Here is a 53787-nt window from a genome sequence, read left to right as displayed (position 1 = left end):
TCGCCCTGATCGCGAGCCACCTGATGCCCGACGACCACCCCGAGGAGTCGGTGTTCGCCATCGTCTTCGCGATCGGCGCCGTGACCATGGTCCTCAGCATCGTCATCACCCTCGTCGGCATCCCCCGACGCGACGTGGCCGCGGCCCGCGCTGCGGAGCCGGCAACGGACGAGCCCGAGACGGCTCGCGACCTCACGCCCTGACCGACACCTCGAAGGGCCCCTGACGACGAGTCGTCAGGGGCCCTTCGCGTGCGACCTCAGGAGGAGGGCGACGAGATCTTCAGCGCGTTCACCCACAGCTGCGTGAGCGAGTCGACCATCTCCTCGATCGTCCACTCCTCGCCCAGCACGAATCGCGAGTACGCCGCCCGAGCGACCATGCCGGACAGGAAGAACGAGGCCAGCTTCGGATCGACGTCCTTCGTGGCGATGCCCTGGTCCTGCAGCTGCTTGATGCTCCTGGCGTTGCGCTCGACGAACGCCTCACCGCGCTTGCGTCGCAGGTCGCGGAAGTTGTCGTCGATGTTCGCGACCTGCTCCATCAGCCGCATGAACGGCGCGAAGCGCTGGTAGGACTCGAGGTAGGCGCGGTTCGCCTCACGGATCTGGGCGACCGGGTCGTCCCCGCCGGTGACCGAGCGGACGTCGGGGTGCAGCATCTCCTTCTCGACCTCGGCCTGCACGGCGGAGAAGATCTCCTCCTTGCTGTCGAAGTACGTGTAGAAGGAGCCGGCAGAGATGCCCGCCTCGGTGGTGATGTCCACGAGCCGCGCGTCGAGGAAGCCGTCGCGCTCGAACACGACGCGCGCGGCGTCGATGAGGTTGGCGCGCGTACGCAGCCCACGAGGGGTCGTGGGCAGCTCGCGCGACGGCGCCTCGCCGGAGAAGCCGGCGGAGCGCCGATGGCGCGTCGTACTCTCTGCAGAGCTGCTCATGCCGTCATCCTAAGGGGAATCTGAGGTCGAGTTCGGCTTTGTTACCGCGTGGTCACGAAGGTTCTACTTCGCTTCCACGAGACGTCCGAGGGACTCGGCCACCGCGACCGGCTTCTCCGAGCCCTCACGCTCGAAGACCTGGCGCGCGCGCAGCTGGACGCCGCCGGGCACGTGGTCGATCGAGATGACCTCGGTCGTCATGCGCACGCGCGAGCCGATGGGCAGCGGCGCGGGGAACCGCACCTTCTCGTAGCCGTAGTTGAGGCTGTGCGCGAACGCCTCGAACGAGATGAGCGAGTAGGAGAACGCCGGTCCGAGCGACAGGCTGTAGAGGCCGTGCGCGATGGTCGTGCCGAGCGGGCTCTGCGCGGCGCGGTCGGGATCGACGTGGATCCACTGGTGGTCGCCGGTCGCGTCGGCGAACGCGTTCACGCTCTCCTGCGTGACGTCGTGCCACTCGGTCGGGCCGATCGTCTTGCCGATGAGGGCCTCGAGGTCGGCGACGTTCTGCGGGCGGACGGGCAGCTGGGTGGTGTCGGTCAAGGTTCTGTCCTTCGTGAGTGGTGGTGGTGGTGGTGTGAAATCGGGGTCAGCGTCCGCGCCAGACGGGCGCGCGGCGCTCGGCGAACGCGGTGGCGCCCTCGCGGGCGTCCTCCGACGTGCTGACCTTCATGGCGATGGGCTCCTGCTGCTTCCAGCCCTCGGCCATGCCCCAGTCGGCGGCGTTCTCGAGCACGTACTTGGTGCCCTCGAGGGCCAGCGGCGCGTTGTCGACCAGCTGCTGCGCCAGCTCGAGCGCGACCTCGAGGGCCTGGCCGGGCTCGGCGACACGGTTGACCAGGCCGACCTGGTACAGCCGCTCGACCGGGAGGTGGTCGCCGGTCAGCCCGATCTCCGCGGCCACGTGGTACGGGATCCGCTGCGCGAGGCGCAGCAGGCCACCACCGGCGGCGATGAGGGAGCGCTTGACCTCGGGAAGGCCGAGCTTGGCGTCCGAGGCGGCCACGATCAGGTCGCACGCGAGGGCCATCTCCAGGCCCCCGGCGACGGCGAAGCCCTCGATCGCGGCGATGAGCGGGGTCTTGGGGCCGCGCGTGGCGAAGCCGCCGAAGCCCCGGTCCTCGAACGCCGGGAAGTCACCCTCGAGGAAGGCCTTGAGGTCCATGCCGGCGCTGAAGCCCCGGCCCTCGCCGCGGATGATGCCGACCACGAGCGACGGGTCGGCATCGAGCTCGTCGAGCACCGCCGCCATCTCGCGCGCCACCTGTCCGTTCACCGCGTTGCGGGCGTCGGGGCGGTTCAGGGTGATCAGCAGGGCCCGGCCGTCCAGGACCTTCTCGCTGAGTACGACTGACATGAATCTCCTTGTGCTGGTCGCCGGTGGCACCGGCGGTGGATCAGGACGTGAGGAGGCGGGCGCCCCGTGCTGCGCGGGGCGCCCGCCGGCTCTCACTCGACCGCGCGGATGCTCCGCAGGTCGACGGTGCGGTACGTCGCGTTGAACGTGAGTCCGTCGGCGAAGTAGTTGGCGATGGGCCACAGCAGCGGCACCAGGTTCGTCTGCTCGAGCAGCGCGGCCTCGGCCTTGCCCCAGTTCTCGCAGCGCTCCTCGCCCAGCGAGCCGGTCGCGGCCGCCGAGTACTTGTCGAAGTCGTCGTTGCGGGTCCGGCCGAAGTTGTACGAGCCGCCCTCACCGAGGTTCGAGCTCATCTTCGTCACGAGCGGGTACGGGTGCGGGGCCGCGCTGAGGTACGGGAACACGATGACGTCCCAGTCGCCCTCGTCGCCGTAGACGATGGCACCGGCCTGGGCCTGCGTGCCGTTCGTGACCTTGACGTCGATGCCGACCTTGCGCAGGGCGTCCGCGACGTAGTCCGGGCCGGAGTTCTGCACGTCGTACCCGAGCAGGCGCACCGTCAGCTTCTTGCCGCCGGGACCGTAGCCCGCGGCCTCGAGGTCGGCCTTGGCCTGGTCCTCGTCGAACTTCAGGCCGATGTCGCCGTTGGACTCGGTGTAGCAGTCCATGTTCGGCGTGATGACCGTGTTCACCGGCTCGCCGACGCCGAAGGACGCGGCCTTCGTGTACGCGGCGGCGTCGATCGCCTGGGCGACGACCCGGCGCAGGCGCTCGTCCGACATGGGCGCCTCGGGACGCTGGTTGAACGTCAGGGAGTCGGCCTCGAAGGCCTTGCCCTGGATGAACTCGTGGTTGGACTCGAGTCGCTCCGAGTCACGACCGAGGATGCCGGCGATGTCGGTCTCACCGGTCTCGAAGAGGTTGGCGCGCGTCGCGTCGTTCGTGATGACGCGGAACGTGATCTTGGCCGGGACGCTCTTGGGGTCCTCCAGCGCGGGCGAGCCCCACGCCTCGAGCTCGTAGGTGTCGCCGCGCTTGAGCGAGGTGACCTTGTAGGGGCCCGAGCCCTGCGGAGCCGTAGCCAGCGCCTCGGTGTCCTCCAGGCCCTTCGGGCAGATCACGAAGGCGGTCGACATGCTGTCGAGCAGGTCCGAGTGGGGGTCGTTGACCTCGATCGAGACGGTGCGGGCGGCGTCGTCGGCGACGATGTCCTTCACTCCCCCGGCGCCGAAGAGGCGGCCCGTGTAGATGGAGCCCGTCTTCGGATCGGCGAGGCGCTTCATCGAGTTCGCGATGTCGGTGGCCGTGAGGTCGGTGCCGTCACTGCACTTCAGGCCCTCACGGAAGGTCATGTCGATCTTCGTGGTCGTGACCTCCCAGTCCGTGGCCATGGCCGGGACGTACTCGCCCGACTTCATGTCGCGGCGGACCGGCGTGTCGTAGAGCGCCTCGTACATCTGCACGGCGCCCTGGTCGGCCGCGGTGAGGAAGGGGTCGAAGGTGTCCACGTCGTTGCGCAGGTCCATGACCACCTTGTCGGGCGCCTGACCGGCGACACGGTCGCCGCCTTCGTCGGAGCCTCCACAGGCAGCGAGGATCGAGGTCGACAGCGCGAGTGCGCCGGCGAGGCCGACCGTGCGGCGCCACGGACGGGTTCGGGGAGAGGTCATCGGTCATCCTTCGTCGAGGGGCCTGAATCCGAATTCAGGTTCTTGAGTCGAGTGTGACGGAGGTCACCAGAAATATCAATACTGAACTCAGTTTCATTTACAGCGAAGGCCGGCCCCCACCGGGTGAGGAACCCAGGAGGACCGGCCGCTCGCGGCGTGGAGGCTCAGCCCTTCACGCGAATCGTCCGCAGATCGGTGGTGCGGTAGCCCGTCTCGAAGGTCAGGTCCTTCGAGAAGTAGTTGGCGATCGGCCACATCATCGGCACGACGTCGGCGCGCTCGAGCAGGGCCGCCTCGGCCTTGCTCCAGTTCTCGCACCGCTCGTCACCCGTGCTCGCGGGTGCCAGCGCGGCGTACTTGTCGAACTCGGCGTTCTTGATGCGGCCGAAGTTGTACGAGCCGCCCTCACCGAGGTTCGAGCTCATCTTCGTCACGGCCGGGTACAGGTGCGGCGCCGGGGCGTTCATCGGGAAGACCAGCAGGTCCCACTCCCCCTGGTCGCCGTAGACGATGCCCGCGGCCTGGGCCAGCGTGCCGTTGGTGATCTCGACCTTCATGCCGATCTCACGCAGCGCGTCGGCGACGTACTCCGGGCCGGAGTTCTGCAGGTCGTAGCCCAGCAGGCGCACCGTGAGCTCCTTGCCGCCGGCACCGTAGCCCGCGGCCTCGAGGTCGGCCTTCGCCTGGTCCTTGTCGAACTTCGGCTTCCGGTCGCCGTTGCTCTCGACGTAGCAGTCCATGTTGGGCGTGGCCAGGGTGTCGATCGCCTCGCCGACGTCGAACGACGCCGCCTTGGTGTAGGACTCGGCGTCGAGCGCCTGCGCCACGACGCGGCGCAGCTTCTCGTCCGCGAACGGCGCACCGTCGCGCTGGTTGAACACGACCGAGTCGGACTGGAACGCATTGCCCTGGATCGGCTCCACGGTCGCCTCGAGGCGCTTGGAGTCACGGCCCACGACGCTGACGATGTCGGCGCCGTCGGTGTCGACGAGGTTCGCGCGGGTGGAGTCGGAGGTCACGACGCGGTAGGTCAGCTTCGCCGGGACGCTCTCGGGGTCCTCGAGCGCGGGCGAGCCCCAGGCCTCGAGCTCGTACGTGTCGCCACGCTTCATCGAGGTGACCTTGTAGGGGCCGGAGCCCTGCGGGGTCGTGGCGAGCGCCTCGGTGTCCTCGAGGCCCTTCGGGCACACGATGAACGCGGTCGCCATGCTGTCGATCAGGTCCGAGTGCGGCTCGTTGACCTCGACCGAGACGGTGTTCGCGGCGTCGTCGCCGACGATCTCCTTCACGCCGCCGGCGCCGAAGAAGCGGCCGGTGTAGATGGAGCCCGTCTTCGGGTCGGCCAGGCGCTTGAGCGAGTTGGCGATGTCGGTCGGCTTGAGGTCCGAGCCGTCGCTGCACTTCAGGCCCGACTTGAGCTCGAAGTCGATCTTGGTGGCGGTGGCCTCCCACTTCGTGGCCATCGCCGGCTCGTACTCGCCGGTCTTCCAGTTGCGGCGCACGAGCGTGTCGTAGAGCGCCTCGTACATCTGGACCGCGCCCTGCTCGGCGGCGGTCAGCATCGGATCGAAGGTGTCGACGTCGTTGCGCAGCACCAGCGTCGCCTCGTCGGGCGCTTCGCCGGAGGTGCCGGCGGACGACGACGAGCCGCCGCCACACGCGGTCAGGAGGGACACGGCCAGGGCGACGACGGCTGCCGACCCCAGTCCGCGGCGCAGCGCGGACGGACGATCCGCGCGGCTTCGGTGGTTCAACTTCATGCTCGACCTCTCACATACTCAGGGCTGCCGGCGGGGGGCACGGCACCGCACCATCGTATATGAACTTGGGTTCATGTTTACTTGCAGGGGGGTGGCTCAGGTCACAGGCCGACGGCCCGCGCCTCGAGGTCGGCCCGCTGCATCAGCGCGTCGATCAGCTCGGGCGAGACCTGCCCGGTCACGGCCTTGTTGCGCGGGTCGTCGATCGAGCGGCGCAGCACGCCCTCGGCGATGATCGCGATCTTCCACAGGCCCAGCACGTACCAGAAGCCGATGGCCGAGACGTCGCGCCCTGTGGCCCGCGCGTACTCCTCCACGAGCTCGGCGCGCGTCGGGAACCCCGGCAGGGTCGGGCCCTGGAAGCCGGTCACGATCTCGTCGTCGGCCTGCGGCCAGTACGCGAGCAGGCCGCCCAGGTCGGCCAGCGGGTCGCCCAGGGTCGACAGCTCCCAGTCGAGCACCGCGGTCACGCGGCCCGCCCGGGGATCGGTGATGACGTTCATCAGGTGGAAGTCGCCGTGCACCAGCGACAGCCCCTGGTCCTTCGGGACGTTCGCCGTCAGCCGCGCGGCCAGGTCGTCCACGATGGGCAGCTCACGCGTGCGCGACTGCTCCCACTGGCGGTGCCAGCGGCGCAGCTGACGCTCCGCGTAGGGCGAGTGGCTCGCGAGGTCGACCAGCTCGGCCTTCTCCAGGTCGACGGCGTGCACCTCGCCCAGCGTGGACGCCAGGGACAGGCCGATCTCGCGGCGCGTCTCCTCGGGCACGGACTCGACCGCCTCGATCGTGTCGAGCACGCGCCCGTCGACGAAGTCCATCAGCATGAGCGGCGCGTCGGTGACCGCCGGGTCCTTGGTGAACCCGTGGATCGTCGGCACCGGCACGCCCGTGCCCTGGAGTCCGGACATGATCCGGTGCTCGCGCTCCACGTCGTGGGCCGACGCCAGCAGCTTGCCCAGCGGCGGGCGGCGCATGATCCAGCGGTGGCCGGCGGTGTCGGTCACCAGGAACGTCAGGTTCGACTGCCCGGCGCCGACGCGCTCGAAGTTCAGCGGGCCCTCGGCCTCGATGCCGAGGGTCTCGATCCAACGGGCGATGGGCTCGGTCTCGATCAGCTGCGTCACGAGATGCTCCTCTCACGGGTGACCTTCACGCCCTGCTCCCGGACCGTCCCGCGGTCCAGCTGGCGCTTGAGGATCTTGCCGGTCGAGCCCTTGGGCAGCTCGCGGACCTCCTGGTAGATGCGCGGCACCTTGTAGGCGGCGAGGCGCTCCTCCAGCCAGGCCCGCAGCTGCGCGGTGTCGACCTCGCGTCCGGGATGGGTCGCGAACACGGCCGCGACCTCCTCCCCCAGCCGCTCGTCGGGCACGCCGATCACGGCGACCTCGCGCAGGTCGGGATGCGTGTAGAGGACCTCCTCGATCTCGCGCGGGTAGACGTTGTAGCCGCCGCGGATGACCAGGTCCTTCTTCCGGTCGAGGATCCAGATGTCGCCGTCCTCGTCCTGCTTGCCGATGTCGCCGGTGAGGAACCACTCGCCGCGCATCACCTCGGCCGTGGCCTCGGGGCGGCGCCAGTAGCCCTTCATGATGACGGGGCCCGCGAGGGCGACCTCGCCCCGCTCGCCCGGCGGCGTGGGGTTGCCCTCGGGATCGACGACGCGCGCCTTCATCCGCGCCAGGGCCGGTCCGACCGAGCCCTCCTTGCGGCGCACGCTGAGCTTGGCCGACGTGCCGGCGCCCGTGGTCTCGCTGAGGCCGTAGCCGTCGAGCACGCGGCAGCCGAAGCGCTCGCGGAACGCGTCGGCGACCGCGAGCGGCAGCGCGGCGCCGCCGGAGAGCGCGTGGGTCAGGCTGGCCAGGTCGTCGCGCGAGAGGTCGACGTCGGCGTGGAGCATCGCGTTCCACATCGTCGGGACGCCCGCCAGCACCGTCAGCTGGTGGGCGGCGGCCATCCTCAGCAGCGCCTCGCCGCTGAAGGGACGCAGCAGCGACAGGCTCGCGCCCACGTGGAACGTCGCCATCATCACGCAGACCTGCCCGAACACGTGGAAGAGCGGCAGCGCCGTCCCGACCCGGTCCGAGCTGTCGCTGCCGAGCGTGCCCGAGACGATCTCGGCACAGGCCGCGAGGTTGCCGTGCGTGAGCTCGGCGCCCTTCGGCTTGCCCGTGGTGCCCGACGTGTAGAGCAGGACGGCGGTGTCGTCGGCCTCCCTCGCGCGGGGCAGATCCAGGTCGGCGCCCGGTCCCACCTCGATGTCACCGGCCTCCAGGGTCCACAGCTCGATGCCGGTGGCCTCGGCGGCCCGGCGGGCGACGTCGGCCGTCTCGTGCCAGGCGATCGCCAGCGAGCACTCGGCGTCGGTGAGGAAGTACTCCAGCTCGACGGCGGTCGAGGCGGAGTTCACCGTCACGCCGATCGCGCCCGAGGCGAGGATCGCCTGGTGGACCACGGCGAACTCCTGGGAGGTCGGCGCCACCAGCAGCACCCGGTCCCCGGGCTCGATCCCGGCCCGCACGAGGCGGTCGGCCCAGGCGGAGGCGAGGTCCCGCACCTGCGCGTAGGTCCAGGCCTGGTCGCCCACGCGCAGCGCGATGCTGTCCGGAGCGGTCCGGGCGTGGCCCCACAGGCGATCGACGGCGTTCATGTCATGACTCCTCTCGCTCCCGCGGGAGCGATCGACGGGTGGAAGGATCAGAGCGCGGCGACGGGCTCGTGGCGCGCACGCCAGCGGCTCCCGCCCAGCGTCGGCACGGCCGACAGCAACGCCTTCGTGTACTCCTGCTGGGGCGCGTCGAACACTGCGTCGGCCGTGCCGGACTCGACCATCTCGCCGTGCCGCATGACGTAGACGTGATCGGCCAGGTAGCGGATCACCGACAGGTCGTGCGAGATGTACAGCATCGAGACGTCGAGCTCGCGCTGCAGCTGGCGCAACAGGTTGAGGATGCGCGCCTGCACCGAGACGTCGAGCGACGCGGTGACCTCGTCGAGGATCATCAGCGACGGCTCGAGGGCCAGGGCACGGGCGATCGACACGCGCTGCAGCTGACCACCCGAGAGCTGGTGGGGGTAGCGACGCATGGCGGCCTTGGGCACACCGACCTTGTCCAGCAGGTCCAGCGCGGTCACGGCGCACGACTGCGACGTGATGCGCTTGCCGGTGGCGACGCTGACGGCCTCCTGCACGGCCATCGCGATCTCCATGCGCGGGTTGAGCGAGGCGTGCGGGTCCTGGAACACCAGCTGGGCCTTGCCGCGGAGCAGGCGCAGCGCCTTGCCCTTCGGGTTCGTCACGTCGTCGCCGTCGAGCAGGATCCGGCCCTTCGTCACGGGCGTCAGGCCGATCGCGGCGCGCGCGATGGACGACTTGCCCGAGCCGGACTCGCCGACGAGGCCCACGGTCGAGCCGGTGGGGACGGTCAGGTTGATGCCCTTGACCGCCGTGAACGGGGGCGGACCCGGGTACGTGACTTCGACGTTCTCCAGCTCAAGCATGGTTCATCTCCCGTTCGACGTCGAACTGCCCGTCCTCGATCGTCACGAGGTCCTCGGTGCGGTCGGTGTTGAGGTCCGGGACCGCGCGGATCAGTCCCTGGGTGTAGGGGTGGTCGGGCCCGGAGAGCAGCTTCGCGGTGGTGAGGTCCTCCACGATCTCGCCGCGGAACATCACGATGATCCGGTCGCACACCTCCGACAGCAGGGAGATGTTGTGCGAGATCAGCAGCACGGCGCTGCCCTTGCGGTCGTTGAGGTCGCACAGCAGCTGCATGACCTGGGCCTGCACCGTCACGTCGAGCGCGGTGGTGGGCTCGTCGGCCAGGATCAGGCTCGGCTCGCCCATCAGGCCCATGGCGATCATCGTGCGCTGGCGCATGCCGCCCGAGAGCTCGTGCGGGTACTGCTTGAGCCGCTTCTCGGGCTCGGTGATGCGCACGTCCTCCAGGCTGCGGATGGCCAGGTCGCGGGCCTCCTTCTTCGACAGGCCCTTGTGCTCGCGCACGGTCTCGATCATCTGCGCCCCGATCTTGCGGGCGGGGTTGAGCGAGGACATCGGGTCCTGGAAGACCATCGCCAAGTCGGTGCCGAGCACGCTCCGCAGCTCGCGGTCCGAGCCGTTCACCAGGTCGTGACCGTCGTAGTCGACCCGGTCCGCGGTCATGGCCAGCCCCTTGGGCAGCAGCCGCGACACCGCCAGCGAGGTGAGGGTCTTGCCGCTTCCGGACTCCCCCACGATGCCGACGATCTCGCCGCGCTTCAGCGAGAAGGAGACGTCGCGCACCAGCGGCGGGACGTCGTCCCGGCCCTCGATGGTGATCGAGAGATTGCGCACGTCGAGCAGGATGTCGTCGTTCATGGGCGTCCCTTCCTGGTCTCGGTCTCCATGCCGGGGTCGATGGTGATCTCGGGCTCGATGGCGGCAGTCGCCGCACTGGAGCGCCGGAACTTCGAGCGGAACAGGCTGGGCCGCTCGTTCCACAGCACGGGGTTGACCGCACGGGCCACCGCGTCACCGAAGAGGTTGACCGCGAGGCCGGTAATGAGGATCAGCGTCGCCGGCACGAGGGCGGCGTACGGGTTGAGGTAGAAGTTCTTGACGCCGTCGGTGAGCATCTGGCCCCAGTCGAACTGCGGCGACTGGATGCCCAGTCCCAGGAAGCTCAGCGAGGACATCGCCATGATGCCCTCGGCGACGGTCGTGAAGGTCACGATCACGAGGCTGTCGGCCACGTTGCGCCCGACGTACCGGGTGCCGATGCCCGACTTGCTCACACCGACGACCTGGGCGGCGGACATGTAGTCCCTCACCATGACCGAGTCGACGAGGCTGTAGGTGAAGCGGGCGAAGTGCGGCGTGAACGCCACGCCGATGGCCAGCACGGCACCCTTGGCGCCGACGCCGACGATCGCGACGACCACGACGGCCAGCAGGATGTCGCCGAAGCCCATCATCGTGTCGATGACGGTGCCGCCGACCTTGCGGACGCGAGGTCCGCCGGCGGCGATCAGCCCGCCGATGAGCCCGCCGACCACCATCGCGAACAGCACGGCGGCCGACGCGTAGAGGATCGAGAGCCGGGTCGCGGCCAGCGTGCGGGTGAAGATGTCGCGGCCCAGGGCGTCGGTGCCGAAGCGGTAGTCCGCGGACGGACCCTCGCTCGAGCGCGCCATGTCGCTGACGACGGCCTGCTCGCCGAAGCCGTTCGGGCCCATGATCACCAGGACGGTGAGGCCCAGCAGGATCAGGCCGGAGATGATGCCGGTGGGCGTCGCGAGGAACGCCCGGAACATCTGCTTGGCGCTGCTCTCGCGCTTGTGCTGCTTCATCGGCCCGCCTCCATGGTCCGGGGATCGACGATCCCGAGGATGATGTCCACCAGCGCGTTGACCACGACCACCGCGAAGCCGAGCAGCAGGACGATGCCCTGCACGACCGGGTAGTCGCCGACGAGGACGCTGTGGACGAGGGTCGTGCCCAGGCCGAGCCGGGCGAAGACCTGCTCGACGATCACCGCGCCGCCGAGCAGGCTGGCGAACGTGACGCCGCCCATCGCCAGCATCGTGGTGATCGAGTTCGGGAACACGTGCGCGAGGTAGAGCTTGCGCGTCGGCAGCCGCTTGCTGCGGGCAGTGCGGACGTACGGCGACTCGAGCACCTCCAGCGTGCGGACGCGGACGAGTCGGGCGATCGAGGCCGCCGGTCGGATCGCGATGGCGATCGCCGGGAGCACGGCCGCGTTGAGCGAGCCGGAGCCGGCCACCGGGAAGATCTGCCACGTCACGGCGAAGAAGAACGCCAGGAAGGTCGCGATCAGGTACTGCGGAATCGAGGCCATCGCGCCGGTCGAGCCACTGAAGATGACCTCGAACGTGCGGTGTCCGTTGCGGGTCATCACGGCGCCGATGATGCCCATCGGCAGGCCGACGAGCAGGATGATCGCCATGCCGAAGATGGCCAGCTGGGCGGTGGGCCCGATCTTCTGGGCGATCTCGGCGGTGACGGGCTGGTTCGTCGCGAAGGACGTGCCCATGTCACCGCGCAGGAGTCCGCCCACGTAGTCGAGGAACTGCTGGTACATGGGCTGGTCGAGGCCGAGGCGCTCACGAGCCACCTGCACGGCCTGCTCGTCCGCGTCCATGCCGGCCACGAGCCGGGCGGGATCGCCCGGGGCGAGGTGCATCATCAGGAAGGTGAGGGTGGTGATCGCCACCAGCACGAAGGCGAGCCGGACGAGCCGGGACACCAGGAACCGACGCCATTTCATGTCACATCGTCTCCATCAGCATTGGTCGATCTCCTGGAAGTTCGGGGGGTCTCAGGGTGCTCAGGGGGCTGCGCGGACCGGCCGTATGCCGTCCGTCACACCCTAATTCATAGTTGAAATCAAGTTCAGTTCGTGGGGTGTAGTACCGCCCCACCGGGCGGCTGGGAACAGGGAAAGCGTCCCCAGCCACCCGACGCGGGGGTCAGGCGCGAGCGTCGCGCTCGTTGGTGCGGCGGCGCAGCTCGACGCGGGCGAGGGTGCGCTTGTGGACCTCGTCGGGTCCGTCGGCGATCCGCAGGGTCCGCTGGTGGGCGTAGAACGACGCGAGCGGGAAGTCGTCGGTGACGCCGCCGCCGCCGTGGACCTGGATCGCGCGGTCGATGATCTTCAGCGCGATCTCGGGCGCCTTGACCTTGATCGCGGCGATCTCGACACGGGCCTTCTGGTTGCCGACGGTGTCCATCAGCCACGCGGTCTTGAGCACCAGCAGACGGGTCGCCTCGATCTCGATGCGGGACTCGGCGATCCAGTCCTGGATGTTCGCCCGGTCAGCGACCGGCTGACCGAACGTCGTCCGCGACTGCGCCCGGTCGATCATCAGGTCCAGCGCACGCTCGGCCATGCCGATCGAGCGCATGCAGTGGTGGATGCGACCCGGCCCGAGGCGGGCCTGGCTGATCATGAAGCCGTCGCCCTCGCCGGCCAGCAGCGCCGTCTTGGGAACCCGGACGTCCTCGAACAGGATCTCCGCGTGGCCCTCACGGTCCAGGTAGCCGAACACCGGCAGACCACGCACGACCGTGACACCCGGCGTGTCGATCGGGACGACCATCATCGACTGCTGACGGTGGGTCTCGGCCTCGAGGTTGGTCTTGCCCATCACGATCAGGACCTTGCAGTTCGCGTGCAGCGCGTTCGAGGCGAACCACTTGCGACCGTTCAGGACGTACTCGTCGCCGTCGGGAACCATCCGCAGCTCCACGTTCGTCGCGTCCGAGGAGGCCACGGCCGGCTCGGTCATGCAGAACGCCGACGCCATCTCGCCCGCGAGCAGCGGCTTGAGGTACTTCTCCTTGTGCTCCTCGGTGCCGAACAGCTGCAGCACCTCCATGTTCCCGGTGTCCGGAGCGTTGCAGTTGATCGCCTCAGGAGCCAGGTACGGGCTCCGACCGGTGATCTCCGCCAACGGCGCGTACTCGAGGTTGCTGAGGCCGGGCGAGCCCCACTCCTCGTTCTTGTGCGGGTGGAACAGGTTCCACAGACCCAGCGAACGCGCCGTCTTCTTCAGGTCCTCAAGGACCGGGGGGTGGAAGTTCGGGTTCCCCGACTCCGCCATCTGCTGGTGGTACACGGCCTCCGCCGGGTAGACGTGCTCGTCCATGAAGGCGAGCAACCGCTCCTGGTACTCCTTGGCGGTGTCGGAGAGTTCGAAATGCATGGGGTCAGCTCCTTGCTGGTCGCGTCGGGTCTCGACGAGGTGGAATCAGGGTGAGGGGATCAGGCGAGGGAGGCTTGGTAGCGGCGCATGCCGGCGAGCCAGCGATCGATGTCGCCGGTCTTGCGCGACTGGAACACCGCGACCTCGGGGTGGGGCAGGATGAGGAACTGCTCGGCCTCCATGGCCCGCAGCACGATCGCGGCCACCTCGTCGGCCTCGAGCACGCCACCGGCGTCGGTGACGGCCTGCGCGGCACGGCGCTGCGTCTCGTTGGTGATGGGGGCGCCGCCGGTGAGCATGTCGGTGTTGACGCCCATGGGGCACAGGCAGCTGACGGCGACGCCCTGGTCGCCGTACGTGATCGAGAGCCACTCGGCGAAGGCCACGGCACCGTGCTTGGAGACCGAGTAGGTCGCCGAGCCGATCTGCGTGAGCAGCCCGGCCGCCGAGGCGGTCGAGACGAAGTAGCCCTGGCCGCGCTCGACCCAGCCGGGGACGAGCAGGCGGGCCGCGCGCACGTGGGCCATGACGTTGACCTGGTGGGCGAGGTCCCAGTCCTCCTCGGAGGCGTCCAGGTCCACTCCCCCGCCGACTCCGGCGTTGGCGAAGTAGATGTCGACCGGGCCGAAGGACTCCTCGGCGGCGGCGACGAGCTTCTCGATCTGGTCGGTGCGGGACACGTCACCGGCGACCGCCACGGCCGAGCCGGGCGTGGCCTCGTTGAGGCGGGCAGCCACGGACTCGACGCCGTCGGCCTTCAGGTCCGCGAGGACGACGCGCGCGCCGCCGGCGACCAGCGCGTCGGCCAGGGCGGCGCCGATTCCGCCACCGGCTCCGGTGACGACGGCGACCTTGCCGTTGATGTCCATGCTGTTCCTCCGTGTCGAGTGACGTGGTTCACAGTGCCCCGTCATCATAATCTGAAGTCGGACTCAACTTCAAGTCGTCGGGACCGACGAATCCGCGTCCAGCGTTCCGGGCGCCAGCCCGAGCATGTCCGTGAGCGCAGCGATCGTCTCGGCGGCCTCGCGGTGGACGATCCCGCCCAGGCCCAGCGCCGCGGCCGCGCGGATGTTCATCGCGAGGTCGTCGATCATGATCGCCTCGGAGGGCCGGACGCCCAGCCGCTCGCACGCGACCTCGTACAGCGCGCGCGACGGCTTGCGGACCCCCTCGCGGCCCGAGATGGCCTGGACGTCGAACAGCTCGTCGAGGCCGTGCCCCGTGTAGCAGTCGCGGCCGAGCGAGTTCGAGACCAGCGCGACCGCAATGCCCTCGTCCTTGAGTCGTCGCACGAGCGCCGTCATCGCGGGATCGGGGTGCAGGTCGCGCTGCATGCGGGCGATCAGGCCCTGGGGCTCCACGGTGGCCCCGCGTACCGCGAGGGCGCGGGCGACCGCCTCCTCGAACGCCTCGTCCTCGATGCGGCCGCACTCGTGGTCGACGAGGGCGGCCCGCGCCTCCTCGTCGTCGGTCAGCGCCCGCACGAGCGCGTCGGGATCGCCGCACTCCTCGCGGCTGAAGCGCTCGAACGAGGCGAAGACGCTGCCGGTGAGGACTCCCCCGAAGTCGAACAGCACCGCGCGGGGCGGTTCGGCCGAGGCGACGACGCGGGCGTCGTTGTCGCTCACCGGGCCTGCGCCCGGGACGCGGCGTGCGCGATCTCGCGCAGCTGGTCCTTGTCGATCGAGCGCTTGAGGATCTTGCCCGTGGCGCCCTTGGGCAGCGCGTCGACGAACGAGTAGATGCGCGGGACCTTGTAGGCCGAGAGTCGCTGCTTCGCCCAGGCGCGGAGGTCCTCGCCGGTCAGCTCTGCGCCGGGCGCCAGGGCGATCACCGCGGCGATCTCCTCGCCGTAGTGGTCGTCCGGGATCCCGACCACGGCGACCTCGACGATGTCGGGGTGCTCGTAGAGGACCTCCTCCACCTCGCGCGGGTAGACGTTGTAGCCGCCGCGGATCACGAGGTCCTTCACGCGGTCCACGATCGTGAGGTAGCCGTCGGCGTCGACCGAGCCGAGGTCGCCGGACTTGAGCCAGCCGTCCTTCAGCTCGGCGGCGTTGGCCTCGGGGCGGTTCCAGTAGCCCTTCATCACGGTCGGGCCCTTGATGAAGACCTCGCCGACCTCGCCCGGCGCGAGCACCTGGCCGCTCCCGTCGCGGATCTCGACCTCGGTGCCGGGCAGCGTCGGCCCGGTGGTCCCGGTGCGCTGCTCGCGGTGGATGTCGTTGAACGTCGCGGCGCCGGTCGTCTCGGTCAGGCCGTAGCCCTCGAGGATCGTGCAGCCGAACCGGTCGGTGAACGCGCGGATCACCTCGACGGGCAGCGACGCGCCGCCCGAGCTGGCCATCCGCAGCGAGGCGAAGTCCTCGGGCTGCCAGTCACCCTGGGCGTGCAACATCGCGTTCCACATCGTGGGGACGCCCGACACCGTGGTCAGCTGGTCCTGCTTGACCATGTCGAGCATCTTCGCGGGGTCGAACGGCGACAGCAGCGAGAAGGATGCGCCGATCGCCAGGGCCGTGTTCATGCAGACGGCCTGGCCGAAGACGTGGAACAGCGGCAGCGCGGTGCCGAAGCGGTCCTCGCCCGTCAGCTCCAGCACGGGCAGGAACGAGTCGACCGTGCGGTCGAGGTTGGCGGCCGTGAGCTCGGCGCCCTTCGGCCGGCCCGTGGTGCCGGAGGTGTAGAGGATGATCGCCGTGTCGTCCGGCGCATGGTCGTGCGCCTCCAGCAGCGGCTCGCCCGGAAGCTCGAGCCCGGGGCGCAGCTCCCACAGCTCGATGCCGCGGTCGGCGGCCGCGGCGCGGGCCGCGTCGGAGCACTCGTGCCACGCGATGACGAGCGTCGCGCCCGAGTCGTCGAGCACGTAGCCGATCTCCGGGGCCGTGGACATCACGTTCATCGTCGTCACGGTCACGCCCGCGGCATGGAGGCCGTAGTAGACCTCAGGGAACTCCGGGATCGTCGGAGCGATGAACAGCACGCGGTCGAGCGGCGCCAGGCCGGCCGCGCGCACCGCGCCGGCCACGCGCTGGTTCGTCTCACGCAGCTCACGGAACGTGATCGTCCGGGGCGAGCGGATCGCCACCCGGTCCGGCTCGGAGTCGGCGTGGGCCCAGACCCGCGAAACGATGTTGACCATGCGTCGTCCTTCGATCAATCTCGGTGTGACGCGCCTCATGGGGCTGCGTCACAAGGTGAACTTGGGTTCAATTTTAATAGAGTATCCCGCGGGCCCCCGACCTGACCACCCCGGACGTCCCGCACCGCACATGAGGCGGGATTCAACTCTGGGTAGGGTGGCGGCCATGCACACCGTCGCCCGGCCCACCGTGGACCAGATCGATGCCCTCGGCACCGCCCTCTCGCTGGTCGCCCTCCCCGAGTTCGAGGACGGCAACGGCCACGTCAACGTCGGCCACTACTACCGGCTGCACATGGAGGCCGGCGACGCCGCGTTCCAGCGGCTGGGCTTCGACGAGGACTACCGCGACCGCACGGGCCACAGCGTCTTCAGCGTCGAGCACCACATCAAGTTCCTCGACGAGTCGCTCGTCGGCGACGAGCTCTCGGTGCACCTGCGCCTACTGGGCGTGAGCGCGAAGGCGCTGCACGCCCAGACGATCCTGGTGAACCGCTCCCGCGGGACCGTGGCCAACACGCTGGAGTTCCTCGAGCTGCACGTCGACCTCACCACCCGCCGCACGACCGCCATGCCGCAGCACCTCATCGCACCCCTGGAGGCGCTGCGCGACGAGCACGCCGCTCTGCCGTGGGGGCTTCCCCTCGCCGGACCCCTCGGCGTTCGCTGAGCCCGCCGCTCGCTGCGTCCGCGGCCCCGCTCGGCTAGCGTCGAGGCGTCGGACAGGAGGGACGATGGCGGACACGACCGAGCCCGAGCGGACCCCCGACGGTCGCTTCCTGGTGATCGGCGGACGCCGGTGGCGGGCGAGCGACCCCGAGATCCCCGGCCCGCTGCGCCAGGAGCTCGTCGACGAGCTGATGAGCGCCCGGCGCGCGGTGAAGGCCGGCGAGCCGGACGCCCGCGACCGCGTCGGCGATGCGAAGGTCGCCCTCGGCGAGCGGGGGCGCCCCTGGTGGGAGACGCCGACCGACCACTCGATCGCCGCTCGCTCCGAGGCAGCGGTCCGAGCCCTCCTGCGTCACCGCGACGGCACCACGATCTGCCCCAGCGACGTCGCCCGCGTGGTGGGCGGCGAGCACTGGCGCAGTCGCATGGACGCGGTGCGCGAGGTCGCGGACGCCCTCGCGGAGGCCGGCGCCGTGGTGGTCACGCAGCGCGGCGAGCCCGTCACCGCGACGACGGCGAAGGGGCCGGTCCGGATCGGACGCGGCGACCACTTCGCCTGACCGTCAGCGGACGCGGACCACCTTGCTCTTCTGCGCCGACGTGGTGACCCCGTCGCCGGAGTAGATCACGCGGATCCGGTGCTTGCCCTTCTTCGTGATCTTCGGCAGCAGGACCGCCACCTTGCCGCCGTTCTTCGCGTACAGGCGCTTCGTGGCGATGCGCTTCGAGCCGTCGTAGACCCGGATCGTGCCGGTCGGACGGACGAGCGGCGCGGAGACCCGCACGACCAGGCGCGCGCGCTTCGTGCGCTTGAGGCTCGACGAGATCGACATCGACACCCGGGCCCTGGCCTTGGTCTTCGGCACCGCGACCGAGCCGGCGCGGTACACGCCCGCGAAGCTCCCCGACACGACCGTGTCGCGAGCGGTGAGCGTGCGACCGAGGTCGGCTCCGGTGATCCGGTAGCTCGCGCCCGAGCCGATCCGCGTCGATCCGCGCCACCACGTGATCGCGGACGTGCCGCCCTTGTTGGTCAGGCCTCGCGACGTCGCCCGAAGCACTCCCCCAGGCTTGCGCGTTCCCGAGATCGCCGGCGCACCCAGTGGCGCCGTGACCTTCGAGAGGTCGAGGATGCCGGTGCCGCACGACGTGCGGCCCGACGTCGTGCAGTCGATCGTGTCGGTGGTGCGCTCGACTCCGCCCAACAGGATCGTCCCGGGGCCCTTGGTCACCGAAGAGAACGGCTGCACGGCAGCCTTGAGCCTCGACTCGACGGCGGCCGGGCTCGTGACCCCGAGGGAGTACAGCAGCGCCGCTCCCGCCGCGACGGCCGGCGCGGCCATGCTGGTGCCCTGGTACCAGCCGTAGCCGGGCTCGGTCGGCCCCTCCGAGCCCTGGTTGACCGTGGAGAGGATGCCGCGGGTCTCGCTCGAGGGCTGGATGTTCTGGTCGCCGCCCGGCGCCGCGATGTCGGCCCCGTCACCTGCGGTGGAGTACCACGCGCGGTGGCCCGTGTCGCTCGTCGCGGTCACGCTGACGTAGCCGTCGCACGACGCCGGCACGCTGCCCGCGAGCGGGAAGATCGTGGAGGCGGAGGCGTTGCCCGCGGCGGCGACCAGGGTGGCACCCTTCGCGCGAGCGTCGGCGGCGACGCCGCCGTAGTACTCGCAGAAGTACTCCACCTCGGCCGGGTCCTCGGACTCCCCGCCGAGCGAGAGGTTGATGACCCGGGCCGGCGTCCGGTTCAGGGGAGCGCCGTAGTCACGCAGGTCGTACCCGGCGGCCCAGAGGATGCCCGCCGCGATGTCGGAGTCCCAGCCGCCGCAGTGGCCGAGCGCACGGACCGGCTGCACCTTCACGCCGGGCGCCACCCCGGCCACGCCGATGCCGTTGTTCGCCTTCGCGGCGATGGTGCCCGCGACGTGCGTGCCGTGCCACGAGCTCGGCATGACGTAGTCCGCGGGGTCCTCGCCCTCGGGCAGCCCGCACCGGGTCACGAGGTCCTCGTCCAGCCAGTCGCCCGGGTCGGAGGGGTCGGCGTCCCAGCCGCTGCCGTCTCCGGCGTTCACGTAGGTCTCGTCGTAGTAGCAGCTCTCCTCGACCGGCGTGCACTCGTCGTCGACGAAGTCGTAGCCCGCCACGGTCTGGCCGACGAGGTCGGGGTGACTCGTGATGCCGGTGTCGATCACCGCGACGACCACCGAGCCGCTGCCCTGCGTGGCGCGCCACAGCGCCGGAGCCTTGGTGGTGTAGCCACCGACGGTCGGCTGGCCGTCGATCTCGTCGCGCGTGTCCCACAGGTTGCCCTGACTGGTGAGATACGGGTCGTTCACCGACACCGGCGGCGCGCTCGACGCAGTGCGCAGCGTGTCGGCCACGACCCACTCCACGTCGGCACGGGCCTTGATCGCCTCGATCGCCGGGTCCAGGTCCTCCACCGCGACAGGTCGCTCCAGCCGGACCAGCGACACGCCCTGGGGCGCCGGGAGCGTGGTGGCCACGTCGGCGGCGGCCGGCAGCTTGGCGTCGACGCTGCGCGCCAGCGACGTCCGCCGCGCCACCGTGGCGGACTTCGCCTTCACGATCAGGCCGCGCGCGACGCGTGGTGCCTGCTTCGCGGCGGGCGACTGCGCCCCCGCCGGCTCGGGCGGCGGGGCCGCGGACGCACCCGTGGACACCAGCGCCGACGCGACGAGGAGAGCGGGCAGGGCGGAGAGGGCGAGGCTGCGGCGCACGGTGGTCCTGACTCGAGGGTTCCCCGACGGGAACGACCTCAGCAGGATAGGGCAAATCCCACGTGTCACAGAAGCCCCACCGCCCTCAGCTCAGCGGACGCGGACGACCTTGCTCTTCTGGGCGCTGCTGACCTTGGCGCTGCCTGAGTAGATGACGCGGATCCGGTGCTTGCCCTTCTTCTTGATCTTGGGCAGCTTGATCGTGACCTTGCCCTTGTTCTTCGAGTAGATCTTCTTGACCGCGATCCGCTTCTTGCCGTCGTACACGCGGATCGTGCCGGTGGCCCGCACGTAGGGCGCCGTCACCTTGACGGTCAACTTCACGCGCTTGGACTTGCTGAACTTCGACGGCACCGCGAACTTCAGGCGCGGCTTGGACTTCACCACGACCGAGCGCTGGTGGAAGATGCCGCCCGAGCCGTTCGTGGCCGTGGCCCGCACGGTGACCCGCTTGCCGAGGTCGGCCTTCGTCACGCGGTACGTGCTGCCGGTGCGCACGGCCTTCGAGCCGCGGAACCAGGTGAGGCGGACCGTCGCGCCGTTGCGCCAGCGACCGGGACTCGCCACGAGAGTGCGTCCCGGACGCGCCGAGCCCCTGAGGCCGGGCGCCGTGAGGGGCGCCTTCGCGGTCAGCACGCCGTGCGCGTTCACGACACCGGCCCCGCAGGAGGAGGCGGCGCAGCTCGCCGCACGGCGCGCGGTGGCCTTCAGGACCCGCTCGACGACGTCGGGGCTCGTGATGCCCACCGAGTAGGCCAGCGCCGCGGTCGCCGCGACCGCCGGAGCAGCCATGCTGGTGCCGTCCATCGCCGCGTAGGTGTTTCCGCCCGGCGCGTACTGGCCGTCGTTGTACGTCGACGGGATGCCGACACCCGGCGCCGCGACGTCGATACCGGCACCGTGGTTCGAGAACGACGCGCGGTTGCCGTTCCTGTCCGTGGCGGCCACGGAGATGAAGCCCGGGCACGACGACGGGACGTTGTAGGCGTGGTTGCCGAAGTTGTTGCCGGCAGCCGCGACGAGCGTCGAGCCGCGCTTGCGTGCGATCGAGGAGATCTGCCCGTAGAACTGGCACATCTCACGGACGTACGCCCGGTCGGGGGTGTAACCGCCCAGCGAGAGGTTGATGACCTTCGAGGGTGCGCGGTTCACCGGGATCGAGCCGTGACGGCGTCCGTCGTAGGAGGTCACGTTCGCGCCGGAGGCCCACAGGATGCCCATCGCGATGTCCCAGTCGGTGCCCCCGCAGCGACCCAGGACGCGCACGGGCTGCACCTTCACGGTGGGGGCGATGCCGACCACGCCGGTGCTGTTGTTGCGCTTCGCGGCGATCGTGCCCGCCACGTGGGTGCCGTGCCAGCTGCTGTTGCCGGCGGACAGGTACGGGCACATGCTGCTGTTCTGGCGTCCGTCGCCCGGATCGGCGGCGTTGGCGTCCCAGCTGCTGCGATCGTTCGCACTGACGTAGGAGCGACGGTAGGCGATCCGCGAGCACGAGCGGTTCATGCAGTCGTACTCGTCGTCGACGAAGTCCCGCCCCGCGACGAACTGGCCGGCCAGGTCGGGGTGGCCCAGGATCGCGCCGGTGTCGAGCACGGCCACCCGCACGTTCGGCGAGCCGGTGCTGATGTCCCAGGCGCGGTTCGCCTGGACGCCCCACGGGCCCGTGAGGTTCCACAGCGAGTTGTTGGTGAAGTAGGGGTCGTTGGCGGTGGCCGACGGCAGGCGCACGCCGTTGGGGACAGCCCACTCGACCGCGGGATCGGCGTTGAGCTCCTCGATCGCGTCGTCGAGGTCGGTGGCGTCCACCTGCTCGGACAGGTCGAGCACGCCGAGGTCCTGGGTGCCGGACGTCGAGTCGGCGACGCCGACGCCGTCGGGCAGCTCCGCGGCCACGTCGTCGGCGAGGTCGGCGACCTCGGCGTCGGTGTCGTCGGCCAGCTTGACGATGATGCCGCGCGCGGGCTGCTCCAGCTCGGTGGTGTTGAGCGGCGCCGGCTCGACCGGCTCGGTCTGGGCCACCGCAGCCATCGCACCCCCGGCCAGGGCGAGCGACGTCACCAGCGGGACGACGAGAGTGAGTGGACGGCGCAGGCGCTGCGTCATGTGGTGGGCCTTCCCCGAGTCAATTGGCGCCTCACCGCCGAGGGGCCCCGCAGATCATATCCCGAAAGCGCCCGATTCCCTGCCTCGATCGACGAGGGGCCCGGGAACGACGCAGCGCCCACCCCGTGCGGGGTGGGCGCTGCGTGCGGAGCTGTTACTTGGTCTCGTCCTCGGCGGCCGCGGGGGCCTCGTCGGCGGGAGCCTCGGTGACCTCGGTGGTCTCCTCGGCGGGCGCCTCGGTGGTCTCGTCGGTCACGGTCTCCTCGACCGGGGCCTCCTCGACGACCGGAGCGGACTCGGCCTTCGTCGCCTTCTTCTGCGACTGGGGCTCGAACTCCTTGGCCTCGACGATCTCGATGACGGCCATGGGAGCGTTGTCGCCCTTGCGCGGACCGATCTTCGTGATGCGCGTGTAGCCGCCCGGACGGGTGGCCATGGACGGGCCGATCTCCGTGAAGAGGGTGTGCAGGACACCCTTGTCACGGATGACCTTCACGACGTGGCGGCGGTTGGCCACCGTGTCGGTCTTGGCCTTGGTGATGAGGTGCTCGGCGTACGGGCGCAGGCGCTTGGCCTTGGCCTCGGTCGTCGTGATGCGGCCGTGCTCGAACAGGCTCTGGGCCAGGTTCGCCAGGATCAGCCGCTGGTGCGAGGGGCTGCCGCCGAGGCGAGGACCCTTGGTGGGGGTGGGCATGTCGTTACTCCTGAATCAGTGGTGTCAGAGCAGTTCAGTACTGCTCGTCCTCGGCGAAGCTGGCGTCCTCGTCGAAGTTGTCGATGACGGCGGACGGGTCGAATCCCGACGGGCTGTCCTTGAGGGAGAGACCGAGCTCGGCGAGCTTGGCCTTGACCTCATCGATCGACTTCGATCCGAAGTTGCGGATGTCCAGCAGGTCCTGCTCGCTGCGCGTGATCAGCTCACCCACCGTGTGGATGCCCTCGCGCTTGAGGCAGTTGTAGGAACGGACGGTGAAGTCCAGGTCCTCGATCGCCAGGGCGAGGTCGGCAGCCAGCTGCTCGTCGACCGGCGAGGGACCGATGTCGATGCCCTCGGCCTCGACGTTCAGCTCGCGGGCCAGACCGAACAGCTCGACCAGGGTGGACCCGGCCGACGCGATCGCGTCGCGCGGCAGGATCGAGGCCTTGGTCTCGACGTCGATGATCAGCTTGTCGAAGTCGGTACGCTGCTCGACTCGGGTGGCCTCGACCTTGTAGGTGACCTTCAGCACGGGGCTGTAGATCGAGTCGACCGGCATGCGGCCGATCTCCTCGTCGCCGGTCTTGTTCTGGACGGCCGAGACGTAGCCGCGGCCACGCTCGACGACCAGCTCGATCTCGAGGCGACCCTTGCCGTTCAGCGTGGCGACGTGCAGGTCCGGGTTGTGGACCTCCACACCGGCCGGCGGCGTGATCGCGGCGGCGGTGACGTCACCGGCCTCGTCGGCGCGCAGGTACATCACGACGGGCTCGTCGATGGTCGAGGAGACCACGAGGTTCTTCAGGTTGAGGATGATCTCGGTGACATCCTCGGTGACGCCCTCGATGGTCGAGAACTCGTGGAGGACACCGTCGATCTTGATCGAGGTGACGGCCGCACCCGGGATCGACGACAGCAGCGTACGACGCAGCGAGTTGCCGAGGGTGTAGCCGAATCCGGGCTCCAGGGGCTCGATGACGAACCGCGAACGGAACTCGTCGACGACCTCTTCGGACAGGACGGGGCGCTGGGCGATCAGCATGGTTCTTCCTTTCCGGACCCACCGCTATTTGAGGGCCGGGTAAGTGGACAGATGAGGTGGATCAGATCTTCGAGTAGAACTCGACGATGAGCTGTTCCTGGATCGGCACGGTGATCTGCTCGCGGACCGGGCGCTGGTGCACCAGGATGCGACCGCGATCGGGCGAGACGTCGAGCCAGCCGGGCACGGTGTCGGCGTCGTGGGTCTCACGCGCGACGATGAACGGCGTGGTCTCCAGGCTCTTCGCCTTGACGTCGATGATGTCGTGCTTGCTGACCTGGAACGACGGGATGTTCGTCTTCACGCCGTTGACCAGGAAGTGACCGTGGGTCACCAGCTGGCGGGCGTGACGACGCGTGCGGGCCAGGCCGGCACGGTAGACGACGTTGTCCAGGCGGCTCTCGAGCAGGCTGAGCAGGTTGTCACCGGTCTTGCCGGGACGGCGCGAGGCCAGCTCGTAGTACTTGCGGAACTGCTTCTCGAGGACGCCGTAGGTGTAGCGCGCCTTCTGCTTCTCCTGCAGCTGGGTGCGGTACTCCGACTCCTTGACGCGGGTGCGGCCGTGCTGGCCGGGCGCGTACGGACGGCGCTCGAAGGCCTTGTCCCCACCAACGAGGTCGACGCCGTAACGGCGCGACTTCTTGGTGAGAGGTCCGGTGTAACGGGCCATGGTTGATTACTCCTTGAGGAAAAGTCGACGACGCGTCAGAGACGACGGTGCTTGGGCGGACGGCAGCCGTTGTGCGGGCTGGGGGTCACGTCAGAGATGGTGCCGACCTCGAGGCCGACGCCGCTGAGCGACCGGATCGCGGTCTCACGTCCGGAGCCGGGGCCCTTGACGAAGACGTCGACCTTCTTCATGCCGTGGTCCATCGCCTGACGTCCGGCGGCCTCGGCGGCCATGCCGGCGGCGTACGGAGTCGACTTGCGCGAGCCCTTGAAGCCGACGGTTCCGCCGGAGGCCCACGCGATCACCGCACCGCTGGGGTCGGTGATCGTCACGTGCGTGTTGTTGAACGTGCTCTTGATGTGGGCCTCGCCCTGAACGACGTTCTTCTTTTCCTTGCGGCGCACCTTCTTGGCGCCGGAGTTCTTCGGGGGCATCTGCTACCTCACTTCTTCTTTCCGGCGACGGTGCGCTTCGGGCCCTTGCGGGTGCGCGCGTTGGTCTTGGTGCGCTGGCCGCGAACGGGCAGGTGCGCACGGTGACGGCGGCCCTGGTACGAGCCGATCTCCATCTTGCGGCGAATGTCCGCGGTGACCTCGCGGCGCAGGTCACCCTCGACCTGGTAGTTCGCCTCGATGTGGTCACGGAGTGCGACGAGCTGGTCGTCGTTCAACTCGTGAACGCGGGTGTTGGGGTCGATGCCGGTGGCGGCGAGGGTCTCGATCGCACGAGTGCGACCGACACCGAAGATGTACGTGAGTCCGATCACCACGCGCTTTTCGCGCGGCAGATCCACTCCGACGAGGCGTGCCATGTGCTGGCAGTTCCTTTCGGTTCGGCAGAGGTGTCGTCACCTGGGGCACCTCGATCGCCTCGATCGAGCTCCGGCCTCTGCGCCGGAGGTGACACCCGGGGCTCCGCCTGGTGGCGGGGCCCGGATGAGCCGTCAGATGTTCAGGGTGCTGCGTTGAAGAAGAGGCTCTCTGCTCAGCCCTGGCGCTGCTTGTGGCGCGGGTTCTCGCAGATCACCATGACGCGGCCGTGGCGACGAATCACCTTGCACTTGTCACAGATCTTCTTCACGCTCGGGTTGACCTTCATCGAGAAGCTCTCTCTTCGGTACGAACTGAACGTGGGGGATGTGTAGTTGTCACTTGTAGCGGTAGACGATGCGTCCGCGGCTGAGGTCGTACGGCGAGAGTTCCACCACGACCCGGTCCTCGGGGAGGATCCGGATGTAGTGCTGGCGCATCTTGCCGCTGATGTGCGCCAGGACCTTGTGGCCATTGGCCAGCTCGACCCGGAACATCGCGTTGGGCAGGGCCTCGACGACCGCACCCTCCATCTCGATGACGCCTTCTTTTTTCGCCATACACCTCAACTTCTTCGTATCGACTGATCGACCTGACACGCACGTGTCCCCACCTCGAAAGGTCTGCCGGAGGGGATGGGGATACGGCCCGACAAGGCCGACACACAAGTCTACGCCGAAAGGGGTGCTGGACTCAAATCGGCCAGGAGACGCCGGCCTGCAGGACGGCCTCGTCGAGCGCGGCGGTGCGCAGACCGGTGATCTGCTGGTACTCCGGGTCGGCGACCATCTGGCTGAACGCCTGGCGTGACGGGTAGCGCACGAGCAGGAGCGCGTCCCACGACCAGCCGTCGGGGGCGACCAGCGCGGTGCCCAGGTCACCGGCGTGGATGACCTCACCGCCGACCTTCTCCAGGAACGGGCCGATGCGCTCGGTGTACTCGCGGTAGGACGACGCGCCGTCCTCGCGGAACTGGAGCAGGTTGAGCATCACGACGGGGCCGCCGGGGTCCTCGGCGAGGAAGCGCTTGAGGTCGGCGCCGGTGGGATCGACAGGCATGACCCGACCCTAGCCCGCTTCAGCCCATGCCGGTGATGAGTGCGCGGTGGAACGCGCTGCCGCGCTCGAGCGTGTCGATCGCGACCTTCTCGTTCGGCGCGTGGATCGAGTCGCGCTGCGCCCGGCTCATGTGCAGCGGTGCGAACCGGTAGACCGAGTCGCTGATCCGCGTGAAGTGCCGCGAGTCGGTGCCGCCGGTCTGCACGTACGGCACGACCGAGATCCCGGGACCGAGCGCCGCGATGGCCTCGCCCAGGGCGTGCCACGCGTCGTTGTCGGTGCGCGAGACCGGAGGCGGGTCCTCGCCGTCCATCCGCTCGATCTCGACGTCGAGCCCGCGGAACAACTTCTCGAGCCGGCCGCGCAGTCGCTCGCGGGTGTCGCCCACGGCGAGCCGGACGTTGACGTTGGCGCGCGCCTCGGTGGCGAGGACGTTGCGGGCCGGGCTGCCGCTGACCTGCGTGACCGCCATCGTCGTGCGGACCATGGCGCCGGTCTCCTTGCCGAGCCGCGCCAGCAGCTCGGCCACCGGGCGGTTGGCCCGGCCGGCGTGCTGGAGCACCGGGGCGAGCGGTTTGGGCACGAGACCCGACAGCGCGTCGAGCATCTGCAGGACCGGGTCGGACAGGTGCGGCCTCGCCGGATGCCGGTCGATCCGCACGATGGCGCGAGCCAGGCGCGCGGTGGCGCCGTTCTTCGCCGGCGTGGAGGCGTGACCTCCTCCCCCCCGCGCGAGCAGGCCGACGTCGACCGTGCCCTTCTCGACGATCGCGACCATCGCGGTGGTCGCCGACACCCCCGGCAGCCCGTCGTCCACGATCGCGCCACCCTCGTCCGAGACGAGCCACGGGCGCACGCCCATCGAGTCGAGGTGGTCGACCACCTCGGCCGCACCGTGCCCGAACACCTCCTCGTCGGACCCGAACGAGAGGTAGACGTCGCGGGCCGGCTCGAAGCCCTCGGCCAGCAGCGACTCCACCGCCTCGGCGATGCAGACCAGCGGTCCCTTGTCGTCGAGGGCGCCGCGGCCGTGGACGAAGCCGTCCTCGATCACTCCCGCGAACGGATCGCGGTCCCACTGCTCGGCCGGGGCGGGCACCACGTCGTAGTGCGCCATCAGCACGAGCGGCCGCTCGGTGCTGCGGCCGGGCCAGCGGAAGAGCAGCGTGCCACCCGGGAACTCGGTCAGCTCCAGGGCGGCGTGCAGGCTCGGGTACAGCCGCGCGAACGTCTCGCGGAAGGCCACGAACTCGGCCTCGTCCCGCTCGTCCGGGGCAGACACGGTGCGGCAGCCGATCAGCTCGGCCAGGCGTGCGGCGGCGTTCATCGCCCGATCTCCTCCTCGATCCCGGCCGGGTCGGCGAAGGCCAGCCGCGGCACGAAGGTCAGTCCGACGGCGGCCACGAACGCCGTGGCCGAGCACACGATCCAGACGGTGTAGTAGCCCGACATCGACGCGGCGGCCGCATGGGTGGCGCCGGCGGCCAGGGCCACCCCGAAGATGCACGAGGCGAAGGAGCCGCCGATCGTCTTGGTCGTGTTGGTCAGGCCGGTGGCCACGGCGGTGCGTCCCTCGGGCGCGGCGGCGGCCGCGGCGGCGGGCAGGGCGGCGACGAGCGCACCCGAGCCCAGGCCGGCCACGACCATGCACACGGCCATCTGCGCCACCGAGAAGTGCAGCGGCACCAGCGCGGCGTAGCCCAGGCCCACGAGACCCGCCGCCGCGATGAGGCACGCGCGGGGGGTGAAGCGCTGGCTGAGTCGCGCGAACACGAGCGCGCCGACGAGCATCGACAGCACGTAGCCGCCGATCACCGGGGCCACGGAGCTGGCGGTGAGGCCGAGCCCGTACCCGTGCACGTCGGGATCGGTCTGGGCGAACGTCGAGAGCGGGATCTGCGCGCCGAGCACGCTGACGCCGAACAGCAGCGCGGTGAACTGCACGGGCCACATCGACGCCTGGCGCATGACCCGCAGGTCGATGATCGGGTCGGCCGCCCCCAGCTCGTGCTGGACGAACGGCACCAGGACCAGCGCACCCAAGGCGATGGCGAGCCAGGGCCATGGCGAGGCGACGCCGACGATCCGCACGAGCGAGAGGCCGCCGGTCACCAGCAGCAGGCTGGCGCTCAGGAGCAGGAGTCCGGGAGCGTCGAGGCTGCCGGCCTGGCGATCGTGCGTGTCGGGCACGAAGCCGACGATGACGAACACGACCACCACGGTCAGGACGCCGGGCACGGCCAGCACCATCCACAGCGAGTCGAACAGCGCCGAGGTCGCACCGGCCGAGAGCGCTCCGGCGATCGCACCGGCCTGGAGCGCGGCCACGATGACTCCGGTCGCCCGCCGGGTGGCGGCGGCCCGTTGGGGCAGGCCCGCGCTGCGGCGGTAGATCAGCGCCACCTCGAGCGGCAGCCACACGGTGAAGACGCCCTGCAGCGCCCAGAACACGAGGTAGCTCTGGAACGAGGTGGCGAAGGCGATGCCGCACGTGGCGACCGCCGTGAGGACGGCCGCCCCGACCAGCACCCGCTGGTGGCCGATGAGATCACCGAGCTTGGACAGCGGCGGCACGCACAGCGCCGAGAGGAGCAGCTGCGCCGCCTCGAACCAGTTGACGTCGGCGTCGTTGATGTCGAGGTGACGCGCGATGTCGGTGGCCAGCGGTGTGTAGTAGCCCTGGAGGAATCCGCTGACGAACTCCACGAAGACGAGCGCGCCGACGAGTCCGGCCCCGACGGAGGCAGCGCGATGTCGTCCCATGCGCCACAGGCTAGACCCTCGGCCGGGGTCCGGACCGTGGATCGCCGGGTCAGTCCCCCTCGACCCCGTGCCGGTCGTGGATGAGCCGCGACAGCACGATCGAGGTCTCGGTCTGGCTCACGCTGGCGGCGCCCACGCGGATCTGCTCCAACGCGGACTCGAGGTCGCGCACGTCCTCGGCCACCAGGTGCAGGATCGCGTCCGCGGCACCGGAGACGGTGGCCGCCGCGTGGACCTGGGGCACCTGCAGGAACGCCTCGCGCAGCACGCGCGGCGAGATCGTGCCCTGGCAGTGCACCTCGACGTAGGCCTCGGTGGTCCAGCCGCGGTGGTGCGGGTCGACGACCACGGTGAACCCGCTGATCACGCCCGTCTCCACGAGCCGGTCCACCCGGCGCTTGACCGCCGGCGCGGACAGCCCGACCCGCGAGCCGAGGGCGGCATAGCTCGCGCGGCCGTCCTCGGTGAGGGCGTCCAGGAGGGAACGATCGATCTGGTCCAGGCTCATGGACGCAACGTATCAAACCCGAAGAGATGAAACACACAAGAAAGCGTAGGTCATGCGAGGGATAAACGGCTGGTTCCGGCCGTCCGGAGTCCCTACGCTCGTGTCATCCCCCGCCCGAGGAGCTCCATGACGCAGATCCTGACCACGCCGCAGGCCGCCCCGGCCCGCAGCGCGCGCACGCGCCACTACGCGATGTGCCCACCCACCGAGTTCGAGGTCGTCTACTCGATCAACCCGTGGATGGACCTCACGAACCCGGTGGACGCGCGACTCGCGCAGGCGCAGTGGCAGGCACTGCAGGACGTGTACCGGGCGCTCGGGCACCGCGTCGACCTGCTCGAGCCGGTCCCGGGACTGCCCGACATGGTGTTCGCCGCGAACGGCGCCGTGTCCGTCGGGGACCGCACGTACGGCGCGGCCTTCGCGTTCCCGCAGCGCCAGGCCGAGGCTCACGCGCACGTCGACTTCCTCCGGGCGGGGGGCCGTGAGGTCCAGCGTCCGAGCCACACCAACGAGGGCGAGGGTGACTTCCTCGTGCTGCGCGACGTCGTGCTCGCCGGCCACGGCTTCCGCACCTCGCGTGACGCCCACCGCGAGGCCGAGGCGGCCCTCGGACGCCCGGTCGTCTCGCTCGAGCTGGTCGACCCGCGGTTCTACCACCTCGACGTCGCGCTCGGAGTGCTCGACGACGGCTGGGGCGATGCACCCGCCGACATCGCGTGGTTCCCCGGCGCCTTCAGCCCGGCGGCGCGTCGCACGCTGCGACGCCTGTTCCCCGCGTCGCTGGAGTGCTCGGAGGCGGAGGCACTGGCGTTCGGGCTGAACCTCGTCAGCGACGGCGCGAACGTCGTGCTCCCGAGCGAGGCTCCGGAGCTCGCCGCGACACTGCGCGATCGCGGCTACCACCCGGTGCCGGTCGAGCTCTCGGAGTTCGTCAAGGGCGGTGGCAGCGTGAAGTGCTGCACCGCCGAGCTGCACCGCTGAGCCTGCCTCAGGCCGTGACCCCGGGACGGCGGCCCATCCGTGCCAGCAGCCTCGTCTGCCGATCAGCGTCGTCCGGCACGTCGACCGGCCGACCGAAGACACCGTCGTCGTAGGCGTGGTCGCCGAAGCCCACGAACGCGGCGTCCAGCGCGTCCATGTCCGCGTCGGAGAACGTGGTGGGCCGCCCGTTGGACGCGCCGAGGTCCCAGCCGTGCACCACGAGGTCGAAGCCGTAGAAGGCGTCCAGCGTGGCGCCGATGGTGGTCCGGCCGAAGAAGCCGTCGAACTCGCGCGAGGTCACCGCCGGGTCGGTGGCGTAGGGGCGGACGGCGTCGAGGTGGACGGCCCAGGCCTGCGCGGGAGCGCCCGTCGGCCGCTCGCCGAGGTCGATCTCGTGCCGTGCGAAGAAGTCGCGCTGGGAGTCGATCACGTGGGCGACCACGTCGGCGGCGGTCCAGTCCGCGCACGGGGAGGCGGCGGACCAGTCGGTCGTGGCGGCCACGATGGCGGAGAAACGGTCGGCTGCTTCGAAGTAGGAGGTCATGCCCCCAGCATGGTCGCGGGACGACCTCGACTCTTGAAAGAATCCGACACATGACGGGAGAGGACGTGCGGCGCATCGACCCGACCGAGCGGGCCCACCTGCTCGACGCGTCGGGCTACACGCCGCCGATCCACCGCTTCGCGCCCTCCCCCGGGCTCGCGTCGGTCGTCCGGCGGTACTGGATGCCCGTCTGGTCACTGCCCGAAGGGGCGGTGTCGGTGCAACGCGTGCTGCAGTACCCGGTCTGCCTCCTGGTCGTCTCGCACGAGTACGCACTCCTCGTGGGGCCGAGCAGCGGGCTGTCGACCACCGAGCTCGGAGGCTCTGGCTGGGCGTTGGGCACGATGCTCCAGCCGGCAGCCGGACTCGCCCTCGCCGGTGGACCGGTGGACCGACTGACGGACGGCTCCGTTTCCCTCGCCGACGAGGAGCTGGTCACCGGGATCCGCTCGGCGGTCGGCGAGGACCCCCACGATCCGCAGCACCAGCGAGCCGCCGTCGCGGTGATGGAGGCCTGGCTGGCGGCGCTCCTGCCGGTGGACGAGGAGGGCCTGCTCGTCAACGCGATCGTCGAGTACGTGGAGGGCGACACCGACGTCCAGCGGGTGAGCCAGGTGTGCGAGAAGTTCGCCCTCACCGAGCGCACGCTGCAGCGGCTCACCGCGCGGCGGATCGGGCTCTCGCCGAAGTGGCTCGTCCAGCGCCGGCGGCTCCACGAGGCGGCCGAGCGCCTGCGTGAGGAGACGCGCCCCGATCTGGCGCGCGTCGCGGCCGACCTCGGCTACGCCGACCAGGCCCACTTCGGACGGGACTTCCGCGCCGTCACCGGCCTGACACCAGGGGAGTTCGCCGCCGAGTCCGGCGGGTGAGGCGTCGCTCAGACGTCGTCGCCGCTGTCGGCCGAGAGGACCAGCCACTCCCCCTCGGCGAGCTGCAGGTCCCACGTGTCCTCCGGGCCCTTCGGCCACTGCACCGTGACCGTCGCGCTGTCGTCGAAGACCTCGACGCTCATCGGCACCTCCTCCAGGTCGGTGCCGTCGGCGCTCCACCGGCCCTCCTGCTCACGGACGTCACCGCACTCGACCTGCTCGGGGACCAGGACCGTCTCCTTCACCGTGTCGCAGTCGCCCGCGTCCGCGGCCAGGAGGTGGCGCCGCAGGAGGGCCTCGGCGGCCTGCTGCCGGTCCGCGCCCTCGGCCGAGGCGCTGGGGCTCGGGTCGGCGCCGTCACCCGACGACTCGCCCTGACCGCACCCCGCGAGCAGGACCACGGCCAACAGGAACGGGACGACCGACCGAAGACTCATGCCCTCAGTCTCCCCCGCGCCCCAACCCCGCCCGCGCGCACTCACGCCGAGTGCGGCTCAGGCCGGTTCGGCGCAGGGCACGCCGAGCTCGGCGAGACGCGCGGCTCCGCCGTCGAGTGCAGTGAGCACCCAGACGCCCTCGGTGGTCACCGTGATCGAGTGCTCGTGGTGCGCCGCCCAGGTGCCGTCGGTGGTGACGGCGGTCCAGTCGTCCTCGAGGATCGCGGCGCGCGAGGTGCCCAGCGTGATCATCGGCTCGATGGCCAGCGCCATGCCGAGCGCGAGCTTCGGTCCCTTGCCCCGGCGTCCGCTGTTCGGCACGTCGGGAGCCTGGTGCATCTCGGACCCGATGCCGTGTCCCGTGAACCCGTCGGTGATGCCGTAGCGCCCCTGGCTGCGGACGTAGGACTCGATCGCGTGGGAGATGTCCCCGACCCGACCACCGATGCGGGCGGCGGCGATGCCCCGCCACAGCGACTCCTCGGTGACCCGGTTGAGCTCGGCGACCTCGGGTGCGACCTCGCCGACCGGGACGCTGATCGCGGCGTCGCCGTGCCAGCCGTCGACCACCGCGCCGAAGTCGATCGAGACCAGGTCGCCCTCGGCGAGCACACGGTCACCGGGGATGCCGTGGACGATCTCGTCGTTCACCGAGGCGCAGATGACGCCCGTGAAGCCGTGGTAGCCCAGGAAGTTGGACGTGGCGCCCTCGGCGGCCAGACGCTCGCGCGCCAGCGCGTCGAGGTCGCCCGTGCTGACTCCGGGGGCGACAGCGCTGCGCAGCACCTCGAGGGTGCGGCCCACCACCAGGCCGGCCTGGCGCATGGTGGCCAGCTGCTCGGGGGTCTTCAGCTCGATCGACTCACCGAACATCGAGAACCGCCACTCAGGCGCGGGTGGAAAGAGCCTCGGCGATGCGCGCGCCGACCTCTTCCGGAGTGCCCATGCCGTCGACCTCGATCAGCAGGCCACGGTCGCGGTAGACGGCCAGCAGGGGCGCGGTCTCGTTCCGGTACACCTCCTGGCGGTGCCGGATGACCTCTTCGGTGTCGTCGGAGCGACCACTCACCTTGGCCCGCTCGAGCAGGCGGCCGATGAGCTCGTCCTCGACGACCGTCAGGGCGATGACGCCGTCGAGGCCCGAGCCGAGGTCGGCCAGGATCTGGTCGAGCTTGGCGACCTGGTCGAGGGTGCGCGGGTAGCCGTCGAGCAGGAACGCCTCGCGGGCGTCGTCCTGCGCGAGACGGTCGGCCACCATCGCGTTGGTGACCTCGTCCGGCACGTACTCGCCGGCGTCCATGTAGCGCTTGGCGGCCTGGCCCAGCTCGGTCTCCTTCGCGACGTTCTCGCGGAAGATGTCGCCGGTGGAGACGTGCGCACCGTGGATGCGCTCGGCGAGCGCCACGGCCTGCGTGCCCTTGCCCGCGCCGGGCGGACCCATGATGAGGAGTCGCGTCACTTCAGGAACCCTTCGTAGTTGCGCTGCTGCAACTGGCTTTCGATCTGCTTCACCGTGTCGAGCCCGACGCCCACGATGATCAGGATCGTGGTTCCGCCGAACGGGAAGTTCTGGTTGGCCCCGACCAAGGCGATCGCCAGCATCGGGATCAGGGAGATCAGGCCGAGGTACAGCGCGCCCGGCGCGGTGATGCGCGACAGGACGTAGCCCAGGTAGTCCTGCGTGGGCTTGCCGGCGCGGATGCCCGGGATGAAGCCGCCGTACTTCTTCATGTTGTCGGCGACCTCCTCGGGGTTGAACGTGATCGACACGTAGAAGTACGTGAAGAACACGATCAGCGCGAAGAACGTGGCCATGTAGTACGGGTGGTCGCCCGTGACGAAGTGGTCCTGGATCCAGCTGGCGGCCGAGGAGTCGGAGTTGAAGTTGACCCACAGCACCGGCAGGTACATCAGGCTGGAGGCGAAGATGACCGGGATGATGCCGGCCTGGTTCACCTTGAGCGGGATGTAGGTGGAGGAGCCACCGAACATGCGACGGCCGACCATGCGCTTGGCGTACTGGACCGGGATCCTGCGCTGGGCCTGCTCGATGAAGATGACCAGCGCGACCACGGCCAGGCCGACGGCCACGACGATGGCGAAGGTGGTCCAGCCGTTCGTCTGGCGGATGTTCCACATCGCGCCGGGGAAGGTGGCGACGACCTGCGTGAAGATCAGGATCGACATGCCGTTGCCGACGCCACGGTCGGTGATGAGCTCGCCGAACCACATGATGACGGTGGTGCCGGCGACCATGACCGTGACGATCAGCAGGTACGAGGCCATGCTGTCGGGGCTGTAGAGCAGCGGCAGGTTGCAGGCGCCCTGGAACAGGTCGCCGCTGCGCGCCAGCGCCACGATGCCCGCGGCCTGCAGGATCGCGAGGCCGACTGTGAGGTAGCGGGTGTACTGCGTGATCTTCGCCTGGCCGGACTGGCCCTCCTTCTTGAGGGCCTCCAGCCGCGGGATCACCACGACGAGCAGCTGCAGGATGATGCTCGCGGTGATGTAGGGCATGATGCCGAGCGCGAACACGGTCAGCTGCAGCAGCGCACCGCCGGAGAAGACGTTGATGAGGGCGAACAGGCCGGCATTCTCGCCGCCCGCGGCGAGGTCGACGCACTCGCGCACGTTCGCCACGTTGACGCCGGGCGCGGGCAGCATCGAGCCCATCCTGAAGAGCACGACGATCCCCAGGACGAAGAGGATCTTGCGACGCAGTTCAGGTGTCCTGAACGCGTTCACGAAGACTTTGAGCACGAACTTCCTCCCGCTTCACGGCATGACGCCGTCTGACTGTAACAGTGAGCGAAACGGGCGGGCTCTCCTCATGGGGAGAACCCGCCCGACGATCGCTTCGGATCCTGCAGTTGGCGTCAGGACGCGCTGACGGAACCGCCGGCGGCCTCGATCTTGGCCTGGGCCGAGGCGGACACCTTGTCGACGGTCACCTGGACCGCGACGTCGATGTCGCCGCCACCGAGCACCTTGACGGGACGGCCCTTGCGGACCGCACCCTTCTCGACGAGCGTGGCCACGTCGACCGTGCCGCCCTCGGCGAAGAGCTCGGAGATCCGGCCCACGTTGACGACCTGGTACTCGACCCGGAACGGGTTCGTGAAGCCCTTGAGCTTCGGCAGGCGCATGTGGAGCGGGATCTGGCCGCCTTCGAAGCCGGCGGACACCTGGTAGCGGGCCTTGGTGCCCTTGGTGCCACGACCGGCGGTCTTGCCCTTGGAGCCCTCACCGCGACCCACGCGGGTCTTGGCTTTCTTGGCGCCCGGAGCGGGACGCAGGTGGTGCAACTTGATCGCCATGATCAGTCGACCTCCTTAAAGGTGACGAGGTGCGGGATGGTGTTGACCATGCCGCGGATTTCGGGACGGTCCTCGACGACCTTGACGTCGCCGATGCGCTTGAGCCCGAGCGAACGCAGCGTGTTGCGCTGGTTCTGCTCGCGACCGATGCCCGACTTGACCTGGGTGACTTCGAGCTTGCCCATCAGACGGTCACCTCCGCGGTCTCGCCGTGCTTCAGCTTGCCGGCCTTGATCAGGGCGGCGGGGGCGACCTCCTCGACCGTCAGGCCGCGGCGCGTGGCCACGTCCTGCGGCGACTCCAGCGAGCGCAGCGCCTCCACCGTCGCGTGGACGATGTTGATCGCGTTCGAGGAGCCGAGCGACTTGCTCAGGACGTCGTGGATGCCAGCGGCCTCCAGCACGGCGCGGACCGGGCCACCGGCGATGACGCCGGTACCGGGCGACGCCGGGCGCAGGAAGACGACACCGGCCGCCTTCTCACCCTGCACCGGGTGCGGGATGGTGCCCTGGATGCGGGGGACGCGGAAGAAGGACTTCTTCGCCTCCTCGACACCCTTGGCGATGGCCGTGGGAACTTCCTTGGCCTTGCCGTAGCCGACACCGACCTGGCCGTCGCCGTCACCGACGATGACCAGCGCGGTGAAGCTGAAGCGCCGGCCGCCCTTGACGACCTTGGCCACACGGTTGATCGTGACGACCTTCTCGATGTAGTTGGACTTCTCGGCGTTGCGGTCGCCGCGGCCTCCGCGACGCTCGCCACCCTGTCGGCGCGTGCTCATGCGGCACTCCCCTTGTTCGTCGTGATGGTCATCAGAACTCCAGTCCGCCCTCGCGGGCGCCGTCGGCCAGCGCAGCGACGCGACCGGCGTACTTGTTGCCCGCGCGGTCGAACACCACCGAGCCGACACCGGCAGCCTTGGCGCGATCGGCGAGCAGCTCGCCGACCTTCTTGGCCTTGGCCGTCTTGTCGCCCTCGAACGAACGCAGGTCCGACTCCATGGTGGAAGCCGACGCGAGCGTGTGTCCCTCGAGGTCGTTGACGACCTGCGCGACGATGTGCTTGCTCGAGCGGGTGACGACCAGGCGAGGACGCTCGGCCGAACCCTGGATCTTCTTGCGGCCACGGATCTGGCGGCGCTGACGCGACGCGACCCGACCCGCAGTGTGCTTGGCGTGCTTGATCGAGATTGCCATGGCTTACTTACCAGCCTTTCCGGCCTTGCGCAGGATGCGCTCTCCCGCGTACCGCACGCCCTTGCCCTTGTAGGGCTCCGGCTTGCGGATCTTGCGGATGTTGGCGGCGACCTCGCCCACGACCTGCTTGTCGATGCCCGAGACGGTCAGCTTGGTCGGACCCTCGACGGTGAACGTGATGCCCTCGGGCGCCATGAACGGCACCGGGTGGCTGAAGCCGAGGTTCAGCTCGATCTCCGACGGGCCCTTGGGGAGCACGCGGTAACCGACGCCGACGATCTCGAGCTTCTTCTCGTAGCCCTCGGTGACACCGATGACCATGTTGTTGACCAGCGTGCGGGACAGGCCGTGAAGGGCCTTGCTGCGACGCTCGTCGTTGGGACGCTCGACCGCCAGCGCGCCGTCATCGTCCTTGCGGACGGTGATGGGCTCGGCGACGGTGTGCGAGAGCTGGCCCTTGGGACCCTTGACCGTGACGGTCTGGCCGTCGATGTTGACGTCGACGCCGGAGGGGACGGCGACGGGGAGCTTGCCGATGCGCGACATGTTCAGTCCTCTCTCGTCACCAGACGTAGGCGAGGACTTCCCCACCCACTCCGTTGTTGTTGGCCTGACGGTCGGTCTGCAGACCCTGGCTCGTGGAGATGATCGCCACGCCCAGGCCGCCGAGGACCTTCGGAAGGTTGTTGGACTTGGCGTAGACGCGCAGCCCCGGCTTGCTGATGCGGCGGATGCCGGCAATCGAGCGCTCGCGGTGCGGGCCGTACTTGAGGGTGATGGTCAGCGACTTGCCGACCTCGCCCTCGGTCGGCTCGGCCACGGCGTAGTCGGTGATGTAGCCCTCCTGCTTCAGGATGGCGGCGACGCCCTCCTTCAGCTTGGAGTGCGGCATCGTGACGGCGTCGTGGTACGCCTGGTTGCCGTTGCGGACACGCGTGAGCATGTCCGCGATCGGATCGGTCATCGTCATTTCAGTGTGTTCCGTTTCTCGCTGCGGTTTCCGTCTCGTCCGGCCGTGGGCCGTGGGAGGGGACCTGCTGCGGTGTGAAGTGGTTTCTTAAAGTCGCGCGATTACCAAGAGGACTTCGTCACGCCGGGCAGCTCGCCCCGGTGCGCCATCTCCCGCAGGCAGATGCGGCACAGGCCGAACTTGCGGTAGACGGAGCGGGGACGGCCGCAGCGCTGGCAGCGCGTGTAGCCACGGACGCCGAACTTCGGCGTACGGGACTGCTTGACCTTCAGACCGGTCTTCGCCATGTCAGTTCTCCTTGTACGGGAAGCCGAGCAGCTTGAGCAGAGCGCGGCCCTCATCGTCGTTGGTGGCCGTGGTGACGACCGTGATGTCCATGCCCCGGCTGCGATCGATCTTGTCCTGGTCGATCTCGTGGAACATGACCTGCTCGGTCAGGCCGAACGTGTAGTTGCCCCGGCCGTCGAACTGCTTGGGCGACAGGCCGCGGAAGTCGCGGATGCGCGGCAGCGCGAGCGTCAGCAGGCGGTCGAGGAACTCCCACATGCGGTCGCCACGCAGCGTGACGTGCGCGCCGATCGGCATGCCCTCACGCAGCTTGAACTGGGCGATGGACTTGCGGGCCTTGGTGACCTGGGGCTTCTGGCCGGTGATGGCCGTGAGGTCCTTGATGGCACCCTCGATGAGCTTGCCGTCGCGGGCCGCCTCACCGACGCCCATGTTGACGACGATCTTGGTCAGGCCGGGGACCTGCATGACGTTGTCGTAGTCGAACTGCTCCCGCAGCGCGGCCACGATCTCCTCGCGGTACTTCGCCTTCAGGCGAGGCGCGGTGGTGGTTGCCATCTCAGATCTCCTTTCCGGTCTTGCGGCTGATGCGGGTCTTCTTGCCGTCGACGACGCCCGAGCCGATCTTGGTGGTGGTCTTGCCGCCGTCGGCGTCGACCACGAGCATGACGTTCGAGACGTGGATCGGGGCCTCGGCGGTGATGATGCCGCCCTCGGTCCCGGTCTGGCCGGCACGCGTGTGCTTCTGGACGCGGTTCACGCCCTCGACGACGACGCGGTCGTTCTCCAGGACGCCGATGATCTTGCCCTCGACGCCCTTGTCCTTGCCGGCGATGACCTTGACCTGGTCACCCTTGCGGATTCCTGCCATCTCAGAGCACCTCCGGAGCGAGCGAGATGATGCGCATGAACTTCTTGTCGCGCAGCTCACGGCCCACGGGGCCGAAGATGCGGGTTCCACGCGGATCGCCGTCCGTCTTGAGGATCACGGCAGCGTTCTCGTCGAACTTGATGTACGAACCGTCAGGACGGCGGCGCTCCTTCGTGGTGCGCACGATGACCGCCTTGACGACATCGCCCTTCTTGACGTTGCCTCCGGGGATCGCGTCCTTGACGGTGGCGACGATCGTGTCGCCGATACCGGCGTAGCGACGACCGGAGCCACCGAGAACGCGGATGCAGAGGATCTCCTTGGCACCCGTGTTGTCGGCGACCTTGAGTCGCGACTCCTGCTGAATCATCTGTCTCTCACTTCGCCTTCTCGAGGATCTCCACGACCCGCCAACGCTTGGTGGCCGAGAGCGGACGCGTCTCCGACAGGAGCACACGGTCGCCGATGCCGGCCGCGTTGGCCTCGTCGTGGGCCTTCAGCTTGATGTTGCGGCGCAGCACCTTGCCGTACAGCGGGTGCTTGAAGCGCTCCTCGATGCTGACGACGACGGTCTTGTCCATCTTGTCGCTGACGACCAGACCCTCACGGATCTTGCGCGAGGAGCGTTCGTTGCTCCCACCTTCATTGGGCACAGTAGTGTCCTTCGTGCTCATGCCTGAACCTCCTCGATGATGCCGAGCTCGCGCTCACGGATGACCGTGTAGATGCGCGCGATGTCCTTGCGCACCGTGCGCAGACGCGCGGTGTTGTCGAGCTGACCGGTGGCGTTCTGGAAGCGCAGGTTGAACAGCTCCTCCTTGGCCTCCTTCAGCTTCGCGGCCAGGTCATCGGCAGTGAGGTCGCGGAGCTCTGCGGTGTTGCTTGCCATCACAGGTCTCCTGTCTCGCGGGTGATGAAGCGTGCCTTCATGGGCAGCTTGTGGATCGCGCGGCGCATCGCCTCACGGGCGACCTCCTCGGTGACACCGGAGAGCTCGAACATGACACGGCCGGGCTTGACGTTCGCCACCCACCACTCGGGCGAGCCCTTGCCGGAGCCCATGCGGGTCTCGGCGGGCTTCTTGGTCAGCGGACGGTCCGGGTAGATGTTGATCCAGACCTTGCCGCCACGCTTGATGTGACGGGTCATGGCGATACGAGCGGACTCGATCTGACGGTTGGTCACGTAGTGACCCTCGACCGCCTGGATGCCGAACTCGCCGAAGGCCAGCTCGGTGCCGCCCTTGGCCATGCCGCGGCGCTTGGGGTGGTGCTGCTTGCGGTACTTGACGCGACGAGGCATCAACATCAGGACTCAACTCCTTCAGTGGCCGCGGGAGCAGCTGCGGGAGCCGCCTCGGTGGCGGCCGGAGCAGCGGCGGGAGCGGCGTCACGAGCGGGACGACGGGCGCCGCCACGCTCACCACGGCCGGGACGACGGCTGCCCGGAGCAGCCGCGCGACGGGCCGCCTCGGCCTCGCGCTCGGCCCGGGTACCGGCGACCTCGCCCTTGTAGATCCAGACCTTCACGCCGATGCGGCCGAAGGTCGTCTTGGCCTCGTAGAAGCCGTAGTCGACGTCGGCGCGCAGCGTGTGCAGCGGGACGCGACCCTCGCGGTAGAACTCCGAGCGGCTCATCTCGGCGCCGCCGAGACGACCCGAGCACTGGATCCGGATGCCCTTGGCGCCCGAACGCATCGTGGTCTGCATCGCCTTGCGCATGGCACGACGGAACTGCACACGACCGGACAGCTGCTCGGCCACGCCCTGCGCGACGAGCTGGGCGTCCATCTCGGGCTGCTTGACCTCGAGGATGTTCAGCTGGACCTGCTTGCCGGTCAGCTTCTCCAGGTCGCCGCGGATGCGGTCGGCCTCGGCGCCACGGCGACCGATGACGATGCCCGGACGCGCCGTGTGGATGTCCACGCGGACGCGGTCACGGGTGCGCTCGATCTCGACGCGGCTGATGCCGGCGCGATCCATGCCCTTGGTGAGCAGGCGGCGGATCTTGACGTCCTCACCGACGTAGCTGGAGTACAGCTTGTCGGCGTACCAGCGGCTCTTGTGATCCGTGGAGATGCCCAGGCGGAAACCGTGCGGGTTGATCTTCTGACCCATGTCAGTTGCCACCCTTCTTCTCGTCGGTTGCGGGTTCGACGACCACCGTCAGGTGGCTCGTGCGCTTGAGGATGCGGTTGGCCGCACCCTTGGCGCGCGGGCGCCAGCGCTTCATCGTCGGGCCCTCGTCGACCAGCACGGTGGTGATGACCAGGGTCGAACGATCCAGTCCTTCGGTGGTCTCGGCGTTCGAGGCAGCCGAGTCGACCAGCTTGTAGAAGTTCTCGGCCACAGCCTGCGGCTGGAACTTCAGCATGGTCAGGGCGTCCTCGACGCGCGATCCGCGGATCAGGTCGGCGACACGGCGCGACTTCTGCGCGGTGACGCGGACGTACCGCGCCACGGCGAAGGCGCCGGGGCGGTCGCCGAGCAGGCGCGCGCGGCGCTCGCTCACGTTGTCACGGGTGGTGGCACTCATCGGCGCTTCGCCTTCCGGTCGTCCTTCTCATGGCCCTTGAACGTGCGGGTGGGAGCGAACTCCCCCAGCTTGTGGCCAACCATCGAGTCGGTGATGAACACGGGAACGTGCTTGCGGCCATCGTGCACGGCGATCGTGTGTCCGATGAAGGACGGCAGGATCATCGAGCGACGGGACCAGGTCTTGATCACGTTGTGGGTCTCGGCCGCGTTCTGAGCGTCCACCTTCTTCTCGAGGTGGCCGTCAACGAAGGGACCCTTCTTCAAACTACGAGGCATCTTTTTCTCCAGGTCCTCTCTCAGCGACCGCTCTTGCGGCGGCGGACGATCATCTGGTCGCTGGCCTTGCGCTTGCGCGTACGGCCCTCGGGCTTGCCCCACGGGCTGACCGGGTGACGGCCACCGGAGGTCTTGCCCTCACCGCCACCGTGCGGGTGGTCGATCGGGTTCATGGCGACACCACGGACGGTCGGGCGCTTGCCCTTCCAGCGGTTGCGGCCGGCCTTGCCCCAGTTGATGTTCGACTGCTCCGAGTTGCCGACCTCACCGATGGAGGCGCGGCAGCGGACGTCGACGTAGCGCATCTCGCCGGAGGGCAGGCGCAGCTGCGCCTTCGAGCCCTCCTTGGCGACGAGCTGCACCTTGGCACCGGCGGAGCGGCCCATCTTGGCGCCGCCACCGGGACGGAGCTCGATCGCGTGGATCGTGGTGCCGACCGGGATGTTGCGCAGCGGCAGGTTGTTGCCGGGCTTGATGTCGGCGCCGGTACCGGCCTCGACCGCCATGCCCTGCTTCAGACCCTCGGGCGCGATGATGTAGCGCTTCTCGCCATCGGCGTAGTGCAGCAGCGCGATGCGGGCGGTGCGGTTGGGGTCGTACTCGATGTGAGCGACCTTGGCCGGCACGCCGTCCTTGTCGTAGCGCTTGAAGTCGATGACGCGGTAGGCGCGCTTGTGGCCACCACCCTGGTGACGGGTGGTGATCCGGCCCTGGTTGTTGCGGCCGCCCTTCTTGGGCAGCGGCTCGACCAGCGACTTCTCGGGCGTCGTACGCGTGATCTCGGCGAAGTCCGCCACGCTCGAGCCGCGACGGCCCGGCGTGGTGGGCTTGTACTTGCGAATAGCCATGTCTCAGTCAGTCCTTCAGCTCGGGCTCGAGAAGATGTCGATGCTCTGGCCCGCGGCCACGCTGACGACGGCGCGCTTGGTGTCCTTGCGCTTGCCTTCGCCGTTGCGGGTGCGACGGGTCTTGCCCTTGCGGTTGATCGTGTTCACACCGGTGACCTTGACCCCGAAGATCTCCTCGACGGCGATCTTGATCTGGGTCTTGTTGGCGTCCGGGTGGACCAGGAACGTGTACTTGTTGTCGTCGAGCAGGCCGTAGCTCTTCTCGCTGACCACGGGGGCGATCAGGACGTCCCGCGCGAAGGTTCCGTGGTTGGTCATCAGTTCTCCTCCTGGGCGGTGAACCCGGCGGCCTCGGCGCTCTCGGCGCTGTCGAACCAGACCGTGGCCTCCGTCGCGTCGTACGCGGCGGCACCGGGGGCGACGTAGGTCTTGTCGGCCTCGACGGCCTTGACCTCGTGACCCTTCGGCGCGTTGCCGCTGGCCAGCGGCGCCTTCGAACCCGGGCCGTACGGCTGGGTCTTCGTGGCGCCGGCCTTGGCGTCGTCCTCGGCAACCTCGGCCTTGGCCTCGGTCTTCGCGGCAGCCTGCTTGGGGGCGGACTTCTTGGCCGGCTTGGCCGCGGGGGCGTCAGCCTCGACGACCGCCTGGCTCAGCTTGACCGTCTCGGCACCCTCGGTCGAGCGCGCCGCCACGAAGGCGTCGAACGCGGCCTTCGTGAAGATCACGTCGTCGGCCAGCAGCACGTCGTACGTGTTGAGCTGGTCGAAGGTGAGCGTGGCGATGAACTCGGCGTTGCGCAGGCTCTTGACCGTCAGCGCGTCGTCGCGGTCGACGACCACGAGCACGCGCGCCCGGTTGGAGAGGCCACGCACCGCGGCGAGCGCGGTCCGGGTGGACGGCGCGTCACCGGAGACGAGCGAGTCGATGACGTGCAGGCGACCGCTGCGGGCCCGGTCGGTGAGGGCGCCACGCAGGGCGGCGGCCTTCATCTTCTTGGGCGTGCGCTGGTCGTACGAGCGCGGCGTGGGGCCGTGCACGACGCCACCACCGGCGTACTGGGGAGCGCGGATCGAGCCCTGACGAGCGCGGCCGGTGCCCTTCTGGCGGTACGGCTTCTTGCCGCCGCCGCGGACCTCAGCGCGCGTCTTGACGCTGTGCGTGCCCTGACGGGCAGCCGCGAGCTGTGCGGTGACGACCTGGTGCATCAGCGGGATGCTGACGCGGGCGTCGAAGATGTCGACGGGCAGGTCGACGTCGATGGTCTGTGCCATGTCGGTCAGGCCCCCTTCGCAGCGGAGCGGATGACGACGAGAGCGCCCTTGGCCCCGGGCACTGCGCCCTTGACCAGGATGAGGCCCCGCTCGGTGTCGACCGCGTGGACGGTGAGGTTCTGGGTGGTCACGGTGTCCGTGCCCATGTGGCCCGCCATGCGCAGGCCCTTGAAGACCCGGCCGGGGGTGGCGCAGCCACCGATGGAGCCGGGCTTGCGGTGGTTGCGGTGCGCGCCGTGCGAGGCGGAGACGCCGGCGAAGCCGTGACGCTTCATGACGCCGGCGAAGCCCTTGCCCTTGCTGGTGGCGGTCACGTCGACCTTGTCACCGTTGGCGAAGATCTCCGGGGAGATCTCCTGGCCCAGGGTGTAGTCGGCGACGGCCTCGGTGCGGATCTCCACGACGTGGCGGCGCGGCGTGACGCCGGCCTTCGCGAAGTGACCGGCCTGCGGCTTGTTCAGCTTGCGGCCGTCGATCTCGCCGTAGCCGAGCTGGATGGCGCTGTAGCCGTCGGTCTCGCGGGTGCGGATCTGGGTGACGATGTTGGTCGAGGCCTCGAGGACGGTGACCGGGATGACCCGGTTGTTCTCGTCCCAGACCTGCGTCATCCCGAGCTTGCGACCGAGGAGGCCGCGCGCGGTGAGTGTGCTGCTGCTCATGGTGTGCGTCCCTCCCTCAGAGCTTGATCTCGATGTCGACGCCGGCCGGCAGGTCGAGTCGCATGAGCGAGTCGACGGTCTTGGGCGTCGGGTCGATGATGTCGATGAGCCGCTTGTGGGTGCGCATCTCGAAGTGCTCGCGGCTGTCCTTGTACTTGTGCGGCGAACGGATGACGCAGTACACGTTCTTCTCCGTCGGCAGCGGCACGGGGCCGGCAACCTTGGCGCCGGTGCGGGTCACGGTGTCGACGATCTTCTTCGCCGAGGAATCGATGACCTCGTGGTCGTAGGCCTTGAGCCGGATACGGATCTTCTGTCCCGCCATGCTCTCGCTCGTCCTTTACATTCGTCTTCGCCAGCCCCCGGGTTCGGGGTAGGCAGGCCCCCGTCTCCGTTCCCCGAGGTCGGGCGTGTCGCGGCGCTGACGCGCACAAAGGAACACACACTTCTCGAGTTAGGTGGTTGGACCGGCTCCGCCCCGCCGATGCGGTGCGACTGGCCGGACAACATGGTCTCGGGTTCGGCGCCGACGTTGAGCTGGGCGTGAGTTCCCAACCGCAGGCGCCACCGCGAACATGCCGGGGCAACCTGACCATTCTGACAGACTCCGCCCGCGTAACACAAATCGGGTCGTGCGGGTGTGACCGTGGGCTGCGACACCCGCCCTAGTCGTGGCCGTGGCGCTCCGACTCCAGGTGCCCGGCGGGCTCCAACTGGAACGTCGAGTGGGCCACGTCGAAGTGGTGGCTCAGGCACGTGCACAGGTGGTCGAGCACGTGGTGCGCGTCGGCCATGTCGACGACCGAGTCGTCGACGACGACGTGCGCGCTCATCACCGGCATGCCGCTGGTGATCGTCCAGACGTGCAGGTCGTGCACGTCCACCACGCCCTCCACCCCGAGGATGTGGCCCCGCACCTCGTCGAGGTCGACGTCGCGAGGACTGGTCTCCAGCAGGACCTCGGCCACGTCGCGCAGCAGCGACACCGCGCGCGGGATCACGAGTGCCGCGATCACCAGCGAGGCGATCGGGTCGGCCTCGTGCCAGCCGGTGAGGAGGATGACGACCGCGGACACGATCACGGCGACCGAGCCGACGGCGTCGCCGAGCACCTCGAGGTAGGCGCCACGGACGTTGAGGCTCTCCTTCGAGCCGGCGCGCAGGACGACGAGTCCGACGATGTTGACCGCGAGTCCAACTGCGCCCGCCACCAGGACCCAGCCGCCCTCGATGCTCGGCGGGTCGTCGAGCCGAGCGACGGCGTTCACCGCGATGACGACGCAGATGCCCAGCAGGATCAGCCCGTTGGCGCCGGCGGCGAGGACCTCGGTGCGGTGCCAGCCGTACGTGCTGCGCGGACCGCCGGGCCGCTGGGCGACGGCGATCGCCGCCAGCGCGAGCACCAGTCCGAGCGAGTCGCTGAGCATGTGGCCGGCGTCGGCGAGCAGGGCGAGCGAACCGGTCATCAGACCGACGACGACCTGCACGACCAGGACCCCGAGGGTCAGCGCCAGCACGGCGAGCAGGCGTCCACGGTGCTGGACCCCGGCGCCGTGCGCGTGATCGTGTCCCACACCGCGAGGGTACGGCAGGCCCCTCCCCCGAACGGCACCCGGACATGACAGAACCCCCGGGGCCGAAGCCCCGGGGGTTCTCACGCAGTGCGTGTCAGGTCAGATCACTTGCTGATCTTCGTGACACGGCCGGCGCCGACGGTGCGGCCGCCCTCGCGGATGGCGAAGCGCAGGCCCTCCTCCATGGCGATCGGCTGGATCAGCACGACCGACATCTCGGTGTTGTCGCCGGGCATGACCATCTCGGTGCCCTCGGGCAGCGTGACGACGCCGGTGACGTCCGTGGTGCGGAAGTAGAACTGCGGGCGGTAGTTGTTGAAGAACGGCGTGTGACGGCCACCCTCCTCCTTGGACAGGATGTACACCTGGCCGTCGAACTCCGTGTGGGGAGTCGTCGAGCCGGGGGCGATCACGACCATGCCGCGCTCGACGTCCTCGCGCTTCGTGCCACGCAGGAGCAGTCCGACGTTCTCGCCGGCCTGACCCTCGTCGAGCAGCTTGCGGAACATCTCGATGCCAGTGACGGTCGTGGTCTGCTTGTCCTCACGGATGCCCACGATGTCGACGGTGTCGTTGACCTTGACGATGCCACGCTCGATACGACCCGTGATGACGGTGCCACGACCGGTGATCGTGAAGACGTCCTCGACCGGCATGAGGAACGGCTTGTCCGTCTCACGCGGGGGCAGCGGGATGTACTCGTCGACCGCGTTCATCAGCTCGAGAATCGACTCGCCCCACTTCTCGTCGCCGGTCAGGGCCGGGTGGGCCGCAACCTTGACGACGGGGACGTTGTCGCCGTCGAAGTCCTGCTCGTTGAGCAGCTCGCGAACCTCGAGCTCGACGAGCTCCAGGATCTCCTCGTCGTCGACCATGTCGCACTTGTTGAGCGCCACGACCATGGCCGGCACGCCGACCTGGCGGGCGAGCAGCACGTGCTCACGCGTCTGGGGCATGGGGCCGTCGGTGGCGGCGACCACGAGGATCGCGCCGTCCATCTGAGCCGCGCCGGTGATCATGTTCTTGACGTAGTCGGCGTGACCCGGGCAGTCGACGTGCGCGTAGTGACGGTTCTCGGTCTGGTACTCGACGTGCGAGATGGAGATCGTGATGCCGCGCTGGCGCTCCTCGGGAGCCTTGTCGATCTGATCGAAGGCCGAGGCCTCGTTCAGGTCGGGGTACTTGTCGTGCAGCACCTTGGTGATCGCCGCGGTCAGCGTCGTCTTGCCATGGTCGATGTGACCGATGGTGCCGATGTTCATGTGCGGCTTGGTCCGCTCGAACTTCGCCTTAGCCACTGGGGCCCTCCTGGTTTGGTTTCTCTAGATCTTGTTTGACTGAAACGCCGTGTGGAACGCGTCGGAGCGAACCTCAGGCCACCCTATGCGATGGGGCCGAAGCTCACTCGCCGCGGGCCTTCTTGACGATCTCTTCGGCCACGGCCTTGGGGACCTCGGCGTAGGAATCGAACTGCATCGAGTACGACGCGCGGCCTGAGGTCTTCGACCGCAGGTCACCCACGTACCCGAACATCTCGGACAACGGCACGAGCGCCTTGATCATCTTGGCGCCACCGTAGCCCTCCTCCATGGACTGAACCTGTCCACGACGAGAGTTGAGGTCGCCGATCACGTCGCCCATGTAGTCCTCGGGCGTCGTGACCTCGACGGCGAACATCGGCTCGAGGAGAACCGGGTTGGCCTTGCGCGCTGCTTCCTTGAAGGCCATGTTGCCGGCCAGCTTGAAGGCGAGCTCGCTGGAGTCGACGTCGTGGTAGGCGCCGTCCTCAAGGGTGAACTTGACGTCCACCATGGGGTAGCCGGCGAGGACGCCGAACTCCATGGCGGCCTGGCCGCCGGCGTCGACCGAGGGGATGTACTCGCGCGGGACGCGACCACCCGTGACCTCGTTGACGAACTCGTAGCCACCCTCGCCACCGGCCTCGGGACCGTTGGGCGCCAGGCCGATGACGACCTTGGCGAACTGACCCGAACCACCGGTCTGCTTCTTGTGGGTGTAGCTGTGACCCGTGACCGCCTTGCGGATGGTCTCGCGGTAGGCGACCTGCGGCTTGCCCACGTTCGCCTCGACCCGGAACTCCCGCTTCATGCGGTCGACCAGGATGTCGAGGTGGAGCTCGCCCATGCCGGCGATGATCGTCTGACCCGTCTCCTCGTCCGTGTGGACTTGGAACGTCGGGTCCTCCTCGGCGAGCTTCTGGATGGCGACGCCCAGCTTCTCCTGGTCGCTCTTGGTCTTGGGCTCGATCGCGACCTGGATCACCGGGTCCGGGAAGGTCATCGACTCGAGCACGATCGGGTTGGCCGAGTCGGCCAGCGTCTCGCCCGTGGTGGTGTCCTTGAGGCCCATGACGGCCACGATCTGGCCGGCGCCGACCGACGCGATCTCCTCACGCTTGTTGGCGTGCATCTGGTAGACCTTGCCGATCCGCTCCTTGCGGCCCTTCGTGACGTTGAGCACCTGGGTGCCCGCCTCGAGGCGACCGGAGTAGACGCGCACGAAGGTCAGCTTGCCCAGGTGCGGGTCCGTGGCGATCTTGAAGGCCAGACCGGCGAACGGCGCGTCGTCGGACGGCGGGCGCGTGTCGTTCTTCGACTCGTCCTTGGGATCGAGGCCGACGATGTCGCCGACGTCGATCGGGCTGGGCAGGAAGTCGACGACCGCGTCGAGCAGGGGCTGGACGCCCTTGTTCTTGAACGCCGTGCCGCACAGGACCGGGTTGAGCTTCGCGGCCAGGGTGGCGCGACGAATCGCGGCCTTGAGGTCCTCGACCGAGATGTCCTCGCCCTCGAGGTACGCCATGGCGATCTCGTCGTCGACGTCGGCCAGCGTCTCGAGAAGGTTCTCGCGACCCTCGGCGGCGGCGTCGGCCAGGTCGGCTGGGATCTCCTCGACCGTGTAGTCCTCACCGATCGTCGTCTCGCCGCGCCACGTCAGGGCACGCATGCCGACGAGGTCGACGACGCCCAGGAAGTCCGACTCGGCACCGATCGGCAGCTGCAGGACGAGCGCGGTCGCGCCGAGGCGCTCGCGGATCGTCTTGACGCAGAAGTCGAACGAGGCGCCCGTGCGGTCGAGCTTGTTGACGAAGCACATGCGCGGGACGCCGTACTTGTCGGCCTGACGCCACACGGTCTCGGACTGGGGCTCGACACCGGCGACGCCGTCGAACACCGCGACCGCGCCGTCGAGGACGCGCAGCGAGCGCTCGACCTCGACGGTGAAGTCGACGTGACCGGGGGTGTCGATGATGTTGATCTGGTGGTTCTTCCACCAGCAGGTCGTCGCGGCCGACGTGATCGTGATGCCGCGCTCCTGCTCCTGCTCCATCCAGTCCATCGTGGCGCCACCCTCGTGGACCTCACCGATCTTGTACGTGATGCCGGTGTAGAACAGGATGCGCTCGGTGGTGGTGGTCTTACCGGCATCGATGTGCGCCATGATGCCGATGTTGCGGACCTTGGTCAGGTCGGTGGTGATGTCGGTTGCCACGTGAGGATCAGCCTTCGCAGAGATGGGGTGGGTGGGCGAGCGCGGGGTCACCGCGCTCACGGTCACCAGCGGTAGTGGGCGAACGCCTTGTTGGCTTCGGCCATCTTGTGGGTGTCCTCGCGCTTCTTCACGCTGGCACCCAGGCCATTGCTGGCGTCGAGCAGCTCGTTCTGGAGACGCTCGGCCATGGTCTTCTCGCGACGCTCGGAGCTGTACTTGACGAGCCAGCGCAGCGCGAGAGTGGTCTGACGGCCCGGACGGACGTCGACCGGGACCTGGTAGGTGGCGCCACCGACGCGGCGGCTCTTGACCTCCAGGGCGGGCTTGACGTTGTCGAGCGCGCGCTTGAGGGTGATGACCGGATCGGTGCCGGACTTCTCACGCGTGCCCTCGAGGGCGCTGTAGACGATGCGCTGTGCGACCTGCTTCTTGCCGTCGAACAGCACCTTGTTGATCAGCTGGGTGACCAGCTGACTGCCGTAGACCGGATCGGTCTCGATGGCACGCTTCGGAGCGGGACCCTTGCGAGGCATCAGCTCTTCTCCTTCTTCGCGCCGTAACGGCTGCGAGCCTGCTTGCGGCCCTTGACACCCTGCGTGTCGAGGGAGCCGCGAATGATCTTGTAGCGGACACCCGGGAGGTCCTTCACACGACCACCGCGAACGAGCACGATCGAGTGCTCCTGGAGGTTGTGGCCCTCACCGGGGATGTAGGCGGTCACCTCGGTGCCGCTGGAGAGGCGGACACGAGCGACCTTCCGCAGCGCGGAGTTCGGCTTCTTGGGGGTCGTGGTGTACACGCGGGTGCACACGCCACGCCGCTGGGGCGAACCCTTCAGGGCCGGGGTGTTGGTCTTGACGACCTTGCTCTGGCGGCCCTTGCGGACAAGCTGGTTGATGGTGGGCACTATGCCTCTTCCTGGGAATTCTCCCGTGCAGTCGCGGGCGCGCATACCGCCTCGCGGGTCTTTCTCGATCTCCACCACGGGGGCATCCGACCACCGTGGTCACGGATCATCGGGCCAGGGGCCCTTGTCCGTTCGAACGTCGCACCGACTCACGTCGGGCACGGCTCCCCATACTACCTGAGCCCGCCGCGTCGGGACAAATCGCCTCCACCGGCCGGCAGCGGTCTGGCGTCAGGGGACGCGCGGCCCGTCGAACCAGGCGACGGCCGCACCCGAGGGCGCGACGGCGGACGCCGGCGCCCTGCCCCACAGGGCGAGGTACAGGTCGGTCGCCGTGCCGACGGCCTCGCCCTCGACGTCGATCTCGCGCTGGACGAGGCGCGGCGGCCCCTCGGGGTCGTCCTCGTCGGGCGCGACGATCCAGCTGCGCTCCAGGTCGGTGGCGACGAGACGGACGGGCGCGTGGACGTGGGGCCGCTTCCCGCGGTCGGTCATCCGGCGGCCGAAGACACGGATCACCTCGGCGATCCCGTCCCCCGCGACCTCGGGATCGACGTCCCACGTGAGGTCCGGGCGCCCGCACGCCTGGAGCAGGTCGACCCGGTGGATGCAGGTCTCGTGCAGCTGGCGCCGCGGCCAGAAGGCGGCCACCTCGTCGGTGCGCGAGAAGTTCGGCACCGGCTCGTCGGGATCCACCGCCTGCAGCGCCGCGATGAGGGCCGTGGCGGTGCCGGCGTACCACTCGTCCAGCGGCTCGCCCGCGCGCGCGGCCGGCTCGTCGGGGGTCCGCTGGCCCGACAGCACGATGGCCGCGGCCCACCGGTGGATCGAGCCGAGGTGACGGACGACGTCGGCCGAGGTCCGGCCGGGGCAGGCGGGCACGGGCTCGTCGCCCTCGATGTCCCCGACGAGGGCGGCGAAGCCGGCCATCTCGCGGCCGAGCAGGATCAGCGGGTCTTCCATGGCGCCCATCCTCCCGCTCCACGCCCGACTTTTGTGACGCGGTTCGGCACGCCGAGCCGGATCGAACCGAACGGTGTCACAAAAGTTGCCCCGGGGGCGGTGGTCAGCGGTCGCCGAGGAGCAGCTGGGCGAGGTGGACGGCCTGGACGTCGGCGAGGTCGTCGAGCTGGGTGCGGCAGCTGAAGCCGTCGGCGACGACGATCGCGTCGGGACCGGCGTCGCGGACGGCGGGGAGCAGCTGCTGCTCGGCCACGGCGACCGAGACCTCGTAGTGCCCCTGCTCGACGCCGAAGTTGCCGGCGAGACCGCAGCACCCGCCCACCCGGACGACGCTCGCGCCGGTCCGCGACAGCAGGCGCAGGTCGGCGTCGAAGCCCATGACCGAGGCCTGGTGGCAGTGCGGCTGGACCACGAGGGTGCGCCCGGACAGGTCGGGCACCTCGAGCTCCTCGCGGTCGGCCAGCAGCTCGGCCAGGGTGAACACGCCCTTCGCCACCTCCGCCGCGCGCGGGTCGTCGACGAGCTCGACGGCGTCGGTGCGCAGCACCGCGAGGCACGAGGGCTCGAGGCCGACCACCGGGATCCCGGCCGCGACGTAGGGGTGCAGCTGGTCGACGGCAGCGCCCGCCAGCTCGGCGGCCTGGTCGAGCTGACCGGTCGAGATCCAGGTCAGCCCGCAGCACTGCTGGCGCTCGAGCAGCCGGATCTCGTACCCGGCCGCCTCGAGCAGACGCACGGCCGCCCGGCCGGCGTCGGTGGAGAAGTACTCGGTGAAGGAGTCGGCCCACAGCAGCACGGGATCGCCGCCGGTGGCACGCTCCTCCCGCGCCAGGACCTTGGAGAAGGTGCGGGTCGCGAAGGCGGGCAGGCTGCGGCGCTGGTCGACGCCCGCCACCCAACGGGCGAGGTGCGCGACGCCCGGCGTGCGCAGGGCCAGGTTCGCCAGGCGCGCGACCGGTGCGGTGAGTCGCGCCCACAACGGGAGCCGGCCCAGGACGTAGTGACTGCGGGGCCGCAGCTTGCCGCGGTAGGTCTGGTGCAGCACCTCGGACTTGTAGCTGGCCATGTCCACACCGGTGGGGCAGTCGCCCAGGCACCCCTTGCACGACAGGCACAGGTCGAGCGCCTCGTGCACCTCCGGGCTGCTCCAGCCGCCGTCGACGAGACGCCCGTCGATCATCTCCTGCAGGACGCGGGCTCGACCACGCGTGGAGTCCTTCTCCTGGCGGGTGGCCTGGAACGAGGGACACATGACGCCGGACGCGGGCGCCGCGAGGCACTTGCCCACTCCCGTGCACCGGTGCACCGCGGCGCCGAAGTCGCCGTCGTCGTGCAGCAGCTTGAGTCCGCGCCGCTGCCCGGGAAGGCCGGCGGGCCAGCCGGCGCCCATGCCGCGCAGGTCGGCGTCGAGCGGACGGGGTCGCACGAGGACGCCCGGGTTCATCAGGTCGTCGGGGTCGAAGACCGCCTTGACCTGCTCGAACAGGGAGACGGCCTCCGGCGAGTACATGAGGGGCAGCAGCTCGGACCGGGCCCGGCCGTCGCCGTGCTCGCCGGAGAAGGAGCCGCCGTACGAGGCGGTCAGCGTGGCGGCATCGGTGAGGAAGGACCGGAAGCCGCGGCGGCCTTCGGACGCATCGAGCGGGAAGTCGATGCGCACGTGCACGCAGCCGTCGCCGAAGTGGCCGAACAGGGTGCCGTGCAGGCCGTGCTGGTCGAGCAGTGCCTCGAAGCCGCGGAGGTACTCCCCCAGCCGCTCGGGCGGGACGGCGGCGTCCTCCCAGCCGGCGAGCGCCGGGCGGTCCCAGGCGCGCGACGCCAGGCCGGCGCCCTCCTCGCGGATCCGCCACAGGACCGACTGCTCGATCGGGGAGGTGACGTGGCGGTGGCCCAGCGCACCCGAGGCGCGGACGACCCGGTCGGCCCGGGCGCGCAGCTCGGCCGCGTCGTCCCCTGCCAGCTCGACGTAGAGGAAGCCGTCGCCCTCGGGCAGATCGGGAACGGACGAGACGCCGTTCGCCGCGCGGTAGACCTCGACGATGCGGCCGCCGAGCCCCTCGCACGCGATCGGCTCGAACGGCAGGATCGCCGGGACGTGGTCGGCGGCCTCGGCCATCGACGGGAAGGACAGC

General features: G+C 69.4%; 66 protein-coding genes (2 of these 66 cut by a window edge). 5 read left to right on the top strand and 61 right to left on the bottom strand.

The features are described from left to right. A protein-coding gene (locus H1W00_RS05980) for an MFS transporter (RefSeq protein ID WP_181754524.1) crosses the window boundary here: on the top strand, positions 1 to 203 show its final stretch. Its footprint begins 1252 nt before the window's first position; the window shows 203 of its 1455 coding nt (coding positions 1253–1455); its start codon lies off the left edge, out of view; it ends in the stop codon at positions 201 to 203. Between the two features lie 56 nt (positions 204 to 259). On the opposite strand, the gene H1W00_RS05975 is transcribed toward H1W00_RS05980, so the two are convergent. The 15 genes from H1W00_RS05975 to H1W00_RS05905 form a co-directional block, all read right to left on the bottom strand. Then, positions 260 to 937: a TetR/AcrR family transcriptional regulator gene (locus H1W00_RS05975; protein WP_181754522.1), complete on the bottom strand. Its 678-nt coding sequence runs from the start codon at positions 935 to 937 to the stop codon at positions 260 to 262. A 63-nt stretch (positions 938 to 1000) separates the two neighbouring features. Beyond that, complete coding sequence (locus H1W00_RS05970) at positions 1001 to 1480, bottom strand: MaoC family dehydratase (protein ID WP_181754520.1); 480 nt, start codon at positions 1478 to 1480, stop codon at positions 1001 to 1003. Between the two features lie 46 nt (positions 1481 to 1526). Beyond that, a complete protein-coding gene (locus tag H1W00_RS05965; protein ID WP_181754518.1) occupies positions 1527 to 2294 on the bottom strand; it encodes a crotonase/enoyl-CoA hydratase family protein in 768 nt (255 codons plus the stop codon). 92 nt (positions 2295 to 2386) lie between these two features. After that, positions 2387 to 3964, bottom strand: a complete 1578-nt coding sequence (locus H1W00_RS05960; RefSeq protein ID WP_181754515.1) for an ABC transporter substrate-binding protein — start codon at positions 3962 to 3964, stop codon at positions 2387 to 2389. Between the two features lie 164 nt (positions 3965 to 4128). Next, complete coding sequence (locus H1W00_RS05955) at positions 4129 to 5724, bottom strand: ABC transporter substrate-binding protein (protein WP_181754513.1); 1596 nt, start codon at positions 5722 to 5724, stop codon at positions 4129 to 4131. Between the two features lie 101 nt (positions 5725 to 5825). Continuing rightward, a complete protein-coding gene (locus H1W00_RS05950) occupies positions 5826 to 6848 on the bottom strand; it encodes a phosphotransferase (protein WP_181754511.1) in 1023 nt (340 codons plus the stop codon). After that, on the bottom strand, positions 6845 to 8371 hold the full coding sequence (locus H1W00_RS05945; RefSeq protein ID WP_181754509.1) for an AMP-binding protein: 1527 nt from the start codon (positions 8369 to 8371) through the stop codon (positions 6845 to 6847). Before H1W00_RS05945 ends, H1W00_RS05950 begins: the two co-directional genes overlap by 4 nt. Before the next feature lie 47 nt (positions 8372 to 8418). Then, entirely contained in the window at positions 8419 to 9222 is an 804-nt protein-coding gene (locus tag H1W00_RS05940; protein ID WP_181754508.1) for an ABC transporter ATP-binding protein, read from the bottom strand. Beyond that, the gene (locus tag H1W00_RS05935; RefSeq protein WP_181754506.1) at positions 9215 to 10081 is read right to left on the bottom strand and encodes an ABC transporter ATP-binding protein; all 867 of its coding nucleotides are present in this window, start codon (positions 10079 to 10081) and stop codon (positions 9215 to 9217) included. The genes H1W00_RS05940 and H1W00_RS05935 overlap by 8 nt, the downstream gene beginning before the upstream one ends. Beyond that, entirely contained in the window at positions 10078 to 11052 is a 975-nt protein-coding gene (locus H1W00_RS05930; protein WP_181754504.1) for an ABC transporter permease, read from the bottom strand. The genes H1W00_RS05935 and H1W00_RS05930 overlap by 4 nt, the downstream gene beginning before the upstream one ends. Continuing rightward, entirely contained in the window at positions 11049 to 11990 is a 942-nt protein-coding gene (locus tag H1W00_RS05925) for an ABC transporter permease (RefSeq protein WP_181754502.1), read from the bottom strand. The genes H1W00_RS05930 and H1W00_RS05925 overlap by 4 nt, the downstream gene beginning before the upstream one ends. A 202-nt stretch (positions 11991 to 12192) precedes the next feature. Continuing rightward, positions 12193 to 13428, bottom strand: coding sequence for an acyl-CoA dehydrogenase family protein (locus H1W00_RS05920; RefSeq protein WP_181754500.1), 1236 nt, complete (start codon positions 13426 to 13428; stop codon positions 12193 to 12195). Positions 13429 to 13487: 59 nt separating this feature from the next. Beyond that, on the bottom strand, positions 13488 to 14297 hold the full coding sequence (locus tag H1W00_RS05915; protein ID WP_181754498.1) for an SDR family oxidoreductase: 810 nt from the start codon (positions 14295 to 14297) through the stop codon (positions 13488 to 13490). A 69-nt stretch (positions 14298 to 14366) separates the two neighbouring features. After that, a complete protein-coding gene (locus tag H1W00_RS17005; protein ID WP_181754497.1) occupies positions 14367 to 15059 on the bottom strand; it encodes an HAD-IA family hydrolase in 693 nt (230 codons plus the stop codon). Next, positions 15056 to 16573 carry an AMP-binding protein gene (locus H1W00_RS05905; protein ID WP_181754496.1) on the bottom strand — a complete coding sequence of 506 codons (1518 nt, stop codon included), beginning with the start codon at positions 16571 to 16573 and terminating at the stop codon, positions 15056 to 15058. Before H1W00_RS05905 ends, H1W00_RS17005 begins: the two co-directional genes overlap by 4 nt. A gap of 166 nt (positions 16574 to 16739) precedes the next feature. Between H1W00_RS05905 and H1W00_RS05900 the strand changes: the two genes are divergently transcribed. After that, entirely contained in the window at positions 16740 to 17243 is a 504-nt protein-coding gene (locus tag H1W00_RS05900; RefSeq protein ID WP_181754495.1) for a thioesterase family protein, read from the top strand. A gap of 64 nt (positions 17244 to 17307) precedes the next feature. Continuing rightward, a complete protein-coding gene (locus H1W00_RS05895; RefSeq protein WP_181754494.1) occupies positions 17308 to 17802 on the top strand; it encodes a DUF3253 domain-containing protein in 495 nt (164 codons plus the stop codon). Between the two features lie 3 nt (positions 17803 to 17805). Here H1W00_RS05895 and H1W00_RS05890 read toward each other — a convergent pair whose 3' ends face one another. The 13 genes from H1W00_RS05890 to H1W00_RS05830 all read right to left on the bottom strand — a co-directional run bounded on the left by H1W00_RS05890 (position 17806) and on the right by H1W00_RS05830 (position 29631). After that, complete coding sequence (locus tag H1W00_RS05890; protein WP_181754493.1) at positions 17806 to 19977, bottom strand: S8 family serine peptidase; 2172 nt, start codon at positions 19975 to 19977, stop codon at positions 17806 to 17808. A gap of 90 nt (positions 19978 to 20067) precedes the next feature. Then, the gene (locus H1W00_RS05885) at positions 20068 to 22083 is read right to left on the bottom strand and encodes a S8 family serine peptidase (RefSeq protein WP_181754492.1); all 2016 of its coding nucleotides are present in this window, start codon (positions 22081 to 22083) and stop codon (positions 20068 to 20070) included. Between the two features lie 154 nt (positions 22084 to 22237). Beyond that, positions 22238 to 22777 carry a 50S ribosomal protein L17 gene (gene rplQ, locus H1W00_RS05880; protein ID WP_181754491.1) on the bottom strand — a complete coding sequence of 180 codons (540 nt, stop codon included), beginning with the start codon at positions 22775 to 22777 and terminating at the stop codon, positions 22238 to 22240. Between the two features lie 34 nt (positions 22778 to 22811). Next, complete coding sequence (locus tag H1W00_RS05875; RefSeq protein ID WP_181754490.1) at positions 22812 to 23822, bottom strand: DNA-directed RNA polymerase subunit alpha; 1011 nt, start codon at positions 23820 to 23822, stop codon at positions 22812 to 22814. Positions 23823 to 23883: 61 nt separating this feature from the next. Beyond that, positions 23884 to 24492 (bottom strand): 30S ribosomal protein S4, encoded by a 609-nt coding sequence (gene rpsD / locus H1W00_RS05870; RefSeq protein WP_181754489.1) that lies wholly within the window; start codon positions 24490 to 24492, stop codon positions 23884 to 23886. 35 nt (positions 24493 to 24527) lie between these two features. Further along, positions 24528 to 24926 carry a 30S ribosomal protein S11 gene (rpsK, locus tag H1W00_RS05865; protein ID WP_078699099.1) on the bottom strand — a complete coding sequence of 133 codons (399 nt, stop codon included), beginning with the start codon at positions 24924 to 24926 and terminating at the stop codon, positions 24528 to 24530. Between the two features lie 8 nt (positions 24927 to 24934). Next, on the bottom strand, positions 24935 to 25303 hold the full coding sequence (gene rpsM / locus H1W00_RS05860; RefSeq protein ID WP_078699100.1) for a 30S ribosomal protein S13: 369 nt from the start codon (positions 25301 to 25303) through the stop codon (positions 24935 to 24937). A 173-nt stretch (positions 25304 to 25476) separates the two neighbouring features. Continuing rightward, positions 25477 to 25590 (bottom strand): 50S ribosomal protein L36, encoded by a 114-nt coding sequence (rpmJ, locus tag H1W00_RS05855; protein WP_008361054.1) that lies wholly within the window; start codon positions 25588 to 25590, stop codon positions 25477 to 25479. Between the two features lie 49 nt (positions 25591 to 25639). Then, complete coding sequence (gene infA / locus H1W00_RS05850; RefSeq protein WP_007078610.1) at positions 25640 to 25861, bottom strand: translation initiation factor IF-1; 222 nt, start codon at positions 25859 to 25861, stop codon at positions 25640 to 25642. 133 nt (positions 25862 to 25994) lie between these two features. Beyond that, complete coding sequence (locus tag H1W00_RS05845) at positions 25995 to 26360, bottom strand: DUF1330 domain-containing protein (protein WP_181754485.1); 366 nt, start codon at positions 26358 to 26360, stop codon at positions 25995 to 25997. Between the two features lie 19 nt (positions 26361 to 26379). Then, a complete protein-coding gene (locus H1W00_RS05840) occupies positions 26380 to 27687 on the bottom strand; it encodes a M20/M25/M40 family metallo-hydrolase (RefSeq protein ID WP_181754483.1) in 1308 nt (435 codons plus the stop codon). Next, the gene (locus H1W00_RS05835; RefSeq protein ID WP_181754481.1) at positions 27684 to 29123 is read right to left on the bottom strand and encodes an MFS transporter; all 1440 of its coding nucleotides are present in this window, start codon (positions 29121 to 29123) and stop codon (positions 27684 to 27686) included. Before H1W00_RS05835 ends, H1W00_RS05840 begins: the two co-directional genes overlap by 4 nt. 49 nt (positions 29124 to 29172) lie before the next feature. Then, a complete protein-coding gene (locus tag H1W00_RS05830; protein WP_181754479.1) occupies positions 29173 to 29631 on the bottom strand; it encodes an Lrp/AsnC family transcriptional regulator in 459 nt (152 codons plus the stop codon). Positions 29632 to 29757: 126 nt separating this feature from the next. Between H1W00_RS05830 and ddaH the strand changes: the two genes are divergently transcribed. Beyond that, positions 29758 to 30615: a dimethylargininase gene (gene ddaH / locus H1W00_RS05825; RefSeq protein WP_181754477.1), complete on the top strand. Its 858-nt coding sequence runs from the start codon at positions 29758 to 29760 to the stop codon at positions 30613 to 30615. 7 nt (positions 30616 to 30622) lie between these two features. On the opposite strand, the gene H1W00_RS05820 is transcribed toward ddaH, so the two are convergent. After that, positions 30623 to 31159, bottom strand: coding sequence for a maleylpyruvate isomerase N-terminal domain-containing protein (locus tag H1W00_RS05820; RefSeq protein WP_181754475.1), 537 nt, complete (start codon positions 31157 to 31159; stop codon positions 30623 to 30625). 50 nt (positions 31160 to 31209) lie between these two features. On the opposite strand from H1W00_RS05820, the gene H1W00_RS05815 reads away from it, so the two are divergent. Then, entirely contained in the window at positions 31210 to 32028 is an 819-nt protein-coding gene (locus H1W00_RS05815) for a helix-turn-helix domain-containing protein (RefSeq protein ID WP_181754473.1), read from the top strand. Between the two features lie 8 nt (positions 32029 to 32036). On the opposite strand, the gene H1W00_RS05810 is transcribed toward H1W00_RS05815, so the two are convergent. The 32 genes from H1W00_RS05810 to H1W00_RS05655 form a co-directional block, all read right to left on the bottom strand. Then, a complete protein-coding gene (locus H1W00_RS05810) occupies positions 32037 to 32465 on the bottom strand; it encodes a hypothetical protein (protein WP_181754471.1) in 429 nt (142 codons plus the stop codon). 57 nt (positions 32466 to 32522) lie between these two features. Next, positions 32523 to 33338 (bottom strand): type I methionyl aminopeptidase, encoded by an 816-nt coding sequence (gene map, locus H1W00_RS05805; RefSeq protein ID WP_181754469.1) that lies wholly within the window; start codon positions 33336 to 33338, stop codon positions 32523 to 32525. Between the two features lie 13 nt (positions 33339 to 33351). Next, positions 33352 to 33924 carry an adenylate kinase gene (locus H1W00_RS05800; RefSeq protein ID WP_338072838.1) on the bottom strand — a complete coding sequence of 191 codons (573 nt, stop codon included), beginning with the start codon at positions 33922 to 33924 and terminating at the stop codon, positions 33352 to 33354. Beyond that, positions 33921 to 35225, bottom strand: coding sequence for a preprotein translocase subunit SecY (gene secY / locus H1W00_RS05795; RefSeq protein ID WP_181754468.1), 1305 nt, complete (start codon positions 35223 to 35225; stop codon positions 33921 to 33923). The genes H1W00_RS05800 and secY overlap by 4 nt, the downstream gene beginning before the upstream one ends. A gap of 116 nt (positions 35226 to 35341) precedes the next feature. Then, positions 35342 to 35782: a 50S ribosomal protein L15 gene (gene rplO, locus H1W00_RS05790; protein ID WP_181754466.1), complete on the bottom strand. Its 441-nt coding sequence runs from the start codon at positions 35780 to 35782 to the stop codon at positions 35342 to 35344. A gap of 2 nt (positions 35783 to 35784) precedes the next feature. Next, on the bottom strand, positions 35785 to 35967 hold the full coding sequence (rpmD, locus tag H1W00_RS05785; RefSeq protein WP_181754464.1) for a 50S ribosomal protein L30: 183 nt from the start codon (positions 35965 to 35967) through the stop codon (positions 35785 to 35787). Next, positions 35967 to 36563 carry a 30S ribosomal protein S5 gene (gene rpsE / locus H1W00_RS05780; protein WP_078699113.1) on the bottom strand — a complete coding sequence of 199 codons (597 nt, stop codon included), beginning with the start codon at positions 36561 to 36563 and terminating at the stop codon, positions 35967 to 35969. The genes rpmD and rpsE overlap by 1 nt, the downstream gene beginning before the upstream one ends. A 31-nt stretch (positions 36564 to 36594) precedes the next feature. After that, the gene (gene rplR, locus H1W00_RS05775) at positions 36595 to 36978 is read right to left on the bottom strand and encodes a 50S ribosomal protein L18 (protein ID WP_181754462.1); all 384 of its coding nucleotides are present in this window, start codon (positions 36976 to 36978) and stop codon (positions 36595 to 36597) included. Between the two features lie 3 nt (positions 36979 to 36981). Continuing rightward, the gene (rplF, locus tag H1W00_RS05770) at positions 36982 to 37524 is read right to left on the bottom strand and encodes a 50S ribosomal protein L6 (RefSeq protein ID WP_181754460.1); all 543 of its coding nucleotides are present in this window, start codon (positions 37522 to 37524) and stop codon (positions 36982 to 36984) included. 16 nt (positions 37525 to 37540) lie between these two features. Then, positions 37541 to 37948: a 30S ribosomal protein S8 gene (gene rpsH, locus H1W00_RS05765; RefSeq protein WP_181754458.1), complete on the bottom strand. Its 408-nt coding sequence runs from the start codon at positions 37946 to 37948 to the stop codon at positions 37541 to 37543. A gap of 101 nt (positions 37949 to 38049) precedes the next feature. After that, positions 38050 to 38235, bottom strand: a complete 186-nt coding sequence (locus H1W00_RS05760; protein ID WP_078699117.1) for a type Z 30S ribosomal protein S14 — start codon at positions 38233 to 38235, stop codon at positions 38050 to 38052. A 1-nt stretch (position 38236) separates the two neighbouring features. Then, on the bottom strand, positions 38237 to 38794 hold the full coding sequence (rplE, locus tag H1W00_RS05755) for a 50S ribosomal protein L5 (protein ID WP_181754456.1): 558 nt from the start codon (positions 38792 to 38794) through the stop codon (positions 38237 to 38239). 1 nt (position 38795) lies between these two features. Then, the gene (gene rplX / locus H1W00_RS05750; RefSeq protein ID WP_181754454.1) at positions 38796 to 39107 is read right to left on the bottom strand and encodes a 50S ribosomal protein L24; all 312 of its coding nucleotides are present in this window, start codon (positions 39105 to 39107) and stop codon (positions 38796 to 38798) included. Position 39108: 1 nt separating this feature from the next. Further along, a complete protein-coding gene (gene rplN / locus H1W00_RS05745; protein WP_078699120.1) occupies positions 39109 to 39477 on the bottom strand; it encodes a 50S ribosomal protein L14 in 369 nt (122 codons plus the stop codon). 7 nt (positions 39478 to 39484) lie between these two features. Next, a complete protein-coding gene (rpsQ, locus tag H1W00_RS05740) occupies positions 39485 to 39781 on the bottom strand; it encodes a 30S ribosomal protein S17 (protein WP_181754452.1) in 297 nt (98 codons plus the stop codon). Continuing rightward, positions 39778 to 39996: a 50S ribosomal protein L29 gene (rpmC, locus tag H1W00_RS05735; RefSeq protein ID WP_078699122.1), complete on the bottom strand. Its 219-nt coding sequence runs from the start codon at positions 39994 to 39996 to the stop codon at positions 39778 to 39780. Before rpmC ends, rpsQ begins: the two co-directional genes overlap by 4 nt. Further along, positions 39996 to 40415, bottom strand: coding sequence for a 50S ribosomal protein L16 (gene rplP / locus H1W00_RS05730; RefSeq protein WP_181754450.1), 420 nt, complete (start codon positions 40413 to 40415; stop codon positions 39996 to 39998). The genes rpmC and rplP overlap by 1 nt, the downstream gene beginning before the upstream one ends. Further along, complete coding sequence (rpsC, locus tag H1W00_RS05725) at positions 40415 to 41224, bottom strand: 30S ribosomal protein S3 (protein ID WP_078699124.1); 810 nt, start codon at positions 41222 to 41224, stop codon at positions 40415 to 40417. Before rpsC ends, rplP begins: the two co-directional genes overlap by 1 nt. A gap of 1 nt (position 41225) precedes the next feature. After that, the gene (gene rplV / locus H1W00_RS05720) at positions 41226 to 41642 is read right to left on the bottom strand and encodes a 50S ribosomal protein L22 (protein WP_181754448.1); all 417 of its coding nucleotides are present in this window, start codon (positions 41640 to 41642) and stop codon (positions 41226 to 41228) included. Beyond that, positions 41639 to 41920 carry a 30S ribosomal protein S19 gene (gene rpsS, locus H1W00_RS05715; RefSeq protein WP_078699126.1) on the bottom strand — a complete coding sequence of 94 codons (282 nt, stop codon included), beginning with the start codon at positions 41918 to 41920 and terminating at the stop codon, positions 41639 to 41641. Before rpsS ends, rplV begins: the two co-directional genes overlap by 4 nt. Before the next feature lie 20 nt (positions 41921 to 41940). Beyond that, a complete protein-coding gene (gene rplB / locus H1W00_RS05710) occupies positions 41941 to 42768 on the bottom strand; it encodes a 50S ribosomal protein L2 (protein WP_181754440.1) in 828 nt (275 codons plus the stop codon). 15 nt (positions 42769 to 42783) lie between these two features. Next, positions 42784 to 43086 (bottom strand): 50S ribosomal protein L23, encoded by a 303-nt coding sequence (rplW, locus tag H1W00_RS05705; RefSeq protein WP_078699128.1) that lies wholly within the window; start codon positions 43084 to 43086, stop codon positions 42784 to 42786. Then, a complete protein-coding gene (rplD, locus tag H1W00_RS17000) occupies positions 43086 to 44039 on the bottom strand; it encodes a 50S ribosomal protein L4, sunset domain variant (protein WP_181754439.1) in 954 nt (317 codons plus the stop codon). The genes rplW and rplD overlap by 1 nt, the downstream gene beginning before the upstream one ends. A 5-nt stretch (positions 44040 to 44044) precedes the next feature. Continuing rightward, a complete protein-coding gene (gene rplC, locus H1W00_RS05695) occupies positions 44045 to 44698 on the bottom strand; it encodes a 50S ribosomal protein L3 (RefSeq protein ID WP_181754437.1) in 654 nt (217 codons plus the stop codon). A gap of 16 nt (positions 44699 to 44714) precedes the next feature. After that, positions 44715 to 45023: a 30S ribosomal protein S10 gene (gene rpsJ / locus H1W00_RS05690; protein ID WP_078699131.1), complete on the bottom strand. Its 309-nt coding sequence runs from the start codon at positions 45021 to 45023 to the stop codon at positions 44715 to 44717. 340 nt (positions 45024 to 45363) lie between these two features. Continuing rightward, positions 45364 to 46272, bottom strand: coding sequence for a cation diffusion facilitator family transporter (locus H1W00_RS05685; protein WP_181754435.1), 909 nt, complete (start codon positions 46270 to 46272; stop codon positions 45364 to 45366). A gap of 104 nt (positions 46273 to 46376) precedes the next feature. Further along, positions 46377 to 47570 (bottom strand): elongation factor Tu, encoded by a 1194-nt coding sequence (gene tuf, locus H1W00_RS05680; RefSeq protein ID WP_181754432.1) that lies wholly within the window; start codon positions 47568 to 47570, stop codon positions 46377 to 46379. A 103-nt stretch (positions 47571 to 47673) separates the two neighbouring features. Next, positions 47674 to 49785 carry an elongation factor G gene (fusA, locus tag H1W00_RS05675; protein ID WP_181754430.1) on the bottom strand — a complete coding sequence of 704 codons (2112 nt, stop codon included), beginning with the start codon at positions 49783 to 49785 and terminating at the stop codon, positions 47674 to 47676. A gap of 62 nt (positions 49786 to 49847) precedes the next feature. Beyond that, on the bottom strand, positions 49848 to 50318 hold the full coding sequence (gene rpsG / locus H1W00_RS05670) for a 30S ribosomal protein S7 (RefSeq protein WP_078699135.1): 471 nt from the start codon (positions 50316 to 50318) through the stop codon (positions 49848 to 49850). Further along, positions 50318 to 50692: a 30S ribosomal protein S12 gene (rpsL, locus tag H1W00_RS05665; protein ID WP_019143662.1), complete on the bottom strand. Its 375-nt coding sequence runs from the start codon at positions 50690 to 50692 to the stop codon at positions 50318 to 50320. Before rpsL ends, rpsG begins: the two co-directional genes overlap by 1 nt. A gap of 231 nt (positions 50693 to 50923) precedes the next feature. Further along, positions 50924 to 51655 carry a maleylpyruvate isomerase family mycothiol-dependent enzyme gene (locus tag H1W00_RS05660; protein ID WP_181754428.1) on the bottom strand — a complete coding sequence of 244 codons (732 nt, stop codon included), beginning with the start codon at positions 51653 to 51655 and terminating at the stop codon, positions 50924 to 50926. 103 nt (positions 51656 to 51758) lie between these two features. After that, on the bottom strand, positions 51759 to 53787 hold the 3' portion of the coding sequence (locus H1W00_RS05655; RefSeq protein WP_181754426.1) for an FAD-binding and (Fe-S)-binding domain-containing protein. Its footprint extends 806 nt past the window's final position; only the last 2029 of its 2835 coding nucleotides appear in the window; its start codon lies off the right edge, out of view; the stop codon is at positions 51759 to 51761.

It is taken from the genome of Aeromicrobium phoceense, assembly GCF_013868155.1.
In the GTDB taxonomy this organism is placed as follows: Bacteria; Actinomycetota; Actinomycetes; order Propionibacteriales; family Nocardioidaceae; genus Aeromicrobium; species Aeromicrobium phoceense.
The sequence above is the reverse complement of the archived record's forward strand: the minus strand, read 5'-3'. Positions and strand labels throughout refer to the sequence as shown.

Coding starts and splice junctions, on each gene's coding strand:
- H1W00_RS05840 (WP_181754483.1), bottom strand. CDS start 27,687: ATGAACGCCGCCGCACGCCTGGCCGAGCTGATCGGCTGCCGCACCGTG.
- H1W00_RS05820 (WP_181754475.1), bottom strand. CDS start 31,159: ATGACCTCCTACTTCGAAGCAGCCGACCGTTTCTCCGCCATCGTGGCC.
- H1W00_RS05915 (WP_181754498.1), bottom strand. CDS start 14,297: ATGGACATCAACGGCAAGGTCGCCGTCGTCACCGGAGCCGGTGGCGGA.
- H1W00_RS05930 (WP_181754504.1), bottom strand. CDS start 11,052: ATGAAGCAGCACAAGCGCGAGAGCAGCGCCAAGCAGATGTTCCGGGCG.
- rpsC (WP_078699124.1), bottom strand. CDS start 41,224: ATGGGTCAGAAGATCAACCCGCACGGTTTCCGCCTGGGCATCTCCACG.
- rplN (WP_078699120.1), bottom strand. CDS start 39,477: ATGATTCAGCAGGAGTCGCGACTCAAGGTCGCCGACAACACGGGTGCC.
- map (WP_181754469.1), bottom strand. CDS start 33,338: ATGTTCGGTGAGTCGATCGAGCTGAAGACCCCCGAGCAGCTGGCCACC.
- H1W00_RS05660 (WP_181754428.1), bottom strand. CDS start 51,655: ATGGAAGACCCGCTGATCCTGCTCGGCCGCGAGATGGCCGGCTTCGCC.
- H1W00_RS05845 (WP_181754485.1), bottom strand. CDS start 26,360: ATGCCTGTCGATCCCACCGGCGCCGACCTCAAGCGCTTCCTCGCCGAG.
- H1W00_RS05935 (WP_181754506.1), bottom strand. CDS start 10,081: ATGAACGACGACATCCTGCTCGACGTGCGCAATCTCTCGATCACCATC.
- H1W00_RS05900 (WP_181754495.1), top strand. CDS start 16,740: ATGCACACCGTCGCCCGGCCCACCGTGGACCAGATCGATGCCCTCGGC.
- rpmJ (WP_008361054.1), bottom strand. CDS start 25,590: ATGAAGGTCAACCCGAGCGTGAAGAAGATCTGTGACAAGTGCAAGGTG.
- infA (WP_007078610.1), bottom strand. CDS start 25,861: ATGGCGAAAAAAGAAGGCGTCATCGAGATGGAGGGTGCGGTCGTCGAG.
- rplR (WP_181754462.1), bottom strand. CDS start 36,978: ATGGCAATCTCGATCAAGCACGCCAAGCACACTGCGGGTCGGGTCGCG.
- rpsD (WP_181754489.1), bottom strand. CDS start 24,492: ATGGCCCGTTACACCGGACCTCTCACCAAGAAGTCGCGCCGTTACGGC.
- rpsQ (WP_181754452.1), bottom strand. CDS start 39,781: ATGAGCACGAAGGACACTACTGTGCCCAATGAAGGTGGGAGCAACGAA.
- rplP (WP_181754450.1), bottom strand. CDS start 40,415: ATGTTGATGCCTCGTCGCGTCAAGTACCGCAAGCAGCACCACCCCAAG.
- rpsJ (WP_078699131.1), bottom strand. CDS start 45,023: ATGGCGGGACAGAAGATCCGTATCCGGCTCAAGGCCTACGACCACGAG.
- rplB (WP_181754440.1), bottom strand. CDS start 42,768: ATGGCTATTCGCAAGTACAAGCCCACCACGCCGGGCCGTCGCGGCTCG.
- H1W00_RS05815 (WP_181754473.1), top strand. CDS start 31,210: ATGACGGGAGAGGACGTGCGGCGCATCGACCCGACCGAGCGGGCCCAC.
- rplW (WP_078699128.1), bottom strand. CDS start 43,086: ATGACCAACCACGGAACCTTCGCGCGGGACGTCCTGATCGCCCCCGTG.
- rplV (WP_181754448.1), bottom strand. CDS start 41,642: ATGAGTGCCACCACCCGTGACAACGTGAGCGAGCGCCGCGCGCGCCTG.
- H1W00_RS05965 (WP_181754518.1), bottom strand. CDS start 2,294: ATGTCAGTCGTACTCAGCGAGAAGGTCCTGGACGGCCGGGCCCTGCTG.
- rplO (WP_181754466.1), bottom strand. CDS start 35,782: ATGGCGATCAAGTTGCACCACCTGCGTCCCGCTCCGGGCGCCAAGAAA.
- H1W00_RS05835 (WP_181754481.1), bottom strand. CDS start 29,123: ATGGGACGACATCGCGCTGCCTCCGTCGGGGCCGGACTCGTCGGCGCG.
- H1W00_RS05885 (WP_181754492.1), bottom strand. CDS start 22,083: ATGACGCAGCGCCTGCGCCGTCCACTCACTCTCGTCGTCCCGCTGGTG.
- rplC (WP_181754437.1), bottom strand. CDS start 44,698: ATGAGCAGCAGCACACTCACCGCGCGCGGCCTCCTCGGTCGCAAGCTC.
- rplD (WP_181754439.1), bottom strand. CDS start 44,039: ATGGCACAGACCATCGACGTCGACCTGCCCGTCGACATCTTCGACGCC.
- H1W00_RS05875 (WP_181754490.1), bottom strand. CDS start 23,822: ATGCTGATCGCCCAGCGCCCCGTCCTGTCCGAAGAGGTCGTCGACGAG.
- rpsH (WP_181754458.1), bottom strand. CDS start 37,948: ATGACGATGACCGATCCGATCGCGGACATGCTCACGCGTGTCCGCAAC.
- rpmC (WP_078699122.1), bottom strand. CDS start 39,996: ATGGCAAGCAACACCGCAGAGCTCCGCGACCTCACTGCCGATGACCTG.
- H1W00_RS05960 (WP_181754515.1), bottom strand. CDS start 3,964: ATGACCTCTCCCCGAACCCGTCCGTGGCGCCGCACGGTCGGCCTCGCC.
- rplE (WP_181754456.1), bottom strand. CDS start 38,794: ATGGCAACCACCACCGCGCCTCGCCTGAAGGCGAAGTACCGCGAGGAG.
- H1W00_RS05810 (WP_181754471.1), bottom strand. CDS start 32,465: ATGAGTCTTCGGTCGGTCGTCCCGTTCCTGTTGGCCGTGGTCCTGCTC.
- H1W00_RS05760 (WP_078699117.1), bottom strand. CDS start 38,235: ATGGCGAAGACCGGTCTGAAGGTCAAGCAGTCCCGTACGCCGAAGTTC.
- rpsM (WP_078699100.1), bottom strand. CDS start 25,303: ATGGCACGCCTCGTCGGAGTGGATCTGCCGCGCGAAAAGCGCGTGGTG.
- H1W00_RS05830 (WP_181754479.1), bottom strand. CDS start 29,631: ATGAGCCTGGACCAGATCGATCGTTCCCTCCTGGACGCCCTCACCGAG.
- H1W00_RS05945 (WP_181754509.1), bottom strand. CDS start 8,371: ATGAACGCCGTCGATCGCCTGTGGGGCCACGCCCGGACCGCTCCGGAC.
- rpsE (WP_078699113.1), bottom strand. CDS start 36,563: ATGAGCACGCGCCGACAGGGTGGCGAGCGTCGCGGAGGCCGCGGCGAC.
- rpsG (WP_078699135.1), bottom strand. CDS start 50,318: ATGCCTCGCAAGGGTCCCGCTCCGAAGCGTGCCATCGAGACCGATCCG.
- rpmD (WP_181754464.1), bottom strand. CDS start 35,967: ATGGGCAAGCTCGAAGTCACCCAGGTCAAGTCGGGCATCGGTCGCGAG.
- rpsK (WP_078699099.1), bottom strand. CDS start 24,926: ATGCCCCCGAAGAACTCCGGCGCCAAGAAGGTGCGCCGCAAGGAAAAG.
- H1W00_RS05975 (WP_181754522.1), bottom strand. CDS start 937: ATGAGCAGCTCTGCAGAGAGTACGACGCGCCATCGGCGCTCCGCCGGC.
- rplQ (WP_181754491.1), bottom strand. CDS start 22,777: ATGCCCACCCCCACCAAGGGTCCTCGCCTCGGCGGCAGCCCCTCGCAC.
- H1W00_RS05905 (WP_181754496.1), bottom strand. CDS start 16,573: ATGGTCAACATCGTTTCGCGGGTCTGGGCCCACGCCGACTCCGAGCCG.
- H1W00_RS05895 (WP_181754494.1), top strand. CDS start 17,308: ATGGCGGACACGACCGAGCCCGAGCGGACCCCCGACGGTCGCTTCCTG.
- H1W00_RS05955 (WP_181754513.1), bottom strand. CDS start 5,724: ATGAAGTTGAACCACCGAAGCCGCGCGGATCGTCCGTCCGCGCTGCGC.
- ddaH (WP_181754477.1), top strand. CDS start 29,758: ATGACGCAGATCCTGACCACGCCGCAGGCCGCCCCGGCCCGCAGCGCG.
- rplF (WP_181754460.1), bottom strand. CDS start 37,524: ATGTCGCGCATCGGCAAGCTCCCCGTCGCCGTCCCCTCCGGCGTCGAC.
- rpsS (WP_078699126.1), bottom strand. CDS start 41,920: ATGCCTCGTAGTTTGAAGAAGGGTCCCTTCGTTGACGGCCACCTCGAG.
- H1W00_RS05920 (WP_181754500.1), bottom strand. CDS start 13,428: ATGCATTTCGAACTCTCCGACACCGCCAAGGAGTACCAGGAGCGGTTG.
- H1W00_RS05925 (WP_181754502.1), bottom strand. CDS start 11,990: ATGAAATGGCGTCGGTTCCTGGTGTCCCGGCTCGTCCGGCTCGCCTTC.
- H1W00_RS05940 (WP_181754508.1), bottom strand. CDS start 9,222: ATGCTTGAGCTGGAGAACGTCGAAGTCACGTACCCGGGTCCGCCCCCG.
- rplX (WP_181754454.1), bottom strand. CDS start 39,107: ATGGCAGGAATCCGCAAGGGTGACCAGGTCAAGGTCATCGCCGGCAAG.